This is a genomic window from Pusillimonas sp. (assembly GCF_029263785.1).
Classification (GTDB): domain Bacteria; phylum Pseudomonadota; class Gammaproteobacteria; order Burkholderiales; family Burkholderiaceae_B; genus Pusillimonas.
In genome coordinates, this window is record NZ_JAJUFE010000003.1 from 56,354 (window position 1) to 113,031 (window position 56,678).

Genomic DNA, 56,678 nt, shown 5'->3' on the forward strand with positions numbered 1-56,678 from the left:
CCACCAGCAACAAGGCGGCGCGCCGGCGCCGCCGCAGCTCGGCGCGTTCCGCCCGAAGCTCTGACGAGCTGAGTGTTATTTCAGCAGCCACTCGTTGAACTTCTCGGATAGAGTCTCGCCGTAATCAGCCCAGAATACGGGGTCGACCTGGACGCCTTCATCCATGTGGGCGCTGGGCAGATGCTGCAGTACAGCCGGATCAACCAAGGCCAGCGATGATTTTCGGGGAGGGCCGTACGCAACGTCCTGAAAGCCTGCCAAGGCCTTGGTGCTGGTGGTGAAGCGGATGAAGTCCAGTGCCTGCTCAAGTTTTGGAGTTCCCTTGAGAACTGTCCAGGCGCCCAGGTCGTACATATTGCCATCCCACACAATGGTAAATGGCTTGTTCTCGTTGCGAATCGCGTCGAAGATTCGTCCGTTTGCCACCTGGATCATTACCACACCGCCGTCATTGAGCATCTGTGGCGCCTGGGACCAACTGTCGTACCAGATGACATCGTCCTTGATGGTATCGAGCTTGGCAAACGCGCGTGCCTGGCCCTCGGGTGTTGCCAGTACCTTGTAAATGTCCTCGTCGGGTACTCCGTCAGCCATCAGCGCCCATTCCATTACAAACTGGGGACGCTTGCGAAGCCCGCGCTTACCTGGAAATTTCCGGGTGTCGAAAAAATCCTCGACCGTGGTGGGCCGGTTGGCTCCGATCGTCTTGTCGTTATAGGCGTATATGGTGCTGTAAACGATTTCTGCCACGGCACATTCGCTTTCGAGAGCTTGCGGGATGAAGTCCTGTTCGGCAGGGGTGCCGTCGTCCCCGGGTAGCAAAATATCCCTGGGAATGAGTTCGAGCAGGCCTTCGGAGCAGGCGCGCTCCAGATCGATGGTTTCCATGTCCACCACATCCCACTGAATGTTGCCTGACTGCACCTGCGCCTTCATTTCAGCGATGCCTCCGCTGTAGGTCTCGAATATGACCCGTTTTCCCGTTTCGGCCACATAGGGGTCTATTTGGTGTTTTTTTTGGGTTGCCCCGTAGGCCCCCCCAAACGATACGACGGTGAGTGCTTCCTGGGCCGTGACCGGGCTGGCTAGTGCCACGCCCAATACGGCGGTTCCCAGCAGCGATAGGGCGGTGTGCTTCATGCTTGGTCTCCTTGATTCGGTGCGTCAGATTGAAAAGCATAGCTGTCGCGCGCCATCCACCCCAGATTGGCGAACTGGCCTTCCTGAAGCTTGGGAGCACGAGCGTCGTTGAGAAGCTTCACCACAACTCGGCCGCCGCCAGCCAATTGAAAGTAGTAGCGAATGAAGTCGCCGACGTAATGTCTGGCCATGAAGCTTGCAGCAACCTGGTTATCAAACTGCCGGGATTCGCGAACAATGGCCAGCTTTTCAGGCCGTATCGACACAACGCATCGACGGCTTGTGGCACTACAATCACCGTTCCGTGCAACAAGCGGGGTTCCGTCTGGCAGGGTGGTGGTAACAGTGTCACGACCATCCAGAACAGGCCGGCCGGCAGTGATCAGGTTGTTCTCGCCAATGAAGCTGGCGACAAATGCGTTGGCAGGTTGCTCGTACAACGCGTCGGGGGTGGCGTACTGCTGGACCTTGCCCGAATTGAATACGGCGATACGGCTGGACATTGTCAGCGCTTCGGACTGATCGTGCGTGACGTAAATGACGGTAAAGCCCAAGCGACGATGCAGGCGCGTGATTTCGAACTGCATCTGTTCACGCAGTTTCTTATCGAGTGCTCCGAGGGGTTCATCCATGAGCACCAGTGTTGGTTCGAAAATGAGGGCACGTGCCAACGCCACCCGCTGGCGCTGCCCGCCTGAAAGCTGGCCGGGATGACGGTTGGCAAACGGCTCGAGCTCGATCAGTCGCAGAAACTCGATTACCCGATGACGAATTTCAGGCTTTGGCAGACTCCGGACCTTCAGGGGGTAAGCCAGGTTTTCGGCCACTGTCATATGAGGAAACAAGGCATAGTTTTGGAAGACCATGCCGATGTTTCGCTTATGCGGGGGTATCTGCGTGATCGGGCTGCCATTAATGGTTATCTGGCCACCGGTGACATTTTCAAAGCCTGCCAGCATCATGAGCACGGTGGTCTTTCCCGATCCCGAGGGACCGAGCAAGGTAATGAATTCGCCCTGATTTACAGTGAGGTTGAAGTCGTCGACCACCAGACTTTTTTGATCATAGGTTTTGCGGACATTGGAAAACTTGAGAAACGCGTTTTCGGTGTTTGGCATCGGTTGTCCTGGTCGACGGTCGCTGCGGGTGTTCCTCCGAGAATAAGACCCTGCGCGTAATTGTGTTGCAGAGAATAACAATTAAGTCGGGGCGATGAAAGCGGGGTTTCCCCCGGTTGAGGGTGGGAAATAAACAACAAAACACTGCTCTTACACCGGATGATGACCTGAAGAAGCGCGTACCGCAGCACCATTACCGGAAAATCGCCCTGTAGGTGTTACACTAGTTGCTTCATGAAAAGGGGTCGAAAATCCATGCGCCTGCAGCTCGAACGAACTACGACAACGGCTTGTTAGTCGTCGCCGCGTATCGATCACCAACACCCTTCAGCAGTACTCTTCCATAAAACGCGGCAAAGGCCGCGTTTTTTGTTTTTAGGATCATCTATGCTTCAGATTACCCTGCCCGATGGTTCCCGCCGAGAGTTTCCCGGGCCGGTTACCGTCCACGAAGTTGCCAGTGCGATTGGCGCCGGGTTGGGGCGCGCCGCATTGGCGGGCCGCGTCACGCTCCCCGGCCAGGAACCCAAGCTCGTCGACACCAGCTTCGTTATCGGGCAGGACGCCGAATTGGCGATTATCACGGCCAAAGATCCCGAAGGTCTCGACCTTATCCGGCATTCCACTGCGCACTTGCTGGCCTACGCGGTCAAAGAGCTGTTTCCCGAGGCGCAGGTTACTATCGGCCCGGTCATCGAAAACGGGTTTTACTACGATTTTTCTTACAAGCGGCCGTTCACTCCCGAAGATCTGCAAGCTATCGAAACGAAGATGGCCGAGCTTGCTCGCAAGGACGAAGTCGTAACGCGCGAGGAGTGGGATCGTGACGAGGCGGTTGAGTTCTTCCGCAGCATCGGCGAACACTACAAGGCTGAAATCATTGCCTCAATCCCCAGCAACGAGAAAATCAGCCTGTACCGCGAAGGTGACTTCATCGACTTGTGCCGGGGTCCTCACGTGCCTTCCACCGGCAAGCTCAAGGTCTTCAAGCTGACGAAGGTGGCTGGTGCCTATTGGCGCGGCGACAGCAAAAACGAGATGTTGCAGCGCATCTACGGTACTGCATGGGCAAGCAAGGAAGATCAGAACGCTTACCTGACAATGCTCGAAGAGGCCGAAAAACGAGATCATCGCAAGCTGGGCCGGGAGCTAGGCCTTTTCCATTTTCAGGACGAGGCACCAGGCCTCATTTTCTGGCACCCGAAGGGCTGGACTATCTGGCAACAGGTTGAACAGTACATGCGCGGCGTTTATCTTGAAAACGGCTATCAAGAGGTCAAGGCACCGCAGATTCTTGACCTTTCCTTATGGAAGAAGACCGGGCACTGGGACAACTACGCCGAAAATATCTTTACGACCGATTCCGAAAACCGTAGTTACGGCCTGAAGCCGATGAATTGCCCAGGGCATGTGCAGATATTCAACGCCGGTTTGCACTCATATCGCGAATTGCCCATCCGTTACGGTGAATTCGGCCAGTGCCACCGCAACGAACCTTCGGGTTCGCTGCACGGCATGATGCGCGTGCGCGGTTTCACGCAGGACGACGGTCACATCTTCTGTACCGAAGATCAATTGCAGGATGAATGCGCGGCGTTTACTGCTCAGTTGCAAAAAGTGTATGCCGACTTTGGTTTTGACGAGATTCTGTACAAGGTCGCTACCCGACCCGAAAAACGCATCGGTTCGGACGAGGTCTGGGACAAGGCCGAACAGGCTCTTATCGATAGCCTGAATCGTACCGGATGCCAGTTTGAGATCTCCGAAGGCGAAGGCGCCTTCTATGGGCCAAAGATCGAGTACACGCTCAAGGATGCAATCGGCCGTCATTGGCAGTGTGGCACTATCCAGGTCGATTTCTCGATGCCCCAGCGGCTTGGCGCCGAGTATGTCGATGCCAATGACCAGCGCAAGACGCCGGTCATGCTTCACCGCGCCATACTGGGTTCATTCGAACGGTTTATCGGCATTTTGCTCGAAAACCACGCCGGTGCATTGCCCCCGTGGCTGGCTCCACAACAGGCCGTCGTCTGCTGTATTTCAGAGAATTTCGCCGAATATGCCGCCGAAGTTGCCCGAACCCTGAAAAAACAAGGGTTTAGGGTTAGCGCAGATTTGCGCGGCGAAAAGATCACCCGTAAAATCAGGGAACACAGCATGCAGAAAGTTCCCTACATTTTGGTAGTGGGTGAAAAAGAACGCGACACTGCCACCGTCGCGGTCCGGGTCCGCTCTGGTGGCGATCTGGGCAGCATGCCTCTGGCACAGTTTTCGCAGCGTCTTGCAGAAGACGTTGCAACACGACGTAATGTCGGCGCGGCGTAACGCCGCCTTTCTTCATCAACTCTAGGAGTCGTAGATATCGCAACCGATAAAGCACATCGCATCAATGGTGAAATTCGTATCCCCGAGGTGCGTCTTATAGGCCTGGACGGTGAACAGCTGGGCATCGTAAAAACACCCGAAGCTCTCCGTCTAGCAGAAGAAAACGAAGTTGACCTGGTCGAGATTGCTCCCAATGCCTCGCCGCCTGTGTGCAGGCTCATGGATTACGGCAAGTTCAAGTACCAAGAGCAAAAGCGCCAGGCCGAGGCCCGGGCCAAGCAAAAAACCATTCAGGTCAAAGAGGTCAAGTTTCGTCCCGGCACGGATGAAGGCGACTACCAGGTCAAGTTGCGCAACCTGCGTCGATTCATCGAAGACGGCGATAAAGCCAAGGTCACACTGCGGTTCCGCGGTCGTGAAATGGCTCACCAGGAACTTGGCATGCGTGTGCTTGAGCGCGTACGCGACGATCTTGGCGAACTGATCCAGGTCGAGGCCATGCCCAAACTCGAGGGACGCCAGATGGTGATGGTGCTGGCGCCACGCAAGAAGGCCCCCGGCAAGCAAGGCGATTCCGCTTCCTGATTTTCACCACCAGGCACAGGCCGCCTATGCCCGGCGGCCTGTGCCTACGTAGGGTTTTTCTATGCACGTATTGTTCATTATCGATCCCTTGCCTTCGTTAAAGGCATACAAAGATTCGTCTGTTGCAATGATGCGTGCTCTGGTTGCCAGAGGTCACTCGCTCAGTGTGGCCCTGCAGCAAGACCTGTACATTGACGAAGGTGTCGTCAAGGTGCAGAGCCTCGCAATCGAATTGCTCGAGGGTGCGGATCTGCACCAGGCAGCCTGGTGGCGCGAAGGGGCACGCTCCGACGTACCCCTCAATGCCTTTGATGCGGTACTGATGCGCAAGGACCCCCCGTTCGATATTGAGTACCTGTATTCGACGCATTTGCTTGAGTTCGCCGAGAAGCAGGGCGCGCGGGTCTTCAATTCGGGAGGCGCCATAAGGAATCATCCCGAAAAGCTGACGATCACCGAGTTTGCGCAGTTCACTTCTCCAACCCTGGTGACGCGCGATATGGATCGTTTGCGTGTGTTTCATGCCGAACACCAGGACGTGATTGTCAAGCCTCTGGACGGAATGGGTGGAACCGGCATTTTCCGCTTGCAAAAAGCCGAGCCCAACCTGGGCGCCATCCTTGAAACCCTGACCGAGCATGGTACGCGTACCATCATGGCCCAGCGGTATATTCCCGAAATTGTGGCCGGTGACAAACGCATCCTGCTTATTGACGGAGAGCCAATTCCATACGCTCTGGCGCGCATTCCGCTGGCGGGCGAGACGCGTGGCAATCTCGCGGCCGGCGGCCGCGGGGTGGCTCAACCCCTGACCGAAAGAGATTATGAAATCGCGCGTACCCTGGGGCCCATTTTGGCCCAGCGCGGTTTGCTGCTGGTTGGCCTGGATGTCATCGGCAATTATCTTACCGAGGTCAATGTCACCAGTCCCACCTGTTTTGTAGAAATTACCGAGCAGACGGATTGCGATGTCGCTCAAACTTTCGCCATAGCACTCGAGCAAGCGGTGGGAGCTTGACATGGTCCGTCTGGCCCTTGTGATGCACGCTCCGCTGGGTAACGCGTTTGCCCAGTGCGCTGCCCATATCCTGGGTCATGAACCGGAAATTCTTGTTTTCGATGTACAGGCAGACGACCCTCCCGAAGAGGCATCGCGTCGGCTGGAGCACCTCCTAAGCCCATATCAGAGCCAGGGCGCATTGATTCTTTGCGACATATACGGTGCGACTCCCTTTAACATTGCCAGTCGCACCGTTCGAAACCTTACGGATCGTGGTATGGACGTGGCGCTGGTGACAGGCGCCAATCTGTGCATGGTGCTCAAGGCACTGACTGATAATCAGGACAATCCTGAAGCCCTGAGCGAGAAAGTGCGACAGGGCGCCTTGAAGGGCGTCGTGCGCGCCGACTGTTTTTCATGAGCCGGCCGCTATCGTTTACCGGCCTTCAACGTACTCACCACATAAGAATAGAACATGCCCGCAGTAGATATCGTAATAAGCAATAAACTGGGGCTGCACGCCCGTGCTGCTGCCAAACTCACCCAGCTCGCGTCCAGCTTTACCAACTGCGAAATTCACATTGCACGCAACGGCAAACGTGTCAACGCCAAAAGCATTATGGGTGTAATGATGCTGGCGGCCGGATTGGGAGTGACCGTCACCATTGACGCCGAAGGCCCGGATGCCGACCGCGCCCTTGCTGAAATTCAGAATCTGTTCGCCAATAAATTCGGCGAACACGAGTAAGTCGCAAGCCATTGAACCGCCCATGAATTCGTCTGTCGAGTCAACTTCTACGACACTGAATGCCATGATCTGCATGCGCGGACAAGGCGTGGTCAAAGGGTATGCAATCGGGCGGGCTGCAGTCATGAGTGCAGCGGCCCTTGAAGTGGCTCACTATCGCATCCAGCCCGAAGATGTGGCCGGAGAATGCGAACGCCTGACGACGGCACTGGCGCACGCCAGAGATGATCTGCAGAACATGGTGCGCAACCTGCCGGCCGATGCGCCGCGCGAGATGGCGGCTTTACTTACAGTCCACAGTCTGCTGCTTGATGACCCGATGCTTGCGCAACAGGCATGCGACCTGATTGCCGAACGGCACTATAACGCCGAGTGGGCGCTGACCACTCAGGGCCAGGTCCTGGCCGAGCAGTTTGCGGTGATGGACGACGAATACTTGCGCGAACGCGCAGCCGACATCCGCCAGGTCATAGAGCGTGTCCTGCGAGTGCTGTCGGGTAGTACGGCCTTGTTGCCCCAGCTGGAGGCTGGTCACGATGGAGAGCCCCTGATCGTTGTAGCCCGCGATATTTCCCCCGCGGACATGCTTCGTTTGCGAGGTGCCCGCTTTGCAGCATTTTTGACGGATTTGGGAGGTGCCACCTCCCACACCGCCATTGTGGCGCGAAGCATGAACGTACCCGCGATCGTCGGCATTGGCAATATCCGTGGCCTGGTTCGGGATGGCGACATGCTGATCGTCGACGGTATGACGGGTTCTGTAATGGTGAACCCGCCAGATTTCATTTTGCAAGAGTACATCCGTCGGCAAAGCGCCTACGCAGATGCTCGTGCCGAACTCGGTCTGTTACGAGACGCTGAAGCTGTGACGCTGGACGGTATGGCCGTCAAGCTGGAGGCAAATATAGAGTTGCCCGAAGAAGCCGAGGCTGCCATTCAGGCGGGTGCCGATGGTATCGGCCTGTTCCGAAGTGAATTTCTATTTATGGGACGTCAGAGCCTTCCCACGGAAGAAGAGCAGTATCAGGCCTATGCGTCGGTCGTGAAGACCATGAAAGGACGTCCCGTCACGATTCGTACCCTGGATATCGGGGCTGACAAGACGCTAGACGGCGACTTGGCGGTGGCGACCAATCCGGCACTGGGGTTGAGGGCGATTCGGTATTGTCTTGCCAATCCGGAAATATTTGCAACGCAGTTGCGCGCCCTGTTGCGGGCCGCTGCGCATGGCCCGCTCAGGATTCTGATACCGATGATCTCGAACATGGAGGAGGTCCGGGCGGTCAAGCAGGCTGTAGCCGCCGCGGCACGCGAACTTGACGTACGCAAAGTGCCGCATGCTTCCGATGTGGCATTGGGGGCCATGGTAGAGATTCCCGCTATGGCGATTGCCATTGAGCCTTTTGTCGACGCCCTGGATTTCCTGTCGATCGGTACAAATGATCTCATCCAGTACACGCTTGCCATTGATCGTGGCGACAGCGAGGTGGCTGAATTGTATGATCCGATGCATCCGGCTGTACTTCGCCTGATTGCGCACACCATCAATGCCGCGGATCGTGGCGGGATACCGGTCGCAGTGTGTGGCGAAATGGCCGGGGATGCTTCCATGACCCGCATGCTTTTGGGCTTGGGTCTTAAAGAGTTTTCAATGCATCCGCAGCAGCTGCTTGACGTAAAAAAAGAAGTTCGCCTGGCGCATTCAAATGCCCTGCGTGTCAAAGTGGCATCGGCGCTGAATCGCGCCGAGCGTATCGATTTGGCTTCGCTGCAGGGCTGACCCTCAAGCTTGCACCAATATCTGACACCGCCCGCAGGGACGGTGTCAGCCGGCTTGCTATCGCTGGTAGGCGGTTTCACCATGTTCATAGACATCCAGGCCCTGGCGTTCGGCTTCCACACTGACACGCAGGCCGCAGACCTTGTCAGCGATGAAGTAGGCAATCCATGACACGATGGCGCACCAGACCACGGTGATCAAAATGCCTTCGAACTGGATCCAGAGCTGGTAGGGCACCTGGCTGAGCGACTCGAGGCCCGGGCCACCCAAAGCCTGGGCGTTGAACAGGCCGGTGAGCATGGCACCGACGATTCCACCTACGCCGTGGATGCCAAATACGTCCAGTGCGTCATCGGCGCGCAGCATACGCTTCAGGCCGGTAACTCCCCAGACGCATGCGGCACCGGTTACCGCACCGATGATCAGTGCGCCGACAGGGCCGACCAGGCCGGCGGCAGGTGTGATGCCCACAAGTCCTGCGACTGCGCCAGATGCCGCACCTAACAGTGAGGGTTTGCCTTTCGATACCCACTCAACCGCGAGCCAGGCCAGGACGGCGGCTGCCGTGGCAACCAGTGTGTTGAAGAAGGCGAGGGCGGCTACTTCGTTCGCGCCGAGCGCAGAGCCGGCATTGAACCCAAACCAGCCCACCCATAGCAAGGATGCGCCTATCATGGTCAGGGGCAGGTTGTGCGGGGGCATGGCCTCTTGCCGATAACCCAGACGGCTGCCAATGTAGTAGGCGCCGACCAAGCCCGCAACACCGGCGTTAATGTGCACCACTGTGCCACCCGCGAAATCCAGTGCGCCGCGCTCGAACAACCAGCCGCCAGGTGCCCACACCATATGAGCGATCGGCAGATAGCCAAAGGTCATCCAGAGCGCAGCGAAAAGCAGCACGGCGCCAAACCGGGCGCGTTCCGCGAATCCGCCTACGATCAGGGCGCAAGTAATGCCTGCAAAGGTGGCCTGGAAAGAGGCGAAGCTCAATTCCGGAATGGTTCCGGACAGTTCGAGGTTCATTGAACCCAGTTGGGCAATACCGTCGAACAGGACGCGAGAGAATCCACCGATAATCGAGTTGCCTTCGGTGAAAGCCAGGGAGTATCCGTAGATGAACCACAATATGACCGCCAGACAGAACACCCCCAGTACCTGAGCAAGTACCGAAAGCACATTTTTCGAACGAACGAGGCCGCCGTAAAACAGTGCAAGGCCCGGTACCACCATCAGTAGAACTAGTATCGTCGAGACGCTTACCCAGACGAAATCGGCTTTATCCATTATGGTTTCTCCTCTTATAGTGCAGCGTCGTCAGACTCACCAGTGCGGATACGCACGGCTTGTTCCAATGGGGTGACAAAAATCTTGCCGTCACCGATTTTTCCCGTATGGGCGGCTGAACACAGCGTTTCAATGGCTTGTTCCAGCATCGCCTCCGATACGGCCATATCGATCCGCAACTTGGGAAGGAAATCGACGGTGTATTCGGCACCTCGGTACAGTTCGGTGTGTCCTTTTTGTCTGCCGAAGCCTTTGACCTCAGAGACAGTCATGCCCTGGATGCCGATGGCGCCGAGCGCCTCGCGTACTTCGTCCAGTTTGAATGGCTTGATGATTGCAGTGATGAGTTTCATGCGGGAAGTCCTTTTGTAAGGGGTTCGTTCCAGCTAACGCAACAACTGTGCCAATTTCAACGACGTCTGCCACGCACCGCGTGAGCATGAAAACCATGATTTGTGTGCGCTTGAAGCGATTGGCTTTAAAAACCGGTCGTGCAGAAGGCTCTCGGCCCACGTGTCCAAGCCTCGTCCCGCACAGATCCGGTGCGCGGGCACCAGGCTGGTGCAGGCATGGCAAACTGTTGTGCGGTACGGGCCAGGGGGTAACAAAACGTGGTCAGGGCGGGGGTTTTGTGTCGTGATGTAGTTGCCTCAGGGCAGTCGGAACCCACCGTTTAAGCCTGTGCGGCATAGGCTTGCACTCATTTTGAGGGGTTTTGCCAGGGTGTGCGTTGTAATCGAGAATTACACTAGCTTCACGTGGGTTCTACAGTCGGTGGCTAGACTTGTAACCAAGGCGGTTGTTACAAGCCCGCTGCAAAACCGTCAGTCGCATCGGGCTCGCTTTTTACTGACCGCGACTCTCTACAAAGTGAGGAATCCCATGAAGAAAACACGCACTTATCTGGCCGTCATGGCTATGGCAGCATCAGTCAGCCTGCTTGCTGCATGCTCGAACGAAGACGACACCGCAGCGCCTGCAGACACCGCACCACCTCCGGCTGCGTCGCCTGCGGATCCGATGACCAGCCCCGGAGCCAGCCCTTCGACGAGTCCCACCGACCCAATGACGCCTCCTGACTCTGGTGCCCCCGCTGCGCCGCCTCCCAGCAGCTCCATGAGCGACGCAACCGAGTCGGCATCGTAAGTCGCAGGACTGGCAGATGCTTTCCAGGCTTTGAACTTTCATTCATTGCCGGGTTGACGGATGGACCGCAATCTTGCGGTCCATTTTTCGTAGCACTACTGGCCAGCGCAATTGACGGCAATTCATTACACTAGAGCCAGACGAGTATCAACGATTATCCGGAGCACATCATGGCCAACCGCAGCGATTTTTTTGAAGAGTTTCAGAAGAATATATCCGAGCTGATTGCCAGGAGCCCGGCCGCGGACATCGAGCGCAACGTAAAGGCCATGATGTCGCAAACATTTTCGCGCCTCGATCTCATTACCCGAGAAGAGTTCGAAACACAATCCCAGTTGCTGGAACGAGCCCTGGCACGAATTTCAGTACTCGAGGCCAAGGTGCAGGCCCTCGAAACCTCTGCCAGGCTAAACGCTGCACCCGACGAATAGCCGACCATGCCCGTGGCCTGAGCCATTTTCATGGCCTGACTCATGTCCATTTGTGCTTTCCACACGGACATTTAGTTCTCAACCGGGTTCCGGGCCGCTGCAGGCCAACGCATACTGCAATTGATCTGTCATCAATGGAGTGTGCTCCCATGTCTTTGGCTGTGCTGGCGAGCCAGGCTCTGTGCGGGCTTCAGGGCTTTGCCGTCCGGGTTGAAGTTCATGTTGGACCCGGTCTGCCTTCGTTTGTCATTGTGGGCCTGCCAGATACCGGTGTGCGGGAAAGCCGCGAGCGTGTACGGTCAGCAATTATCAGCAGCGGCTTTGAATTTCCTGCCGGCCGCATCACTGTCAATCTGGCGCCGGCCGACTTGCCCAAGGAATCCGGTCGCTTCGACCTGGCCATAGCTATCGGGGTACTGGCAGCATCGGGTCAGATGGCACAGCCCGACGACACATCGGCGAGCGGTCTCGCTCCCGATTTCAGCAACTATGTCTTTGCCGGCGAGCTGTCGTTGACAGGTGCCATCGTACCAATCGCAGCGCCCCTTGCGATTGCGCTTTCCGTCAAGCAATCCACTCCCGGGGCAAAGTTGATCTTGCCGGTCGCCAGTGCGGGGATGGCGGCCCATGTGCCCGACCTGTCCGTTTATCAGGCGGGTAGTCTGTCTCAGGTGGTGAAGCATTTTTGTGAGGATGCCACGCTTGCATTGGCGTCGGCCGTGCACATGAAAGCGGCAGACGCTTCTTTCATGTGCATGTCGCAGGTTCGTGGGCAAGCTCAAGCGCGCCGGGCACTCGAAGTTGCCGCCAGCGGCGGACACAGCCTGCTTATGTCCGGTCCGCCGGGTGCCGGTAAAAGCATGCTTGCGCACCGGCTGCCGGGGCTCCTTCCGGCCCTGACAACCCAGCAGTCACTTGAGGTTGCGGCTTTAGCCAGCATAGGAGGCAAGGAACCCAGGTTCAGCATGGAACCTCCTTTTCGGGCGCCACACCATTCTGCAACCATGCCGGCCCTGGTAGGCGGAGGTTTACGCCCCAAGCCGGGCGAGATCAGCCTTGCCCACCACGGCGTCCTGTTTCTGGATGAGTTGCCCGAGTTTCAACGTCCGGTGCTTGAGGCGCTCCGCGAGCCTATTGAAACCGGCGTGGTTTCAATCGCTCGTGCCAGTATGACATTGAGCTTTCCCGCTCGCTTTCAACTGGTTGCTGCCATGAACCCCTGTCCTTGTGGTTGGCTGGGTCATTCACGTATGCGCTGTTCCTGCACGCCAGACCGAATTGACAAATACCGTGGCCGAATCTCGGGGCCTTTGCTGGATCGTATCGACTTGCGCCTTAGCCTTTCGGCGCTGGAAAGCAAATGGTTGACGGCACCTGCGACCGAGACTTCTGAGCGAATCAGGCTGCGCGTGCAGGAATCCCGTGACAGACAGTGGACACGACAGGCTTGCCTTAACGGCGACCTCGACGTGGATGGAATTGACCAGCATTGTGTTTTATCGCAAGACGCACAGACCCTGTTGCGTGAGGCCATGGCCCGATGGCATTGGTCGGGGCGTGTTGTTCATCGTGTAATGCGGGTGGCACGCAGTTTGGCGGATATGGCAGAGCACGACACCATTTCCGGCGATCATATCGCCGAAGCCGCCGGATTTCGGCAGCCGTGGGACGACGATACATGTCGTCGCTCCTCCTAGAAAGTGAACCTGCATGCATTCAACTAGCTGCACAAAAAGGCAAATTCTGGGTATAATCAAGAGCTTTTCCTGGAACTGCCCCTTTAACGCAACAGGCATTTATAGCGGCCAGGTACCTGGCCTATATACGGCCGGTTGGGTCCGATAGGCGGGCCATTGGGCACCATTGGTGCGCCGATGTGCCTGGCAAGCAAGGGGTTGGGTCCTTCAGGAAAAGGTAATAAATGACTTTAAGTTGGTGGCGCAATATTGGCACAGTTTTTTTGTCGCTGTTGTTGCTTTACCGGCTTTGTGGGTTGAGCAAGTGTTGCTTTTAAGTTGGGCAACCACCTGCGGTCATAAATCACAACAGAGTTTCAACATGCCTAAAATGAAAACCAAACGGGGCGCTGCCAAGCGTTTCGTGGTTCGGGGTAGTGGTTCCATCAAGCGCGGACAGGCGTTCAAACGTCACATCCTCACCAAAAAAACGACCAAGAACAAACGCCAGCTGCGCGGATCGACCGCCGTGCATAAAGCGGATGTCGCATCGGTCAAGGCAATGCTGCCTTACGCTTGATATTTAACGGAGAACTACTATGCCACGCGTAAAACGCGGCGTTACCGCTCGCGCTCGTCACAAGAAAGTCATCAGTGCTGCCAAGGGATATCGCGGTCGTCGCGGTAATGTCTTCCGGGTAGCCAAACAGGCCGTCATGAAGGCCGGTCAGTACGCCTATCGCGATCGTCGCAATAAAAAGCGTACCTTCCGTGCCCTGTGGATCACCCGTATCAACGCAGGCTGCCGCGAATTGGGTATCACATACAGCGCGTTCATCGCCGGTACCAAGAAAGCCTCTATCGAACTCGATCGTAAAGTGCTCGCCGACATGGCAGTAAACGACAAAGCCGGATTTGCGGCAGTCGTGGCTCAGGCACGTGCAGCATTGGCTGCCTGATAGCCGTTTCGATCACGATATTGTGTTGTTGCGAACGGGGCTCTAGGGCCTGTTGATGCCGGCGGCGTCAACGACCCTGCAGCTCCGTTTGCTTTTGGAAGCCAAAAACATGACTCCTCCGGTGGATGACCTGATCGCACAGGCACAAGAGCTTTTCGCCCAAGCCAACGACACCAACGCGCTCGAAAACGCCAAGGCGCGATTTCTGGGCAAGCAGGGTGAATTGACCGCGCTGTTGAAAGGGTTGGCCAAGCTCGACCCAGAACAAAAGCGTGAGCAGGGTGGGCGCATCAATCAGGCCAAGCAGCAGATCGAAAATCTGCTCAATGAGCGGCGCGCACAGCTCGCTCAAGCTGAGCTGGAGAAGCGCCTGGCCGCCGAAACCATCGATGTGACCTTGCCCGGGCGGGGTCGGGGCATAGGCGGAATCCATCCGGTCATCCAGACCTGGCAGCGCGTGCAGGCCATTTTTGCTTCAATAGGATTTGATTGCGCCGACGGTCCGGAAATCGAAGATGACTGGACCAATTTCACGGCACTTAATAATCCCGAAAATCATCCGGCGCGGTCCATGCAGGACACCTTTTACGTCGACATGCAAGACGAAAAGGGTCTGCCACTGCTATTGCGGACACACACCAGTCCCATGCAGGTCCGTTACGCGCGCATGCACAAGCCCCCGATCAAAGTGATCGCCCCGGGACGCACGTATCGGGTCGACAGCGATGCCACCCATTCGCCCATGTTCCATCAGGTCGAAGGTCTATGGATTGCCGAGGACATTTCATTTGCCGACCTCAAGGGTGTATACACCGATTTTCTGCGTGCGTTCTTTGAAACCGACGATCTGTCCGTCCGTTTCCGTCCTTCTTTCTTTCCTTTCACCGAGCCGTCTGCCGAGGTTGACATGATGTTCACCTCGGGGCCGAACCAGGGACGCTGGCTCGAAATCTCCGGCTCGGGCCAGGTTCATCCGCAGGTGGTGCGCAATTTCGGGCTCGATCCCGAACGCTACATAGGCTTTGCTTTTGGCTCGGGCCTTGAGCGTCTGACAATGTTGCGCTACGGCGTCAACGACCTTCGCCAGTTTTTTGAAGGCGACCTGCGCTTCCTGCGTCAATTCAATCGCTAGGCGCCCATCGCGCCGGCTGACTGTAACGGACTGACTACACATCATGCAATTTCCGGAATCCTGGCTACGCACGTTCGTAAATCCCGATATTTCCACTGACGAGCTGTCTCATCGGCTCACGATGGCGGGGCTTGAGGTTGAAGAAACCCAGCCTGTGGCGCCACCTTTCAGCGAGATCGTGGTTGCACATATCGTCGAGATCGAAAAGCACCCCGATGCCGATAAATTGCGGGTTTGTAAGGTAGACGACGGCTCTGGAGAGCTTTTGCAGATTGTTTGCGGAGCCCCCAATGCGGCGGCAGGCATGAAAGCGCCATTGGCGCGTATCGGTGCCCAGCTGCCGGACGGCATGAAGATTCGCAAGGCAAAGATGCGCGGGGTTGAATCCTTCGGGATGCTGTGCTCGGCACGCGAGTTGGGGCTGTCCCAGGATCACGCCGGCCTGCTGGAGCTCGATTCCGAGGCCCCGGTGGGCCGTTCGTTGCGAGAGGTTCTTGATCTGGACGATACCTTGTTCACCATCAAGATGACTCCCAACCGGGCTGACTGCCTGTCGATACTCGGAGTGGCTCGCGAAGTGTCCGCACTTACCGGTGCACCGCTTTCTGTACCCCAAATTACACCTGCGCCTGTCTCGATCAATGACCGCCTGCCGGTAAACGTGGTGTCTCCGGACCTTTGCGGCCGCTTTGCCGGACGCATCATCCGCGGCGTGAACGCGCGTGCAAAAACGCCGGACTGGATGGTTTCCCGACTCGAGCGGGCAGGGCAGCGCTCTGTTTCCGCGCTGGTTGACGTTTCCAACTACCTGATGATCGAGCTGGGTCGCCCAACGCACGTTTTTGACCTGAAACGCATTCACGGTGGCCTTACCGTACGCTGGGCCAAGGAGGGCGAAAAGCTCACGCTGCTCAATGGCCAGACGGTCGAGCTGGCGCCGGATGTCGGAATCATTGCCGCCGGCGACGTCGTCGAAAGCATGGCGGGCATCATGGGTGGCGAAGCCACTGCAGTGACTCTGGATACCACCGACATTTACGTTGAAGCGGCGTTCTGGTGGCCCGACGCCATCATGGGCAAAGCCCGCCGATACAAGTTCGGCTCGGAAGCAAGCCATCGCTTCGAGCGGGGTGTTGACTTCCAGAATGTCGTTCGCGACCTCGAACGCATCACGCAGCTTATCCTTGAAATCTGTGGCGGCCAGGCCGGACCGGTTGACGACCAGGAAATTAACCTGCCGCAGCGTAAACCTGTGGCGATGCGTCTCGAACGCTGTCATCGGGTCTTGGGCGTCCCGGTTGAGCAGGCCGAGGTCGAGCGCATTTTCAACAGCCTGGGCCTTGACTGGAGCCTCACTGACGGTGTCTTCAGCGTCGTGCCCCCTTCATACCGCTTTGATATCGAGATCGAAGAAGATCTGATCGAAGAGGTTGCCCGCATTTACGGTTTCGAGCGCCTGCCCGATCAGCCCCCTCGTGCACGTGCCAACATGCGCATCGATCCCGAGTCAGTGCGTGGTCCTCACGCCTTGCGTCATGCCATGGCAGCAATGGACTATCAAGAAGTGATCAACTTCTCGTTCGTGCAGGACGAGTGGGAGCGCCAGTATGCCGGAAACAACGATCCCATCCGACTGTTGAACCCCATCGCGAGCCAACTCGCGGTCATGCGTTCGAGCCTGATTGCCGGCCTGGTCGATAATATTCGCCACAACGCAAATCGAAAGCAGTCACGAGTTCGGGTATTTGAACTAGGACGGGTCTTTTATCGTGATCCATCGGTACAAGCCGGAGAATTAAGTGTTGCCGGAGTCGCGCAGCCTCAGCGCCTGGCTGGTGCCGCGTGGGGCCCGGCCGTGGATGAGCAATGGGGTGTTCCCGTGCGTCAGGTGGATTTCTTTGATGTCAAGAAGGACGTTGAAACCCTCCTGGGGAAACGTGCCGCCCAATTGCGCTGTGTCGCTGCAGAGTATCCGGCGCTGCATCCGGGCCGTAGTGCCCGACTGGAGCTGGACGGTCAGGCCATTGGCTGGATCGGCGAATTGCATCCCCGCCTGAGCAGGGAAGCCGATCTGGCTCACCCGCCTGTGGTCTTCGAACTGGATGTCGCCGCTATCGACTCCGTGGCCTTACCTGCGCCGCGCGAACTTTCGCGTCAGCCGGTCGTGGTCCGCGATCTGTCTGTCTGGGTGAATGAGAACGTCTTGTATCAGGATTTACTCGACACCCTTACCCAAACTATTGAATCTGATGCTACTCTTGGCATTGTTCAGCACATTGGGCTTTTCGACGTATGGCGCGATCCCTCGGGAAGCGGCGAGAAAAGCATGGCCCTGCATTTCCGGCTTCAGGACGAACAGGTTACTTTGGACGACGCCCGTGTCGAAGAATGCATGAGCCGGTTGTTGCAGGCCCTCGTCGACACCCACGGTGCGCGCCAGCGTGCTTAAGGAGTAAACCACATGACTTCAGACTCGCGTACTTTGACCAAAGCTGAATTGGCCGAGCTGCTTTTCGAGCGGGTGGGGCTGAATAAACGGGAAGCCAAAGACATCGTCGATACCTTTTTTGAAGAAATCCGCGAATGTCTCGCACGTGGCACGGCCGTCAAGCTGTCCGGCTTCGGAAACTTTCAGGTTCGGGACAAGCCCCCGCGTCCGGGGCGCAATCCAAAAACCGGCGAGGTGATCCCCATCGAGGCGCGGCGCGTGGTTACCTTTCATGCCAGCCAGAAGTTGAAGAGCGCGGTCGAACAAGCCGGAGCAGTTTCGGCAGAGCAGGCCGATTAAACTCAGGTCTTCGGGCATTACGGCTCGGGAAACGTGTGGCCCCGCTGTGGGGCACCTTTATCAAATACTATAACGTTCGTCCATGAGTTCCACTGAAACCCCCGTTACGCTGCCGCCGATACCGGCCAAACGCTATTTCACTATTGGTGAAGTCAGCGAATTGTGTTGCGTCAAACCGCATGTACTACGCTATTGGGAACAGGAGTTCACGCAACTCAAGCCAGTCAAGCGCCGCGGTAACCGTCGCTATTATCAGCATCACGAAGTCCTGCTGATACGTCGCATACGCGATCTGTTGTACGAGCAGGGCTTTACCATCAGTGGCGCGCGCAATCGCCTGGGTGACGCCCAGGCACCATTTGATCAAGAAGCCGCAATACGTTTAAGCGGTCACGAACTTCAAATGCTTCGTGCAGAGCTGGAAGCAGCACGCGACGATCTGGCCAAAGCCCTGGGCACAGGCGCCGGCAGTCAATGATGCGACAGCAGGCCCTGGCGGCCTTGCTGTGTACCTGTGCCGCAGACAAAGTAGCAGCGGTCGCCAAGATCAATCCAACGCAGCTTGATACCTCAAGTTCGCTTGCCGAGCCCGCCGGCATACCAGGCCGGCCTGACCGCCCCGAACTGGTCGGGCCGTTTCAGGTCAGGCAGCGCTCCGTCAATTCCGCAGTGGGGCGCGCCGCCCTTATTCACTCGCTGGTGCATATCGAGTTCAACGCCATCAATCTGGCGCTGGATATTATCTGGCGTTTCGAAGGCATGCCACAGGCCTTTTATCTGGACTGGGTGCAAGTGGCCCGCGAAGAGGCTTACCACTTTTCGCTGCTGGCCGATCACCTCAAAAGCATGGGCTTTGCCTATGGGGATTTTCCGGCACATGACGGCCTTTGGGATATGGCTCGTCGCACTTCCTCGGATCTGCTGGCCCGCTTGGCGCTGGTGCCTCGAACGCTCGAAGCCCGCGGCCTGGATGCATCGCCTGCAATACGCGACAAACTGCGTGCGGCAGGCGATGTGCGCGGCGCAGAGATACTGGAGATCATCTTGCGAGATGAGATTGGTCACGTCGCCATTGGCAACAAATGGTATGGCCAATTGTGCACCGAACGGGGCCTGGATCCCATAGCACAGTATCGAGCGCTGGCACGACAGTACCGCGCGCCGCGCCAACGCGGACCTTTCAATCTGGAGGCTCGGCGCGAGGCGGGTTTCAGCCCGGCCGAGCTTGAGGCCTTGCAAGAAGAAGCCGTCAACCCAGACTGACTGTCCTGCCAATGAACAGTATGGGACCCGAGGGCTCACGGGGGTTGGAGGTTCCCGGTTCCTGTGTCATTTCGAAGATCTGGCCAGGTAGAACTTCACCGGTAACTTCCACTGGAAGCGTCAACGGCCGCTCAGGGTCCACGACACCCAATAACCTGGGTTGCGGCAGGTGTTCAAGATATGTCCACAGGTAAACCCTGTCAGAGTCAGGAACAACAATATCCACCTTGGGTTCCAGCATGACGTTTTGCCGGCTGTCTACGGTCAGGATCCACCCCGGTGTTGAGCTTGTTCCAGGCGCTTGCATCACCGCCACTTGCACGATGGTCGGAGCGGGTGAGGGGGCTGGCTCCAACGATGCGCTCAGGGCCGGCTCGTGTCGGAAAATATCCCTTGGCAAGATCAGGGCTATCACCAGCAAGGCAAGAGCCCCCGCCAGAAACCGCCAGAACCATAGGGTGCCGAACATCAACCGACTCGCGGGGCGACGTGATGCGGCCTCGCGCCGGAAAGCTTCCGTGGGATCCGGCGGAGCGCTGCGGCGTTTGCCTGGCATTTGCGCAGACGCCCTTGTGTTGTCCTGGACACTTGCGTCGGGTGCTGCAACCGGGGGGGACGACTCGGACGTCGCTACTGCGGATGCCAGGTCAGGGCGAATAAGGCGTGGCTCGCGAGGCGGTTCTGATGACAGCTCACGCGGCAAGCCCAAGGTGTCATGAATGCGATTCAGCAGTTCGACAGGCGGGTGCAGCGGTGTAAGCACGTCGGTGATGGCCAGTAGCCGGGCTTCCCATTGCAGCGCGCAGACTACGGCGGCATCGTCTTCACCCAGCAAGGAGTGAGCCTGTGCGATTTCGTCGGACTCGAGCAGGCCAAGGGTGTACTCTGCAATGAAGTCGTCATCTTTGTGCTGGAGCGAAGTCATGCCGGAGTGTGCTCCCGCAAGAGTCGCAGACATGCGCGGACCCGGTTTCGTATTTCGCTTCTACTGCAGCCAACTCGCCTGGCAATTTCGGCATAGTCCATGCCACCGAAAAAGGCCATCAGGATGGGTTTGCGCGTCTGATCGGGCTGCCGGGCAAGTGTAGCTGCCAATCCGGATCCCTCGGCTGCATGTCTTGGCAATGGGTCTGGCGTGGATGTGGTTGCCGTTCGGGTCGGCTGACGTCGTAACAGGTTCAGCGTGCGATAGCGCATAATGCTGTACATCCAGGCGCGGCCGCTTCCAGTGCGCGGATCGTAGCTGGCTGCATTTTTCCAGATCAAGACGAATGCATCATGAACCGCGCTCTGGGCGGCCGTCTGATCTGCCAGCATGATATTGGCCAGAGCCAGCATCTGTGGCGCTTCTTGCGCGTAAAGCCGGCGCAACGCCTGCGCGTCACCCTGGGCGCAGGAGGCCAGCGCGGCCTGATAATCAAAGGTCGGGTCGGCCATGTAGTCTTCCGATGTTTCGAATGCGGTTTATTGTATAAGGTGTTGCCGGCGCCGCCGCGTTGTATCCGTAACTTTTCTTCTTTATTCATGCGCAGACTTCACTACCGGGGCGCAGCTCCCGCCAATCGCAACGACATCAAGACAATCCGTTCTTTGCTTCCTTTCGTCTGGCAATTCAAATGGCGGGTGATATTTGCCATGGCTTGTCTTGTGGCGGCGAAGGTGGCCAGTGTCATCACGCCATTGTTCCTCAAGGATGTGGTTGATGGCCTGAGCCTCCCCCAAACCTTGATGGTACTGCCCGTGGCTGCACTCCTGGGCTATGGATTTGCGCGTCTGGCCACCAGCGTCTTTGGCGAGCTTCGTGACGCGCTGTTTGCCCGCGTCACCCAGGGTTCCATCCGACGTATCGCCACTCGCCTGTTCCGGCATCTGTTCGGCTTGTCGATGAGCTTTCACCTTCAGCGACAGACGGGTGGTCTCAGCCGGGACATCGAGCGGGGCACGAAGGGCATCGGCTTCTTGCTTAATTTCATGGTGTTCAACGTATTGCCGACTTTGCTTGAAATCACCATGGTGGCGGTCATCTTGCTCTGGCGCTATGACTTCCTGTTTGCCGTGGTCACTTTGGGAACCATTGCCGCCTATATCGTGTTCACACTCGTAGTCACAGAAAAACGGATGGTGTATCGCCGCAGCATGAATGACCTGGACAGCCAGGCCAACAGCAAGGCAATAGACGCTCTGCTCAACTATGAAACCGTCAAGTATTTCGGCAACGAAGGTTATGAGCTGGATCGATATGACCGCAATCTTGGACGGTGGGTCGATTCGGCAGTCAAGAATCAGGTGTCCCTGAATCTGCTCAATATGGGGCAGGGCATCATCATTACCGTTGGAGTGACCGCCTTGCTTTGGCTTTCGGCCAGTGGGGTGGTCAAAGAAACCATGACTGTCGGAGATGTTGTTCTGGTCTCGGCATACCTGACCCAGCTGTATGCGCCGTTAAACTTCCTGGGCTTTGTTTATCGTGAAATCAAGCACGCCTTGGCCGACATGGAGCGACTGTTCGGCCTGCTCGAAAAAGAGCAGGAAATTGTGGACAAGCCCTCTGCGCAGGTTTTGGATACACGCCATGCTTCGGTCAAATTCGAACATGTGGATTTTGGCTATGAACTGAACCGTCAGATATTGTTTGATGTCAGTTTTGAAATTCCTGCCGGCCATACTTTGGCCGTCGTGGGAGCGTCCGGTGCCGGCAAGTCGACCTTGTCCAGATTATTGTTCCGTTTTTACGACGTATCAGAAGGTGCCATCAAGATCAATGATATCGATGTGCGGGATCTGGAACAGGCCAGTCTGCGCCGGCACATCGGAATCGTGCCCCAGGACACCGTACTTTTCAACGACACGATTTTGTACAACATTGCCTATGGACGACCTGGAGCCAGTCGCGAGGAAATCGTGGAGGCGGCCCGTGCGGCGCGCATCCACGATTTTATTGAAAGCCTGCCCGACGGGTACGACACACGGGTTGGTGAAAGGGGGCTGAAACTTTCGGGCGGCGAAAAACAGCGTGTGGCGATTGCGCGAACCTTGCTGAAGAACCCGCCGATTCTGGTGTTTGACGAGGCCACCAGCGCACTGGACACCCGCACCGAGCGCGCAATCCAGGACGAGCTTCGCCAGATCTCTCGCGACCGTACGACATTGATCATCGCTCATCGGCTCTCCACGGTCGTGGACGCCGACAAGATTCTCGTGCTTGATCACGGAAGAGTCGTTGAACAGGGGTCGCATCGCGAATTGCTGCTGCAGGGTGGCCGTTATGCCCAGATGTGGCTCCTGCAACAATCCCAGGACTAACCGTACTGTAAGTAGGGCCTTGCTTGACGAATACAGTACCGAACAGGTACTGTATTAGCTACAGAATTGACTGGAGCCCATGCGATGTTGCGCATAAGCAAGATCATGGATTACGGCACTCTGGTGCTGACCTATATGGCGGGTTGTCCCGACCGTCTCTGTAGCGCGCCCGAGCTAGCAAGGGCCTTGGGTCTTAATCCGCCCACCGTAAGCAAGGTATTGAAGCTGCTCGGAAGACAAGGCCTTGTGCGCAGCGTGCGTGGGGTGCAAGGCGGCTATACCCTGGGTCGGCCAGCCACCGAAATTTCAATTGCGCAGGTGTTGGATGCCCTTGAGGAGCAACCCTTTGGCCTGACCGAATGCACGGCACTGCCCGGGAGCTGCGACTTCGAAACTGATTGCACCTTGCGCAGCAATTGGCAGCGTATCAACGCGATCATACGGCGAACCCTCGAAGACGTGTCTGTAGCCGATATGGCCCGCCCGCAAGCCGATACGCTGGCAGCCGTCGGCATCGAGGCCGTACTGCGGCGCCAGCCGCCTGCCTGATGCTTGGCCGCACACTTACCTGCGCTTTATAAAGGAACCCTTGTATGGAAAATGCTTCCGCGAACATCAGCTCGTTTCTTGATCGCGAATACGAAGCGGGCTTTGTGACGGAAATTGAATCCGTCTCTTTGCCCAAAGGACTGTCCGAAGACACGGTCAGGCAATTGTCGGCGCGAAAACGTGAACCTGAGTTCTTGCTGCAGTGGCGCCTCGACGCCTATCGCCGATGGCTGGAAATGACCCCTCCTGAATGGGCGGCGGTCAAGTTCCCACCCATCGATTTTCAGGACATCGTCTACTACTCGGCGCCTAAAAGTAAAGCCGATGGACCAAAAAGTCTGGATGAAGTCGATCCCGAGTTGTTGCGCACTTACGAAAAGCTGGGCGTTCCCTTGCATGAGCGGGCTCGCCTGGCGGGCGTAGCCGTTGATGCCGTGTTTGATTCGGTCTCGGTCGCAACCACTTTTCGCAAGCAACTGGCTGAAGTCGGCGTGATCTTCTGTTCCTTCTCGGAGGCCGTTCAAGAGCATCCCGAGCTTGTTCGCAAATATCTGGGCACCGTTGTGCCCCCTGGCGACAACTTCTATGCAGCACTGAACTCGGCCGTCTTTTCGGATGGTTCGTTCGTATTCATCCCCAAAGGCGTTCGATGTCCGATGGAGCTGTCGACATACTTCCGCATCAACGCCAGAGATACCGGCCAATTTGAAAGGACCCTGATCATTGCTGAAGAGGGGGCCAGTGTCAGCTATCTCGAAGGCTGTACGGCGCCAATGCGCGATGAAAACCAGCTTCATGCAGCCGTTGTGGAATTAATTGCGCTGGACGATGCCAAGATCAAGTATTCCACCGTTCAAAATTGGTATCCCGGCGACAAGGACGGCGTCGGAGGTATTTATAACTTCGTCACAAAGCGCGGCGATTGCCGTGGCGCGCGTTCACGAATTTCGTGGACCCAGGTCGAAACCGGATCGGCCATTACCTGGAAGTACCCCAGCGTAATTCTGCGTGGCGACGAGTCCGTCGGCGAGTTTTATTCCGTCGCGCTCAGCAATCACCGTCAGCAGGCTGACACTGGCACCAAGATGATTCATATGGGTCGCAATACATCCAGCACCATCATCTCGAAGGGCATTTCAGCCGGTCATGGAAGCAACACCTATCGCGGGCTGGTACGCATAACTCCCAAGGCCGAGAACGCCCGAAACTACACGCAATGCGACTCACTTCTTATTGGTAAAGAGTGCGCGGCCCATACATTTCCAACCATCGAAGCCCAGAACCCCAGTGCCCATGTCGAGCACGAGGCCACGACATCGCGGGTAAGTGAAGAACAACTTTTCTATGCCATGCAGCGTGGGCTGTCGGCCGAGGATGCTGTCTCCATGATTGTGAATGGGTTCTGTAAAGAAGTATTCAAGGAGCTGCCCATGGAGTTTGCGGTAGAGGCACAGAATTTATTGGGCGTCAGCCTTGAAGGCAGCGTCGGCTAAGGAGAATCAATCATCATGCTGGAAATCAGGGATCTGCACGTAAACATAGGTCAAAAGCCAATACTGCGCGGCCTCAACCTCTCGGTCAAGGCAGGCGAGGTGCATGCCATCATGGGACCCAACGGCTCAGGAAAAAGCACGCTTGCGCAAGTACTGGCAGGGCGTGAAAGCTACCAGATACAAAGTGGCTCCATCGTGTGGGACGGTCGCGATCTTACCGGGATGTCCATCGAAGAAAGGGCGCGCGAAGGGCTGTTCATGGCGTTTCAGTACCCCATCGAGATACCGGGCGTGTCGAATGCATATTTTCTGCGGGCGGCTGTCAACGCGGTTCGCCGCCATCGCGGCGAGCCCGAAATGGACGCCATGGATTTTCTCAACCACGTCAAGGCCGAGATGAAGGCAGTCGGCATGCGAGAAGAGTTTCTCTATCGCTCTGTCAACGAGGGCTTTTCGGGTGGCGAGAAGAAGCGTAATGAGGTGCTGCAAATGTCGTTGCTCCAGCCGCGTCTGGCGGTTCTGGATGAAACCGACTCAGGGCTGGATATCGACGCCTTGCGCGTTGTTGCCGAAGGCGTAAATCGTCTGCGTTCTCCTGATCGCGCATTGATTGTCATTACCCATTACCAGCGGTTGCTCGAGTACATCGTTCCCGATCATGTCCATGTTCTGTCCGGCGGTCGCATCCAGCATTCCGGAGGGCGTGAACTTGCTCTGGAACTCGAAGAGCGCGGGTACGGCTGGGTCAAGCAGGAGGCGGCCGAGCGCAAGGGAGCCGACGCATGAGTGAATTACTGCAGTTCTGGCATCAGCGTGCGCAAAGCGCGAACCTGCCAGGATCGACGCACCCCTGGCTGATCCACACGCGCCAACGCGCACTGGACCGGTTCATGGCTGAAGGGTGGCCGACCACCCGGCACCCCGACTGGCGACACACCTCGCTGGCTTTCTTGCAGCAACAGGTTTTCGATGGGCAACCGGTGTCCTCCACGCAGTTTGAAATCGATGCTCTCCGGCAAGGGCAGGGCGGTCACTGGATGGTATTCATTGACGGCCGTTTCCACGCCGGCCTTTCGCGCATCGGACCGCTCAACGACAACATACGTATTGTTCCGCTGGCTCAGGCGCTCACGTCAGGCGAGGCCGCCCTTGAATCTGCCTTTGGAAACGCCGACGAAGGAGGCGGTCCCGCTGCGCTTAACCTGGCGCTGGCGGCTGATGGTGCGTATATAGATATTCCTGCGCGAACGATTCTGGACGAGCCCCTGCATCTGGTGTTTATATCGGCCGGTAATGCAACTGCCAGCTTCCCGCGCAATATCGTGTTGTTGGGAGAAGGCGCCGAGGCAGTCCTGGTTGAACACTATATCGGACATGCCGAAGACGCGACGTTTACCAATGCGGTCTTGCGTGGACGCCTCGGTTCGAACTCCCGGCTGACCCACCTCAAGGTTCAGCAGGAACAGCCCGAAGCCTTTCACCTGGCCATGATCGATATAGAGCAGGATTCCGGATCAACCTACGAATCGCATTCGATATCCATGGGTGCCCGCCTGGCCCGTCACGATATCGGTACCCGCTTCGGTGGCACCAAGTGCCACGCTCTGCTCAACGGCTTCTTCTATGCCAATGGTCGCCGACATGTCGACCATCACACGCGTATCGATCACGCTCAGCCGGACAGCACCAGTCATGAATTCTATCGGGGCATTCTTGACGATTCCGCGCAAGGGGTATTTACAGGTCGGATTCAGGTGCGTGAAGGTGCCGACGGAACCGATGCGATACAGCGTTCGGATAACCTCTTGCTGTCACGTACGGCGCGGGTCACCACGCAGCCCGAACTCGAGATCTACGCCGATGACGTCAAGTGCGCTCATGGAGCAACCGTAGGCCAGATTGACGAAGAAAGCCTGTTCTATCTGCGGTCGCGAGGGCTATCAGAGGCGCATGCACACGGCGTCATGACATACGCTTTCGCTGCGCAGGCCCTCAAGCGAATTACGCTTGAACCCATGCGGCGCCGAGTCGCGACGACAGTACGGAACCTGTTGCCCGGCGGAGCATTGCTGGGAGACATTTCATGAGTGCCGGCACTGCTACCACCCTGGTCGCATCGGTTTCCGACCACGCCCGCGATTTTCCGATACTTTCGCGGCCCGTGCGCGGCAAACGTCTGGTTTACCTGGATAACGGAGCCACCACCCAGAAGCCTCGCCAGGTAATCGAGGCCGAGAGCCGCTTTTACGCCGAGTCGAATGCCAATATTCACCGTGGCGTTCACTGGCTTTCGCAGCATGCTACCGATTTGTACGAAGCTGGCCGGAAGTCGGTAAGGCAATTTCTCAATGCAAGCAAAGATGAAGAAATAATCTTCACCCGCGGAACCACCGAATCGATCAACCTTGTCGCCCAAAGCTGGGGCAGGGCGAATCTGAAAAAGGGCGACGAAGTTTTGCTCACCGCGATGGAACATCATTCCAATATCGTGCCCTGGCAACTGCTATGCAACCAGACCGGTGCAGTGTTGAAAGTTGTACCCATGAATGAGCGCGGTGAGTTGCTGATGGACGACTACCAGAAGCTTCTCAATGCGCGTACCCGGATCGTTTGCGTTGCGCATGTTTCGAACGCGTTGGGAACGGTCAATCCCGTCGAGGATATCGTTCGGCTCGCGCATGGGGCCGGTGCGCTGGTCCTGGTGGATGGTGCACAGGCCGTGGCGCACCAGACTGTCGACGTGCAGGCGTTGAACTGCGACTTTTATGCGTTCTCTGCACATAAGCTATACGGCCCCACAGGGATCGGGGTGCTGTATGGGCGTCACGAGCTCCTTCAAGCGATGCCACCGTGGCAAGGCGGTGGCGACATGATTCTTACCGTTGCTTTCAATCGCTCCACCTACGCCGACGTTCCACAGCGCTTCGAGGCAGGAACTCCGAATATTGCCGGTGTCGTGGGCATGGCAGCCGCCATTGATTACGTGCAGTCCGTCGGTCTGGACCGTATCGCCGCCCACGAGCAAGAGCTGCTCGGCCTGGCGACCGACAAAATTTCAGCCTTGCCAGGTGTCAGAATCATTGGAACCGCTGAACGCAAAGCGGGCATTCTGTCGTTCGTCATTGACGGCATTCATCCGCACGACCTGGGAACCATCCTGGATATGGAAGGCGTAGCCATACGGGCTGGACATCACTGTGCGATGCCGATCATGACCCAGTTTGGCATATCGGGTACCGCCCGGGCGTCACTGGCCTTGTACAACACCCCCGAGGACGTCGATGCTCTGGTCAAGGCAGTGGAAAAGGCCCAGTCCATGTTTGGTTTGACGGAGACTCCATGAGCGATATGCAACCTGATTTACGCGAGCTTTATCAAGAAGTGATCTTCGATCACAACCGGCACCCCCGCAATTACCACGGCATGGAGCGCCCGAGTCATGCCGCGCAGGGGCATAACCCATTGTGCGGCGACGAACTTACCGTGTATTTGCGTGTCGAGGATGGGGTAGTGGCCGAAGCAAGTTTCGTGGGCCAGGGATGTGCAATCTCCACGGCTTCGGCATCTCTGATGACCGAAGCCGTACGCGGCAAACCCGTCGACGAAGTCGAGAGTCTGTTCCAGGACTTCCACACGATGCTTACCGAAAGCCGGCCGGTCAATCGCGATTTTGGCAAGCTGCAGGTGCTGGCCGGCGTCAAGGAATTTCCAGTGCGGGTGAAGTGTGCAACGCTTGCCTGGCACACCTTGCACAACGCATTGCAAGGCGTGTCCGAACCGGCGAAGACTGAATAAGGTATTGCCATGTATCACAACAGAAGACCCAACGAAGTCGTTGTCAGCCGCGATCTGCCTGCGGTTTCAGTGCCTTTTGGCGAGCCCGTCACCATACAGGAGGGCTGCATCGCCCAAATCACGCAACAATTGGGAGGCAGTTACACGGTTTATGTCGAGGGCAATCTTTACCGCGTTGAAGGCAAGGACGCTGATGCGCTTGGCCTGGAACCCACCGAAACGCCGGCTGTGCAGATGGCACCGGGTGAAGCCAACCCCGAATCCATCGAGGCTTCGGCGCTGGAACTGCTGGCGACATGCTACGACCCGGAAATACCCGTTGACATCGTCAATCTGGGCTTGGTCTATCGCTGTGAAGTTTTTCCCGGATCGCAAGAAGGCAAGTACCGGATCGAGGTTGACATGACCCTCACGGCGCCGGGATGCGGCATGGGGACCTTCATTGCCGACGAGGCCCGGACAAAATTGCTGTCGATTCCCGGCGTCGAGACCGTTGACGTGAACCTGGTATGGGATCCTCCCTGGAGCCGGGAAATGATCAGCGAACATGCCAAACTCGAGCTAGGTCTGATGTAAGAACGCTCGCGCGCGGGCCGGCCACGACTAAATAACCCGGTCTGTCATCCGTTATTCACACGGTACGCTTATAGTGCGCGCAGGTATTCGAAACATCAGAGTCTGGAGGTAGGGCATATGTCGTTGTACGAAAAGGTAGGCGGCATTGTCCCTTCGCACAACGGGCCCGATCTTGATTTGCGCAGGCATCTCGATGACATCTTGCGCGACCGGCAGCTTACCCCCGTATTTCAGCCAATTGTCGACATACAGTTCGGAGCGATCCTGGGCTACGAAGGGTTGATACGCGGGCCTTCGGGGGGGCCTTTGCACCTGCCGCTGGACATGTTTCGAGTGGCTCGCGAGCATGGCCTGACCACCGAACTCGAAATTCTGTGTTGTCACACGCTAATCGAACGTTTCATTGATCTGGAGCTTCCGGGGCGGCTGTTTCTCAACATCAGTCCGGGAGTCTTGTTGCAATTGGGCGATGACGCCTCGGTGTTGATCAACGACTTCCGCCAACTGGGTCTGTACCCGAATCGGGTGGTTCTTGAGCTGACCGAAGATTTCACGCAGGATTGCCACGAACTGAACAGGCTCGTTTCCGAATATCGCCAAGCGGGATTCGAGCTGGCCCTGGATGATCTGGGCAACGGATACTCCAGCTTGCGACGCTGGTCTGAGTTCAGGCCTGATTATGTCAAAGTCGATATGCACTTTATTCAGGGCATTCACGACGACGGGCTGAAGCAGCAGTTCGTGCGCTCTATTCGCGACATTGCTCAACAGTCGGGCGCACTGGTGGTTGCTGAAGGCATAGAACACCAGGAGGAACTGAAGTTTCTCTTGAACATAGGTGTTCGCAGTGGCCAGGGCTTCTACATTGCCCGCCCCGAACGGACACCCTTGGCCGGACTGTCTGACGAGTTGGTGTCGGATCTGCACAAGCTCAAGACCGCAGCACACGCTTGGAAAGGTCAAACAGGCAAGCCGCTCGCAACTGCAGGCACCTTATTGCGCAATGTTCCGTGCGCATCGCCCACGATGACCAATGACGAGGTGTGCGAGCTGTTTTCGCAGCATCCTGACCTTCAATCTGTACCCGTAGTGGATAACGGCGTACCACAAGGCATGATACAGCGCGACGAGCTGATAGGCCGGTTCGCCAGACCGTATCAGCGTGAGCTTTACGGACGAAGAAACTGCACCTTGTTCATGGATGTCGCCCCGCCCATGATTGATCACTCCACCAGTCTGCAAAAACTTGGGCACATATTGACTGATACGTCTCAGTCCAGGTTGTTCAGTGACTTCATCATCATTGGGTCCGACGGAAAATACCTTGGAATCGGAACAACGCAGGACTTGCTGCGAGAGCTGACAGAAGTGCAAATATTGCACGCAAGGCACGCGAATCCCTTGACGCAATTGCCTGGTAACCTGCCGCTGAATCTGCATATTGAGCACCTGCTTGCCCAAGGCGAATGCTTCAGTGCCTGTTACGCAGATCTGGATAATTTCAAGCCGTTCAACGACATTTTTGGCTACGTTCAGGGAGACGAAGTCATCCAGATGACGGGCGCGTTATTGCGCAGTCACACGAGCGACGACGATTTCGTGGGACACATTGGTGGCGACGACTTCCTCGTCATCTGGAAAAGTCCGGACTGGGAATCCCGGTGCCACTGCCTGCTGGATGCTTTTTCGGTTTCCATGCGGGCATTTCTTGACAGCAACAGTCTCGTCGACAAGCACAACCCCGATGGCTATCTTGCAAATGATCGGCATGGGAGCCTGTGCCGGTTCGAATGGCCCAGTCTTTCCCTTGGTGTGATCTTGGTTGAACCCGCTCAGTTCGATACTTGCCACGACATAGCCACTGCAGCTGCCGAAGCCAAGGCGCAGGCGAAGACGATCAGCGGCAATAGTTTATATGTGGAACGCCGCCGCGCTGTACAGGCAAGATAAAGGCCGCATCAATTGCGGCCCTCGGGTCTGGAGTTGCCATCAGACTGCCCGCCGATACTTGCCCAACCCAGCTTGGCACCTCGGGACACCGCCGCATACACCGCAGCGTTCCGATTATGCACGTCCAGACGCTGGTATAACGTTTCGGTGTGAGCTTTTGCTGTAGCCACCGATATGTTCAGATAGCGTCCCACGGTTTTCATCGGATAGCCTCGCGACAATAATACGAGCACCTCATATTGACGCGGTGTCAGTCCCAGCATCTCGGACTCAGCATGAGCTTGCAAGGAAAGCTTGCTGCCATTTTCGCTGTGATTTGCTCCGTTGGGTACGTTAACGCGAGCTGATGACTTGTGCTTTTCGGTGGGCAAGAGCTGCTTGCGCAACGGAAAGCAGGTGCCGCCAGCCAGGACGAGTCGGATCGACGCCTCGAGCACCTCCGGCTCGGCGTTCTTGGCAACATATCCGGATACTGCCGGGGGCAAGGTGATCGACCCGGGCAGGTGATTATTATCAGAAAGAATCAGAATGGCGCGCGGTGCGTAGGCCTTTAGTACCGAATCTATTAGCTGATTGGCATCTTCGGCAGGCGAGATGGACAATAAGACCAGATCGATTTCTCGACTTTCGTCACGTGAAGCATGAAGGCTGGAGTAATCGGCACCTTCAACCGTGACATCGGGCATCACGTTCGCGATTAATTGCAGGAGTCCTAAACGGATTAATGCATGTGGCTCCACTACTTTGATAATGGTCATGCTTATATTCCTACGTGCGACGTTGCATGTAAGAGGACGAGAGTCGGTGCCTGTCCAGAGTCGCACGAAGATCCTTGCGGTAGGCAATGAATCGGTGTCGCGTGTGTAGAACGCTGGACCGGTGAATCCGGCGGCTCCTATCCCCTCTTTATACTAGCCAATATGCTTGGCCCTTAAGCGACGTCAATAATTTAAATGAAATATGTGGTGCAAGTAAATGATTACTTTGCAAATTAACTGAAACAATATGATTCATTCCCCATAATATGCTTCAATGGGGCGATGCGGTTCTGGCATCCAGACAGTCAAATTCGTACCGTCGCTCTACACCCATTCGCTCAGTCAAGACGAGCTCGATCCGACACTCGCCATTGGGAGACGATACCGCCAGACGGGGGAGCGCTACTGCTGTGTCGGCAGGAACGCTCAGCACGCCTCCCTGACTGATGCGGCTATTTCCCCGCTCGTGCGCCACGGTGGTGCGGAGCAAATACCGCACGCTGGTGTCGTGATTACTCTGCACGTAGGGAATGATGACCTCCGGGCGAGTGGCATTTTGCGTTTCCAACCAAGCTTGTAAATCGATATCGGCATTCATTTCCGTAGTACCTGTTTTCATTTGATTCAATTTGTTCAAAAGAACGGTCAAGGGACGGGCCGCGAAACGCCGGGCGTTAGCCAGGTCGCTCCGCGGCGCAGTCCGCCCGGGTTGCCGGCTTAGTGCTGCTTGATTACACCCATGTTGTACGAACCAACCTGGGTCAACGTGGCAGTGTGTCCCGAGTTTCTTTGCAGGATTACACCTTCGTTGCGATAGCCGTTTTGGTTTATCGTGGCATTCAGGCCACTGCCTTTCTGCTCGATATAACCATCGTTCATATGACCCGTCTGGTTGATCTGGGCAACGACCCATCCACCTTGACCTTGTTGCTTGATTCCAGCCAGGTTGTCGAAGCCACCTTGCGAGATCCCTGCGTCGGTGTTGTTGCCGCGCTGGGTTACCCAGGCCGTGTTGCCCCAACCCCAGGTTTGCTGGATGTTTGCGTACTGGTTGTTTCCGGGAACGGTCCAGAACCATTGCTGCGAACCGCTTTGATCAATGGTGGCGTCACCTGCACTGGCGGTTTGCGTGATCGTGGCATTGGCGTTGTTCACGTCTTGCTGGACAACAACTGCATCGTTGCTGTAGCCGTTTACGGTAATTGTGGCCGTCGCACCGTTGTTGTCATACTGCTCGATCGAGGAATCGTTCCACGATCCGGTCTGAGAAATGGTGGCCGTGTCTGCATGGGCTGCCCCGACGCTGAACATGACTCCGATTCCCAAAGCGATTGCCGATAGTTTGTAAGACATAGTGTATCTCCTCGTTAAGAAGACCGGGGTCGCTGCACGGGTACCCGGCGGTCTTCAGAACCGGGCCCGCTTAAACCGAATGACCCACGCTCATTGCAGCGGATCGACTGGTGCCGTGGATGCCACAGCGGGTGGTCCCAATTGCTCTTCTGTGATGGATTGGGCGTAATTGTTTTCCGCCTGCAGGTAACGCTGGACAATCGGGGTGTTCCAGTCCTCCGGGTTCTTTAATGCCCAATTGTTGTCTTTCAGGCCCTGCACGGTCAGATGAACGACGGCTGCCTCAATCGCTTCTTTCACACATAGCTGTGCCGGTTCGTTCTGGGTCAGGCCGCCCTCAATTTCAAGCAGATCCTTGAAATTGACGAACTTGAACACGCTTGGACGCACCTCGTAAGAGAAAATGGTCTTGGTGGTGGACACCGTCTGCAGGACGCGCCCCGTACGGATGTCTACGCTGCGAAGGCCTACAGTCACCTGATCCATGCGGTATTGAGTCGACAAACCGATGCCCAGGAAACGCGCACCCAGACCGCCCGTGCGAATATTGCTTTCGTACGAGATGATTCCCCCGTCAACCAGAATCGACGCAGGCAACAGGGCGGGAATCTGGACTTGCGGTGCCTCTTTATCCTGAGAACCATCCAGCGCTCGGACAATGCGCCGCTCGGTCAGCAGTTCTTGCAGACTTTCGCGTTCAACTGGCGTGAACCAGCCGGAATCTTTAAGCGCCTTGACAAGCATGGATGCTGCCCCCTGGGTTACCGACGTTGAAAAAGAGCTGTCGGGCGAGGGCTTGTATTGACCCGTCTGGTCACGAAAACCGTAAACGGCCACGACAATCTTCCCTTTTGGTTCAGGCAGGCGCAGCAGGTCGTGCGTTGACGGAGTGGGAGGCGTCAGCTGGGCCGGTGCACCCACGTCTTTGGGTTCGCGATACGTGGCGCAGGCAGTCAGCGCAGCGCAGGCCGCCATAAGCACTATCGCCCTGAATGCCCGGCGCATTCCCGCCCCCGTGTTGTGTGTGGCGGCCGTTTTCATTTGCCCACCTGAAACGTGGTTGAACCGCCGGTTACCTTGTCGGTTGTGGTAATGGAAAGCAATCCACCGCCGACGTCGACGATATTGATCGTGAAATTCTCGGTCTCGAGGGTGCCGGGTATGAGGTTCCCGTCTTCGCCAACGACACGTGATGTCGCCGAAGCCGCCAGACGTCCCAGAATGGCTCGCTCCAGGGTGTCCTGGAAGATCTCAAGAGGGGAGGGCTGATTGGCACCAAACAGGTTATCGTCGGCATCCGGGTCGGTATGCTTGTTGGTGGCCAGGGCCGAGTTCAGCAGGTTCGGTCCGTTAAGCGGAGGCCCACCAAAGGAAGGATTTAGCGGGAAATACACCAGCTCGGTCGAACTTGCCGGCTGAACCCACAGCGCGGTGGCCAGCGCGCCCATGCAGCAAAGTACGGTGCCACGCCATAACTTGTTCTGTTTCATTTAGAGCTCCTCTTTTCCCAGATCCTGGCTTTGCACCAGCATCCTTTGGATTTCGCTGTTGACCACGGCCTCGTACACGACTTTTGCAGCTTGTTGGCTTATGTCCTTTGCGGCCTGCCGTGCAGGAGAAAGAAACATGTGGAAAACCCGCTCCTGGCGGTATTGCACCCAGATTTCGCTGCCAAACTTGGTGGTCGGGCGTTCATGTACGGAGATGGAATAGCGCTGGTCGCCGTCCATCTCCCTCCATGAACGAGCGAAGAACTGATAAAAGTCGTTACCGAGTACAGTGACGGTACGGTTGATCACGATTCCGCTCAGGGGGTCGTCAAGCACGCTTTTTTCCGGGTGCGTCTTCAGCAGGTCCTCCTCCAGTCCGGCAGCCGTCGAATAGGCGGCGATCCAGCCCAGGGTGAAGAGCAAAGCCTGAAGATGCTTGTTGCAGCGGGTCATCTGTCCCCCCTCTACGGTTACATCAGAAAGGTGTTATTACTTGTCGAAACCGTGTGTTCATCTTAAATACGGGAGCCGTTTATCCGCATGAGATATACATCCTAGAAAGCACCCGCCGTTTGGCCTAAGAATAGGGTTGCAGCTACGCTGAAAGTCGGATAGAAGTGTCGTCTGCGCCCTCCCAACGACTGATTTCACCGTCTTCTGCATGATGAATGACCACCATACGGCTCAGACGGATGTCCTGAAGTTGGGGCGTGGAAAGAGCAAAGCGTTCGGCCAACTGAATATCGTCGGCCATACGTAGGCCCGTCGGCGGAATACGTGTGACTCGTTTGCGGTAGGTACCCCATAACATCAGTAACAAGGCGTTAATCGCGCAAACCGTCACATATAGAAGCAGCGCTGTAGGCGTTGCCACTACGCCGCCCATGAATGGGAATTCAAGGCTGTGATCGACCCCGTTCACCACCGCAATGACGCCGGCTGTCATCAGATAACTGAAAGCGAGCCACCCGATACCCGTCAGGGCGTAATCCAGGAGTCTGACTGGAAGCGGGCGTGGTGTTTGTACGAGTAAGCTCATGTCAACTCCTTGATGCCGCGATCCGGACTCGACCAGCGAGCGCGCCGGCGCCGGATTCGCAACATTACGTTAGGGAAACTGATCAGGGTCGTGCACAGATTGATCAGCCAGTACACGAAGGGGTACCAGACGATCCAATACAGAGAGCGAGCAATATCGGGCTCGTAGCGCCTTTCAATCAGGACGCTGATTGCGAACTGCAGCAGACAGGCGACGGCCAGGACCATGCCTGTGAACGCTGGTGGCCACACTCGGGACACCTGGGTTGCGGGCTCAACATCGACCAGAAGACCGACCAGCCAGAGACAGATGGTCAGAGCCATGGCAAAGGCCCAGATTGTGGACAACAGGTAATCGGCCATCAGTGGCCAAAGTCGACGCTGGTTCCAGTCCCAAGCCAGGGAGATGTTCTTGAGAAACACCTCGGCACCGCCCTGAGCCCAGCGTTTGCGCTGCTTCCACAAGCCCCTCACCGTCTCGGGCATCAGGATCCAGCACAAAGCGCGCGGCTCGAAGAACACCAACCACTGGTTACGCTGAAGTTTCCAGGTGATGTCGATGTCTTCCGTGATCATATCGAGACTCCAGTACCCGACATCATCGAGCGCCTGGCGCCGAAAGGCTGCCACTACGCCCGACACACTGAAGAGCTGCCCGTACACCCGTTGCGTGCGCTTGATCAGCCCGATGATGGACGAAAATTCGCCAACCTGAATCCGGCCGACCAGAGTAGAACGGGTCCGGATACGTGGATTCCCGGTCACCGCGCCGACCCGCGGCCTGTCCAGCATGGGCAGTACCAAATAGGCGGCGGCGTCCGGATCAAGCATGGCATCCCCGTCGATACAGACGATGTATTCACCGCGAGCGGCCAAGGCTCCCATGCGCAAGGCCATGGCCTTACCCTGATTCCGTGCCAGATGGATCACGCGCAGGGCCGGGAACCGCTCGGCGAGCTCATCGAACATGGCGCCGGTGGAATCGCTCGAGCCATCATTGACCGCAATCACCTCAATGTTGGGATAGTTTTGATTCAGCGCCGCGAGGATCGCCTCGGCCCCGTGATCGGCTTCGTTGTGGCATGGAATCACAATGGTTATCAGCGGATTGCCATGCAAAATCGGGGTGATCTTTCCGGGTGCCCAGGGCCACCGCTTTTCCCATGCCAGCCAGTAGTAAATCCCGCCCGCCATCCAGATGCCGGACATGAACAGGGGATAAAAAAACACAAACCCCAGCAGTGCACTGCTTGTGGACAAGAAGGCCAGGGCCAAAGGCGTGCCGATTACCAGGCCTAATAGCATGAGGGCAGTAAGACGGACTTTCATCGGAAGGGATACCAGTTGTTGGACAGAACGGGACGAATGATCTCGATACGGGGTTCGTTCGCGACAAAATCGTCAGGGTAGTAACCAAGATTGCGTGCACCGTTCATCTGCAGCCAACGCATCCAGTCCGCCAGAAGGATGGAACTCACGTGGCCCCCATCCGATCCATCCGGCTGCTCCCTCCAGTCTCGCGCTTGCAGCTCGAACACCGTACGATCCAAAGCTCCGGGTCGCGTGCCGACCTCATCGACCATCTTTTTGAGCCACGCCTTGCTATCCTTGTCGGCAATACCTTCCATCCACGGCATGGCCATCGGCGCGGTCCAGTCGTAAGCGACCAGGAAGTCGTCGAGATTTTGTGCAAACCAGGCTTCGCTTTCGGGCTCAACAATGGGGGGAGCAAACATATTGCGCGCAGTTTCCACCTGCGGGCCGCGCAATTCGTGTACGCGTTCTGCCAGATCGCGGGTGAAATCCACCAGATAGCGACTTTTGAAGCGTGTCCAGCGATGCATTTTTTGTGGATCCGCGCGCATTTCCTCGATGGAGTTCCCCAGCCCTGCCTCACGATAGGCCGCCAGGGCAAGGGGGCCGGCATCTTCAAAATCCGAGAGCAGCGCGTCGTCATGAAAGAGAATGCCGGCAAAGATGGCATTGCGCGCAAGATCCTCGTACAGTTCCATGACCTGCTGGCGGACGCGGGGATCGAATGGCGACAGACGTTCGTACTGCGAGGGATCCACCTTGGCTTCACCCGACCTGGGATCCCAGCGCGTGACGCGCGGCAACCCCGGATCCAGTTGAAAACTCAATACCGGCATCCAGGCAAAGACGCGCACCAGGGCCCGGCTTCGCAGTTGCCAGGCCGCGCGATTGAACAGATCAGCTCGAACCGGAAGATGGCGATTGGGGAAATACAACTCGCGCGCCAGACCATCGCCATCGGGATCGGCGAAAGCCTGCAAGAACACGACATTGACGCCCAGGTCCGCGACGCGCTGAACGAGCTGGTCCAGGTTACGTTCCATCTGCTCGGGATCACTGTCGTAGACGTAATCGAGATCCACATGGGCCACTCGTATCTCAACATCATTTTCCATGTTGACGACGGCCTGCGCGAAGGATTGCAAGGGGGGGTCGTTCGACAAAAGCAGTCGAGGAACACTGAACAGGTCATGGATCGATGCAAGGGAGTTCTCGAGGTTAAGGGCCATCTGGTAACCCTGTTCCTGTACGATCTTCAAGGCGGGCCCGCTGGCCTCACCATAAGGCCACACCCACACACGGGGCGACTTGCCTGTGACCTGCCGTATTTTTTTTGTAATGCGTGCCACGTCATCACGAACCCGAGTTTCGTAAGCGGCATCGCTTTCGTACTCGCCCTTTGCCATGTCGTACATTCGGGCGGCGGCAGCCGGCTGCAAGTTGCCTTGTGGATTGGCGACAACGCCGTAATGCATGGCATCGGTATGGGCGCCAATCTCGACCAAGCCTGATCTGGATACTTCGGCAATTTGATCCCAGGTCAGAAACCGCTCGCGCTCCACCATCTTGCCGCCAAAATCCACCAGCTGGTTATCAGGCGTACCTACCCAGGTTCCCACCGGTGCCAGGACAGCCGGCCAGTTGAACGCCTTCAATATTGGAAATACCCGCGTGTAAAAACTTCGGTAGCCATCATCAAATGTCAGGAGAACAGCCTGCTCTGGCAAGTCAGGGCCTCCGTTACGCGCCGCCAGGATCTGATCCACGGTGACAGGTGTATACCCGTTTTCGCGAAGCCAGGAAAATTGCTCCACCAGGTGGTCCGTGCGGACGGAAACATAGGACTGATCCGGGTCTTCATCCTCCACATCGTGATACGCCAGCACCAGGTAGTGATTACGCGGCCACGGCTTTTCAGAATGCTCTATTGGTCGTTGCTCGGGAGGCACAAAGCGTGGGGCGTGGCTGGCGCAACCTGCCAAAGCCAACAGTGCACAAAACAGGAAGACAAGGCAGTGCAGGCGGGTTGGATAGGCAGTCATCTTATGTCTCAGAATCGAAATTGAAGATCAAACATGACCCGGGCTTCACGTTCACGTACGCCGTCATAGGGACGGCTGACCCCTAAAATGCTGACTCCCGCATCAAGCCGCTCATTCAGACGCAATCGAAGGCCGTAGCCCAGCATTGCTATCGCGCCCGATCCATAGCCCCGTTGCGAATACAAGCCGCCGCCGAGCGTGAAGCGTTGCTCGATAACGGTTTCATAACGTCGGTACACGGTGTGAGTAAGCGACAGCGAGGGCAGTACCGTGAGGTCGGCGCGGGGGTTGAAATAGGGCGTCTCGCCAAGCGTATTGTGCGAAGCCGCTATATCGAGGTGCGCGTCCAGCTTCAGGTGTGGCGCGGTGTAAACTCGTTCATTACCCGCTATTCCCAGCTCAAGGCGCCGGTTTCCGTCGCTGAATTTCGAGGGAGAGATGCGGAAGCTCCATTCGCGTCGCTCGCTCGCTCGCCACCTGACATACGCATCCAGGCGATTGGACGTAATGTCGTTGGCCAATGCCTTCAAAGGCGTTTCCCGGGAACGAAACGCAACCTGCCCACCAATGCGCCACTGGTCGTTCAGATCGTAATCTGCCTGGATCCGCGCTCCGACCTTGGCACCCTGACCGTAATGGTTGGATGAGACTTCGGCTTCGGCGGTCAGATTACGGCTACGCCACTCGGCGCCGCCGCGATACCAGTGATAGTCTGCGTCGTAATCATCGAAGTCGGCCTGCGCAAATCCTCCGCCTGCAAAGCCCCTCCAGTTGTAGGCGACTGGAGGTGAATAGATGACGGTATCTATATTCAGATCGTGATTACCGGCCACCGGGCTGTCACCAGCCAAGCCCCGCGTTGCTGAAAGGCGTAGTTCGGCCCTATTATGTCGCTCCCAGTCCCTGAGCAAGCGCTGCACATGCAGGTTTTCCGGATAGCGGCCGACAGCGTTCTGGATGAGTATGTCCGCCTGCTCCCACTCCTGCAGATTCATTGCGGTGCGCGCCTGCTCTGTAATGACCTGGATCGATTGGGGCGTATGCGTCTCGGCGAGCTTGAGTTCTTCTTCTGCCCGGCGAGGCCAGCCGCGCGCAAGGTACACCTGTGCCAGCGAGCTGCGCAAGCCCGAGTGGCCCGGCGCCCGTGCGACCAGCGCTTCCATGTCCACCTGCGCTTGCTCCAGGTCGTCCGCGTAATGGTGACCCATCGCGACATACTGGCTTGCGGCGAGGTTCAGGTCATTGGGTTGCGGCAAGGGAGTACCTTTTTGCCAGCGCCAGGCGGGCTGCTCAATCAATGCCTCGGACATTACAGTTTGGGCAGCGTCAAACTGCTCTGACTCAATGTAGGAATAGAACAGACCTGATTGCCGACTGAGGCGGACCGCCGGGTCAATATGAGCACGTTCATCATTGAGAATTTGCAGATAAAGCTGCGCAGCCTTTTCGGGTTGACGTTGCTCGAGATAGGCGTCGGCGACATGTCCCAGGGCATAGCTGGGAACCTCGATGCCTTCGGCAAGCAAGTTCTCATACTCCGCCACCACGTCCTGCATGCGAACCCTGGAGTGCAGGGCAAGCAGCCGATCGACCCGGGCACGCTTGACGACGGCTTCCGGCAACGCGCGCGATTCCGTTGGTGCTACGGGATCAGCAGGCGGGGAGAACGGGCTTGGCTCCACTGTCAATGAGTCGTAGGCCTGAAGAGCCCTGGTCGCGACTTTGAAGCGCTCGGATTCTTGACGAGCTTCTTGCGACGACAGGCGGGTCAGTTCAGCCGCGCGATCCAGCTGCAAGGAGCGTAGCCGTGATTCCGGGACCAGCTCTGCATGACCCTGTGCGGTTCGCAAGGCGGCCTCAGATAATCCGGCGGCCGACAGAGCACTGATGTATTCTTCTACGACCGAACGATTTTTTGGCGCGATCGTGTAAGCCTTGGTCGCCGCTTCCAGTGCCGCGTAAGGCTGGTTGTTCAATCGAAGCGCATAACTCAGTGCGACAAGTCGCGATGGATCGCGCGGTGACCGGTTCACCAATTGCGTCGCGCTTTGCAGGGCCACATCAGCTTCACCCGAGTCCGCCAGAACCAGGGTCTCACCCAGATCGAAATCCTTATTACCCGGAAAGCGCTGCTTACCCTCGCGGTACAACTCCAGCGCCGACGTCCATTGATGCTCGTCGCGATACGCTCTTGCTACCGCCGATAGCGCTGCACGCGGCAAGGGCAGGGCGTTCGGCGGGAGATTCTGATATAGCTGCAGGACCTCTGCCGAACGACCCGTCCAGCCGGTGATAATCAGCTGGTCATATTTGATGCGCAAATTGTCGGGTTCAAGCGCGGCCTGTTCGGCCAGACGTTCCAGTGCCCAGTCATGGCGGCCTGCGCGAGCTGCTTCGATAACCTGCTGGTAATGATCGCGTTTGCTTGCGGTTTGCGCCAGGGCTGGCAGTACCGCGGTGACCAACAGGCAGGTCGTTACGCATTTGAGCGTTGCATTACGCCAAGCCCGTGGCCGTGCCGTCGACAACATGTCTGATTTTTTCTGGACGGCACGGCTCATTGGACCTCCCCCTCATGTTTACCCCTGGTGCAAATGTTAGACAAAGTGCTACACCGGTACATGAGCCGTACGACGTAATCTGGGTCCGGAAGACAGCCGTGATCAAGGTAGGCGGATTGCACGGTAGCCAAACGCGCGCTTTACCCGCTTTAAAAATATGTGCTAGAATCTTTTTCTTTATCGGGGCGTAGCGCAGCCTGGTAGCGCACTTGCATGGGGTGCAAGGGGTCGAGTGTTCGAATCACTCCGTCCCGACCAAGAATTTCCCCAAAGCTTGATACCACCAACAAGCTTGACGCTTGGTTTCGATTATCGAAAACCAAGGCAGACACCAGCAAAAAACGGGCCTTGCAAACTATTTGCAGGCCCGTTTTTTTATTGCCGGGAGCCAGACTTTGGCGTGAGTCCGAGGAATAAAGCCGTTGGGCGGACCGTATAAAAACACCATAAGACACACCAGCCATTTGGTTGCCCAGGTTTGAGCAACCCAGAGCCTGGCATGCTGTTCATGAAGACGGGACGTGCTCAAAAGCTGAAAGTTGCAGGTTAAAGCTTCACACACTAGTTTCAGGTTTGCAGCAGTTTATTGCAAAAGCTGTACAGCTTGTTATCACCCGTAATATGCGCGCCTTCGAATCAAGTGGTTTCTGGGGCGTTCGTTTGTGGGGCCCGGTCCGGCCGATTCGTCCTTGGCTCGTGTCTATTGTGTTTCAAGTCGAGGTAAGCCTTGAGCGGGCAGCCGAGGGTTCTTCGTCACTTGAGTCGATGTTACCCTTGAAGGGTAACTGCGATGGCGCGGCCGTTGCAGCCGTTCGGACATAAAAAAAGGGGGCTCAGTTTGAATTGTCGCAACGGTATCGATGTTGTCTCTGACATCCTTCAGCCATGGTTCAGTGTCTTTTTGATTGTGTTTATGCTGTGCGTACCTGCCATGACCCTGGCTCAGGACACAAGCAGCGCCCAACCCAGCTCCCCCGACACCGCGGTGTCTCCCTCCGGGCCCTCGCCGGCTGAGCTGGGCTCGCCGTCTTATGGCGTTATCGCCGACTTGCTCGAAAATGAGCAATCCCGGAACGCCCTGATTGACCAACTGCGCCATCTTGCCCGGCAGAACGATACCGCTCAGCCAGGGCCGTCGATACTCTCTGAGTCCGGCTCCGAGGCACATACGGCCGTACCGCCTGACGACGCGGACGACCCCTTGGGCGGCGTAGCAGGAGCGCTGCAAGAATTCGCAGCAGGGTTGGCAGAAGATTTTTCCGATACAGCCGTAATGCTTCGAGGTCTGTTCGCGGGCGACGGAATTCACGGCATGACTGCAGAGCAGTGGCGTTCGCGCTTGCTGAACTTCGCATTGGTCATTGCGGCCACCTTGCTCGCCTTCGGCGTGTTCAGGATGATAGCGGGATTGTTCTTTCGCCGTCTGGATGCCTGGGTGCAGCGAAGCCAGCCGATCCAGCCGGACACCGAATATGGTGCACATGCGACGGGTCGACACAAGCACATTCGCCTGACGCCGCGCGTGGGCGCCATTTTGGGTGCCCTGGCGATTGACGCCGGCGCGATCCTGCTAGCGGCATTGCTGGGGTACGTACTGGCCTTGTTCATTCAGGAACAGTGGCGCACGTCCATCATGCTGGCCCTCATCTTTGTAAGCGCCTTTGTAGCGATTGAACTGGCACGTTCGCTATGTCGCGCTGTGTTTTCCGAACGTCATCCCCATCTGCGTCTGTGGCACATGGATAATGAAAGTGCGCAGTACTGGAGCCAGTGGCTGCAACGGATCATCAGCATTACAGGCTACGGGATGCTGGTAGCGGTTCCCGTGCTTTACCAGATGCTTACGCCATCCGTCGCCCAGTTGGCCGGGTTGTTCATCATGCTTGGGGTTTACATATATGCCGTAAAAGTCATCTGGCACAGACGCAAAGACGTTCGCAGCAGGCTCGAACAGCGCGCCCAGACGGCATCGAATGCCTTCTTCTCGACCTTGTATCGCGTTGCAGGCCGCTTGTGGCATTGGGTGGGTCTGGCTTACTTCACCGCGTTGCTGATAGCCACACAAATGGACCAACAAGAGGCACTGCCCTTCATTGCCCAGGCTACGTTGCGAACCCTGATCATCGTCGGCATTGCGACGCTGCTTGCGGCGGGGTTGTCGTCGTTGATGGCACGGCCCATCGCCGTGTCGCCAGATCTTAGAAGCCGGCTACCGCTGTTGGAGCGTCGACTCAATTCCTATGTGCCAAGCGCCATCCGTTTACTTCGCGGGGTCATCCTGGTCGTGGCCCTGCTTCTGGTGCTGGATGCATGGCGAGCATTCAATCTGAGCAGTTGGCTGTATTCGCCGGAAGGGCGCCAGGCAGTAGCCACCCTGGTCCGCGTAGCCGTGATCCTTCTTTTTGCCCTGGGTGTATGGACGATCGTAGCCAGCATTATCGAAAGCCGGCTCAACGACGATTCCACTGGAAAGACCACGGAGCGCCAGAAGACCCTGCTTTCCCTGTTTCGAAGCGCCGCCTTGTTTGTCATTGTGACCATGACGGTGCTGGTCGTGCTGTCCCAAATAGGCGTCGATGTCGGACCGCTTATTGCAGGAGCGGGAGTCGTGGGACTGGCAATAGGATTTGGCGCGCAGAAGCTGGTTCAGGATGTCATCACGGGCGTGTTCATCCAGCTCGAGAACGGGATGAACCATAACGATGTGGTCGAGGTGGCCGGTATATTCGGTACTGTCGAAAAAATCACCATTCGTTCGGTCAGCATCCGAACGCTGGACGGTGGCTTCCACCTCATTCCTTTTTCGGCCATCGACAAGGTTTCCAACCACATGCGCGACTTTGGCTATCACTATGGTGAATACGCCATTGCGTATGGCGCCGATGTGGACGAAGCGATCCGTCACCTGCACGACGCATTTGCGGAGTTCATGGAAGACCCGGAACTGGCAGGAATGGTATTGGGCGACATCGAGATCCCGGGAGTGACGTCCTTGCATGAAAGGGGCTACAACATCCGCGTGCTTATCAAGACGGTACCGGGGATGCAATGGGCCGTGCAACGTGGGTTCAATCGTCTTGTTCGCAAACGATTTGCGGCTGCAGGTATCGATCTGCCATATCCACAGACGGTGCTTCATTTTGCCAAGCCGCAACCAGGTGATGCGGAAGGGCTTTCCATTTTCGAGCGCAAGACTGAGTCCAGCAAGGAAGGCGGCGATACGCTTGAGCCTAAGCAAGCGCCGTCTGCCTAGGCTGCAAGCGTTTCATCCCACATGGAAATGAGCCTCGGGATGCCGGACTCGACTGTAACCCTGCGTGCTCAGGCTATAGATCAGGGTCAGTGGGCCAACCCGGCCCACGAACATCAGCACGATCAAAAGGACATGGCTGGGGGCCGACAAGCCGGGAGTCAGGTTTCTGGTAGCCCCGGTCGTGCTCAGTGCCGAAATCACTTCGAACAGCACATCAATGAAATGGGCTTTTTCGATGAAGCACATGATCAGGGTAGCCATGAAGGCAAGGGCGCCGGTTACCAGGAGCAGGGCGAGGGACTTTTGCACGACATCGGGTGACACAGTGCGCCGAAGCAGCACTACCTCGCGGCGACCCCGGATATAGGACCATGCGGCGACAAGGAGTACGACAAACGTTCCCACCTTGATGCCACTGGCCGTACTCAAGGACCCGCCGCCAATGAACATCAGCAGCATCAGCACAAGTGTGGTTTCGTCGCGCAGGTAAACCAGGTCGAGGCTGTGAAAACCGGCAGTGCGAGACGCAACGCTTTGAAGCCACGCTGTCAATGCCTGGGCATGTCCCGAAAGACCTCCCAGTGTGTCGGGATTGCCGGCTTCAAAAGCCCAGATCAACATGAAGCCAGAGATATTCAAGAGCAGCGTAGCCAGCAGAATGACGCGGGTATAGGGAGCCAGCAAGGCCCACTGACGCTTGCGCCGCACATCGTTGATCACGGAAAAACCGAGTCCGCCAAGGATAATCAGGGCGGTTGTAGCCAGAACAGTGATCGGATCGCCAAGGTGATGAGCCATGTTCGTTGCAGGCAAAGACATTCCGCCGTTATTGAATGCCATCACCGTGTGAAAGACCGCTTCGGGCAAGGCGTTCAGGAACCCGGACACCGGCGTCCACCAGGCAGTCAATATCAGGATGCCCATGATTTCGATTGCAGCACTGAGCTTGAACACCAGAAAGGCCGTCGAGCGGATCTTTGACACGCTGGTCTGATCAAACGCCTCTAGAGCGACAGTTTGATACTGCAACGATACTTTCTTACCGAGGGTCAGGGCGGCAACTACAGTAAGCGTCACAAATCCCAGGCCGCCGACCTGCACAAGTGCGGCTACAACCGTATGCCCAAAGGGCAACAGGTACTCATTCGGGCCAAGAATGCTCAGCCCGGTTACGGTCACCGCGGATGTGGCGGTAAACAGGGCTGTGAAAAATCCCAATGGTTTATTTGCCGCGAAAGGGAGGCAGAGCAGCACGGTCCCGATCAGGATGAGGACAGCAAATCCCCCGGCCAGCACCATGGGCGGACTCGCACTGAAAACTCCGCGATTCCGTAGCCGCCGGTAGGAATCGTAGCCGGGCCAGAGTTGTAGAAGACGCATTGCTATCCGGACCTGTCAGGCAAGTTTGGGCGCGATGGCCTTGAGGGCGTGCAGTTGCCCAAGTAGCACCAGAACGTCATTGCCGCGTACCTCGAACTCGGCAGGCGGGTGGACCGTGATTTCTGCCCGGCGCTTGACAAGCAATACGTGGATGGAAGAGGGCGTGTTCTGAAGCAGCTTGCTGATGCTCATGCCGTCCAGTTGGTCACTGACATGAATTTCGACGACAAATTCGCCATTGCCCAGCGAAATATAGTCTTCGACCATGGGATAGCTGAGCGCCTGGGCAATGCGTATGCCCATCTCTTCTTCGGGATGAATGATGCGGTCGACACCCAGCTTGTTGAGGATCAGATGATGAGCATGAGACGACGCCTTGACCCAGATGGACTTGACTCCGAGGCTTTTGAGCTGCACCACGCATAGCAGACTCGTCTGGATATCGTTGCCAACCGCCACCAGCACCACATCGTACGTGTCGACACCAAGTTCGTCCAATGCCTGTTTGTCGGTGACATCGGCAATCACGGCCCGGGTCAGGTCGTCTGCGTACTTGGCCACGAGTTTGCTGTCGGCATCGACCCCCAATACTGAGTGTCCCAGCTTTATCAGTTCTTGAGAGGCGGCGGACCCAAATCGGCCTAGCCCCAGCACAGCGAATTGCGCCATATTTTTATCATTGAAATTGAATTCAACGAGTATATCCGGGCGAACTATGTTAATTTTATGTGTACTAGGGTTTTCCTTAATAATACTTGCATATGACCAGTCTGTTCGAGCCCGTTCGCCTCGGCGCCGTCGATTTGAAGAATCGCATCGTGATGGCGCCGCTTACTCGCACGCGCGCCGCTCCCGGACGTGTACCTAACGAATTGATGCGGCAATACTATTGCCAGCGCGCCAGCGCAGGACTCATTGTTTCGGAAGCCACCTCCGTCTCGCCGCAAGGAGTTGGATACCCCAATACACCTGGCATCTGGTGTCACGCCCAAGTCGAAGGCTGGAAAAAAATCACTCAGGCCGTTCATGACAAGGGTGGCAAGATGTTTCTGCAGCTTTGGCATGTGGGCAGGGTGTCGGATCCCGAACATCTCAATGGCGAGATTCCGGTGGCACCCAGCGCCATCCCGTGTGAAGGGCATGTCAGCCTCCTGCGGCCCAAGCGTGAATATGTCGTGCCCCGTGCACTGCAAATCGACGAAATCCGCGGTGTCGTGGCCGATTTTGCGCAAGCGGCCCGCAATGCCAAAGAAGCGGGATTTGACGGCGTTGAAGTACACGCCGCCAATGGCTACCTGATCGATCAGTTCCTTCATGACGGCTCAAATCAGCGTACCGACGACTATGGCGGTTCGATTGCCAACCGTGCGCGTCTGCTGCTCGAGATCGTCGACGCATGTGTGGGCATATGGTGTGCCGATCGGGTAGGCGTGCATTTGTCGCCGGGCGGCCCATCGCACTCTATGTACGACACGAATCCCAAGGCGCTTTATAGCTATGTGGCCGAGAAACTGGGTCAGCGCAAACTGGCGTTTCTTTTTGTGCGTGAAGCGGCAGGGCCTGATCGTCTGCTGGGTACCATCAAGAGCTTGTTTGGTGGCCCCGTCATTGCCAACGACGGTCACGATCTCGAAAGTGCCCAAGAGCTGCTCGACTCAGGCCTGGCCGACGCCGTAGCGTTTGGCAGGGCCTTTATTGCCAATCCCGATCTGGTTCGTCGTCTGCGCGAAGATCTGCCGCTCAATGCGTGGGATCCATCAACGTTCTACGGCGATGGGCCAAAAGGCTATACCGATTATCCCTGTATGTCGGCTTGCGTTGCTCCCGAAGTTTCTGCCTAGAGGTATCATTCCAATAATAAAGATAGACCCCAAGGTGGAGAAATTTCATGAAAGCATGGACTGTGGTGCTGGCGACAAGCCTGCTTGCCGGCTGCGCACTGGGTATTCGCAACGACGGTAGCTCACCCAGCGTATCGTTTACCGTGCCGCACAGTTATCAGGTGGTATATATGCGAGCCGAGAACCAGGCTCGAGAGTGCCAGCGCGGCGAAAGTACCACCGAAGTCCGCAGCCAGATCGATCCCGATATGCGATCGGGCGTCGTTTCGATCGTCGATCCGATTATCGGTGTCGAATATGCGCGCACTGTGCTCAAGGCAGTCGACGCGAAACACACCGAAGTCGTGCAGACGGTGTCGGGCAAGGGCTCATGGAACCAGGACGCGCTTAACGCGATGGAACAATCGATCCGTATGGATGCGTCAGTCTGTCACGTGTATATGTAGTGTTTGCACAGCGCGCGCCCCTGCGCACGAATCTTCAGACAATTCTTCGCATGACTTCGGCTCAACCGCAGGCCCGGGTGTCAGTCTGAACCGGGTTTTCGTCTTACGATTTTAAACGTGGCACTGGCCGTGGCCAGGAGTGTGCCGGTCTCGTCGCGAGCCTGACCTTCACAAAATGCCAGTGACCTGCCGATTCTGAGGCAGCGCGCTTCAAAAATGACTGTGCCGCGGGCGGGCGCCAAAAAATGGGTTGTCATGTCGATGGTTGCCATGCCCGTATTGGCTTCATGCGCGCGTGCGGCAGCACTCAGGGTGAAGTCCAGGGCGCTCATCAGGGCGCCGCCGTGTACGTCGCCCCGGCTGTTTACCAGGTCGGGACGATGTGGCAGGCGGGTACGGGCCAGGTCGGTTGACAGATGTTCGGGAACCAGGCCCAGAGAAGCCATGAACGGGATCTCTAGCCCGAAGTAATCCGGGCTCTCGGACCCTGGATGTTGAGACGAGGTACTGCTCATGGGTTAAGACGTGCCTTGACCTTGGCGGAGACCTGGGACATATCAGCTTGCCCCGCTAAAGACGTTTTGAGCAGGCCCATGACCTTGCCCATTGCTGCGGGACCTGTCGTACCTTGTGCCGTGACCGTATTGACGGCCTGGTCAATCGCGGCGTCAATCTGTTCGGGGCTGGCCTGCTCGGGCAGGAACTCCTGCAATATCTGAAGTTCGGTTTTTTCTTGCTCGGCAGTTTCAGTGCGGCCCGCCTGCTCGAATGCGGCTATGGATTCGCGGCGTTGCTTGACCTGTTTTTCGATGATGGCGGTTATCTCGGCATCGTCCAGCTCGCGTCTGTCATCGACTTCTTTTTGCTTGATGGCAGCCTGAAGAAAGCGCAAGGTGGCAAGGCGAGCGCTTTGCTTGGCACGCATGGCGGCCTTGACTTCGTCGCTTAACCTGGTCTTGAGCGTATTGCTCATGGTGATTTCCTGGAATTTGGGTTAGGGCGGATACGCCATGCACACTTTAAGCGACTGGACCATACTTGGAATGAAGTCGCCGTGTCTGATTCATTTTAACAATCTGGTGTCCATGCGTCGAAGCATTATGCCTAATGAAAATTCCGGCTATGAATGGGCAGGGTACCCAATAAATGGCTCAGATCCACGAGCCGTCCGGCCATGAGGTGACAGACACCTTCGTGACGCTGCCAGACGCCATGCACAGCCATGAGGCGAGATTGCAGCAAAGGCAGGCGTTGACGTTCTGCCACTTGCGGCCGAACGATTACGTTGACGATGCCGGTTTCATCTTCGAGACTCACAAAAATGACGCCGTTAGCCGTTTGTGGACGCTGCCGCATGGTGACCAGCCCGCAGACTCTTGCCAAACGCCCATCCGGATGCCGCGCAAGCTGGGCAGCGCTCGAAAAAGGTTTTAGTTCAGGCAGCTTGCGCAGCAGGGCAAGGGGATGGCGTCTTAATGTGAGCCGTAAGCTGCTGTAGTCGGCCAGTACCTCTGCGCCTTCACTTGCTGGTTCCAGAAAAGGCGCTTCAGTTTCGCGGATGGGTGCGTCCTTCAGCAAACCTTTCAGGGGTGGGTTTGAAGCCTGCCACCGGGCCTGTCTTCTGTGACCGGCAAGCGAACGCAAGGCGTCAGCCCCGGCCAGGCGCTCGAGTTCGGCACGGTCAAGCGAAGCCCGTACAGCCAGATCATGCAGATCACGATAGGCGCCGTGCTGGCGTGCGGCTTCAATGCGTAAACCGGCCTCTTTTGAAAAACCCTTTATCTGATTGAAGCCAAGCCGCACGGCGGGACGCAAGGAAGATCTGAAAGAAGTTTGGGAACGAACGGAGCGCCTGGCATGGGGTGTACAAGCCTGATCGTCCGGCAGGACCAGACTGGTTTCCCAAGAACTGGCCGTAACGTCTACCGGCAAGACCTCAACGTGATGGCGGCGCGCATCTTGCACGAGCTGGCTCGATGAATAGAAACCCATGGGCTGGGAATTGAGCAGGGCAGCCAGAAAGGCTTCGGGCTCATGGCATTTGAACCAGGCACTGAAATAAGCCAGCTTGGCAAAACTGGCTGAATGGCTTTCGGGAAACCCATACTCGCCGAAGCCTTCAAGCTGCCTGAAAATGGCTTGTGCATAGTCTTCGGGGTACTGGTTTTTTTTCATGCCGTTGATGAGTTTTGCATGAAAAGGGCCGATACCGCCCTTACGGCGCCAGGCCGCCATCGAGCGGCGCAGCTCGTCGGCCTCGCCGGGCGTAAAGCCGCCGGCAGTGATGGCAATTTGCATGGCCTGTTCCTGAAAAATAGGAACCCCCAGTGTGCGTCTGAGTATCTTTTCGATATCGGGGTGGGGGTAGGTGAACGGTTCACCGTTTCGGCGGCGCAGATAAGGGTGCACCATACCCCCCTGGATGGGACCCGGCCTTACGATGGCCACCTGCACGACCAGATCATAAAACTCTTTGGGCTTCAGACGCGGCAACATGCTCATCTGGGCGCGAGACTCGATCTGAAAGACACCAATGGTGTCAGCGCGACGGATCATCTCGAAGGTAGGCCCGTCGTCGTCCCGAAGCTCATCCAGGGTAAAGGGCCGGCCACGTCGTTTGGACACCAGCGCCAGCATGCGGTTCAACGCCGACAACATGCCCAGGCCCAGCACATCAACCTTCATGATTCGAAGCGCGTCCAGATCGTCTTTGTCCCACTGGACAACGCTGCGTTCGGGCATGGCGGCGTTTTCGATGGGTACCAGCCGAGCCAGATTGTCATCAGCCAGCACAAAGCCGCCCGGATGCTGTGAAAGATGGCGGGGAAAGCTGCGCAAGGCTTGCGCCAAGGCCGCCCACTGCCGGGCCAGCCGTGACTCGACATCCAGGCCTTGCTCGCTCATTTGGCGCATGAGGTCGCCCTTGCCATCCCAATGGCGACATGATTTGGTGACCTTGTCGATGAGATCAGGTTCGACACCCAATGCTTTTCCGGTATCGCGCAGGGCACTGCGTGTACGATAAGTAATGACGACCGCTGCCAGGGCGGCCCGTTTTCGTCCGTATCGACGATAAATGTATTGGATGACCTCTTCACGGCGCTGATGCTCGAAATCCACGTCGATATCGGGCGGCTCGTTGCGCTCGACACTGATGAAACGCGCAAACAGATTATTGCCGTTGTCGGGGTTGACCTCGGTAATGCCCAGGCAATAACAGACCGCCGAATTGGCAGCGGAACCTCGGCCTTGGCAAAGTATGTTCTGGCTGCGTGCAAACCTTACGATGTCATAGACAGTCAGGAAGTAAGCCTCGTAGCGCAACGTAGCGATGATGCTCAATTCGGTTTCAAGCTGGGCCTGGACTTTTGCCGGTATGCCGGAAGGATACCGCTTGCGGGCACCGATAAAGGTTTCCTGACGCAAATACTGCTCGGGAGTCATGTCCGCAGGAACAGTTTCACGTGGATATTGATATTTGATCTCGTCCAGACTGAAGCGACACATCCGGCTGATGGCCAGGGTTTCTTGCAAGGTGCTTGCCGGATAAAGCTGCGACAGGCGCAGGCGACTGCGCAGATGAGCTTCGGCGTTGGAAGCCAGCGCATGACCGCATTGCGAAATGGGGATTCCCAGACGAATGGCCGTCAGCGTGTCGTGCAAAGGCTGTCGCGAACGGGCGTGCATGTGGACATCGCCTGTAGCCACGATGCGCAGATCATGTTTCCGCGCCGCATGCCACAGGGTTTCGATATGTCGGGCATCGTCATCACGGTGATGCAAGGACAGCCCTAGCCAGAAGCCTTGTGGAAACGTCTGGCGAAGATGCAGCAGCTGCTGGTGCAAAAGGTGGGGCTCGGGACAATAGGCAGGTTTGAAAATAATGAGGCAGCCGGGCAGGCCGCACAGGTGTTCCAGACCCTGCGGTGGACGCCGGATGTCTTGCAGGCTTATTGCATAGTGGCCTTTTGTCGTGTCGCCGGTACGCGCCAGCGTGATGAACTCGGAAAGATTGGCGTAGCCTTGGGCATCACGCGCCAGGACAATGATTTGCAGTTCGTTGGACGAGCCTGCATCCAGGGTGAAACGGCTGCCGATAATCAGGTGAATCTGATGCTCGAGCGTTTCGATATGCGCGCGCACCACACCCGCCAACGAGCATTCGTCGGCCAGCGCAATGGCCTTGTAGCCCAGTTTGGCGGCCTGTTGTACCAGCTCGTGTGGGTGAGAAGCACCTTTCAGGAAGCTGAAGTTTGAAATGCAATCGAGCTCGGCATAATCGGGCAGATGATCTGGCATGTGCTATCCGAACAAACCATGCAAAAACCAACGGGCGCTTATGGATGCGCGCTGACGATATATCCAGTAGCGGGCATATTGGGCATCCTGGGCGATGAAATAATCACGTTGCTGATGTCCTTCGTCGCTCCACCAGCCGCTTTCGAGACGCTCCGGCCCTTGAATCAGGCGTAACCTGCGGCCTTGATAAAAAGGACTGTTCTGTTGCACATCAAGGGCCACAGGGGGATCAAGAAGCCAGAAGGGTCTGTTCTGCAGGGGCGTCCGGTGTGTTGCAGAGGCGGCCTGCCCGGAGGAATGCTTGCTTGCCTGCACGATTGCACCTGCTGGTGTCCAGCGATTGGCAACCTCGGGCAAATGGCTGGCAACCGGTCTGGGTTGCAAGACACGATCTTCACCCAATCGCGCCCGCAGCAGATCGAGCAAATGGTTTTCTTGCCGTGCCCATTGGGCAGGCTCAGGGAACAGGCCCGGATTGTGCGGCGTTCGCTCGCAGGTTTGTTCAACAATCAGTTCAACGGCGATAACGTGATCGACCAGTACCATTCGATTGAACTGTTCGGCCAATGCAGGCAGAAAATCATCAGGGCGCCAGCCCGCCTGAGACAGAGAAAGCATCAAGCGGCTGGGAGGCCGGGCATGACGGCCTTTCTCGTGATGCAGCAAGAAAACCAGCTGATCTGCAGCACTGTGCCCGGCTTGCAACCAGCCACAAAGCTGTTCGACAAGCACATGGGCAATACCCAGAACAGCGTGCACATGCTCCAGGCGCTGCAGGGTTTCGTAACGCTGCTGAAAGGTTTCGGGCAGCGATGCCCAGGTGTAAAGGGGGGTGCTGGACCCATAGGCAGCATCCAGGGTTTGGATGACTTCGGGGCGGGTGCGGTGCTGAAGCCCCTTGCGAGGCAAACGACGCAATTGACCCAGGGTGAAACAGCCCAGTTCGTGGATCCACTCAAGCCAGGGGAGCAAGGCCGGCAGGCTGTCGACAGGCAGGGAATCAAGCCGTTTGGTGAGGGTGCGTGGTCTGAGCACACGACGTTGCCGGGATTGTGTTTGCAGCGCCAGGGCCCAGGCGCCCTGAGCCGTAGGAGCCATGGCCAATCGTGTGGTAAGCCCCAACCCCTTCAAGGAGCGGCACACGTTACGCCACAAGGCCCGCGGACCGCCAAACAGTGTCAGGCTGGCGGCAATATCCATGACCAACGAATGCGGATCAAGAATCGCGATGTCCGGCGTGTATTGCAACAAGCAAAGCAGAGCCTGCCGCAAACCGTCGGCCTCGGCCTGAAGATCCCGTCGACGCAACAGGACATCAGGGGCCAGAGCCACAGCCGTGCCGCGTCGCATGCCGGGCACGATGCCCGCTTCTTGGGCTTCTGGTGTCAGGGCGCATACTTGGTCCTGATCAAGAACGGCTGCCGCAAGCCCTTTAGTGCTCCACAGCGGAAAGACGGCGTCCAGACTGTGAAAGGGCAGATGAAGGCTGATCCAGAGAGACATGCTTGGAACCTGCGCCGGAATAGGCGCGTTGAGGATACAGGGCGATGGGAATGGCCTGCTCGCACACTGGTCCGCGACGTTTGAGAACCTGTACCTGCAAACCGTGGGAAGCTGACCGTAATCCAAGCCGCAACGGTGCAGCACAAGGCTGACGACTTTCGACCGACGAACGCAGCATGATAAAAAGGGTATCGCTTTGCCTGGCGGCCACATGCAGGCGTCTTAATTCTTGAGGATGGGCGCCCGAGGCCCAGCAAAGCAGGGCAGAGCAGGCGTTATGCCGAAGGGTCTGTTCGCAGGCCCAAAGGGTGTCACGCAGGGAGGCTGTGTGGATCCACAGGGGTTGAGGCGGAAGTTTCCAGGCCGACCAGCAATGCAGGTGGGGCACATGAGGCGGTTGAATGAACATGATGCGACGCTTGCTGTCCAATCGGGCCAGGGCCGGTTGCAGCAAAGCGATTTCGCCAATGCCCGCACGTTCGAGGGTAAGCTCGATCAAGGACCCGATAGGCCAGCCACCGCCCGGTAATTCGCGATCGAGCTGGGCATAGCCGGTAGAAAGCGTGAGGCGCTGTGCCTGCGCGAGCTGGGAGCCTTTCCACAGAGCCGGATGGATACGTTCGGGATGGCGCAGCAATAAAGGAGAAGTGTGCTTCATGAGTGCGACCAATACTGTTTATATATACAGTATATTCTAATGGAATCGCACTTTCCGTCCAGTTTCTGGATTTGTCACAAAGATTTAACTGCTAATCTAAGGTTATGCACCATAAGGGTAATTATTGTTCATGACTACATCCTACGGCCCTACCGATCCAATGCCCCTGATCTACGTGCCCGCCCAGGGCGCGCCCAGGCAACTATTCGTCCTGCTTCACGACGACGCCGCTTCACCGGCACAACTGGCTCAATTGACTCAATCCATCAAGCAGGCCTTTCCTCAAAGCATGGTTGTATTGCCATACGCGCCCCTGCACACTCGCGATGAAATCCGTCACTGGTTTGACCAGAACGATCTGAACGAAAAAAACTACGTCGAACGGGTCAAAGCCGCGTTGCCTGCGCTCGTGAGCTTCATCCAGCGCATTCAACGACAATACCGGCTCGAAGGAGAACACACCGCACTGGTGGGTTTTGGTCAAGGCGCCACCATTGCACTCGAAGCCGTACACACACAGTTTGATCTGGCAGGACGTGTCGTGGCCTTTTCAGGCAGTTACGCAAAACTGCCCGATATGGCTCCGCCCGCTACAACACTGCATTTTTTGCACGGCGAAAACGACCCGATCATGCCATTGATGTTCCTGCAAGAAACCCATCAGCATCTGGCCGAACTGCAAGGCGACACTACACTGGATATCGCTTCTCAGGTCGGACACGAGCTGCACGATGCGCTTATCAGGCAAGCTATTTACCGGCTTCAAACCTGCATACCTTTACGCAGCTGGAAAGCAGCTCTGGGAGAACTGAAAAACGACCCGGATAACGACGAAATCGATCCGGACAACCTCATGCCCCCGAGTCCGACACTACATTAAACGGCCAGTCATGGCGCTCGCCAGCCACACCTTGCCGGTCGTAGGTAATTTCGCTGAAAAAGCCGCGACCATCACGATTTACGGCAATCACTGTCGAGCAGCGGGTACCGTATTCGGGGCTGATGATGAAGGGGCTGCTTAGCAGGCGCTCACGCTCCAAAGAAAGCCCCGTGCTGGGCAAGAGTTCGTCATCGGCAATTGTCTGGTCCTTGAGAATCTCAAAAACCGGGTTCAGCGATCTTGCAAGTCGCTCAAGAGGAAAATCGTCCAGCCTTTCCTTCAAGCGTTGCGTTTTGGGCCACGCCGTATTGAGCAGATGATTCGACAATACATATCGCCCCGCATCGAGCAAGACAGCCTCGTGAACCTCGCGTCTATTAGCAACGTAATAGGCCGAATCGAGATTTCCGACGATAAGATTGAAGCCGTTATAACGGGTTCCATCTGACGCTACCCGACTGGCGTAGTCGCCCGCCGGCGTCCGGCCGGTCAGATAATCGGCCACCAACGCTCCCCGGGACGCCGCCTGGGGATCGTAAGACATATCACGAAAGTTGGTGAGCAGGCCGAATCTTCCCTGACGCGTTATTCCAAGCCAGGTACCCCCCGCCACGTTGTCCATACCAGCCAAGACGTCCCGACAGGTCGGCCAAGGGGCGGCCGAAGTGGTGGGGCGAGCATGGAACTCGTCGCGATTGGCAGCAATGAACAAGGGCCAATCAGGATGGGCGCCGATGGCCAGATAAGCGATGCACATAAGGCAGATGGACAAAAAAAAGACTGGGCTAGCTTACCGCAACCCTGCAAAGCCGGCCTTTGAC

General features: G+C 56.9%; 54 protein-coding genes and 1 tRNA gene (1 of these 55 cut by a window edge). 29 read left to right on the forward strand and 26 right to left on the reverse strand.

The features are described from left to right. The 3 genes in view from Q1J88_RS01530 to Q1J88_RS01540 are tightly spaced (each overlapping or abutting the next) and all read right to left on the reverse strand, a layout consistent with a single transcriptional unit that may run on beyond the window. A protein-coding gene (locus Q1J88_RS01530) for an ABC transporter permease (protein WP_301115636.1) crosses the window boundary here: on the reverse strand, positions 1-91 show its 5' end (the start). Its footprint begins 1,151 nt before the window's first position; the window shows 91 of its 1,242 coding nt (coding positions 1-91); it begins with the start codon at positions 89-91; its stop codon lies beyond the left edge, outside the window. Continuing rightward, complete coding sequence (locus Q1J88_RS01535; protein ID WP_301115637.1) at positions 76-1,140, reverse strand: ABC transporter substrate-binding protein; 1,065 nt, start codon at positions 1,138-1,140, stop codon at positions 76-78. Before Q1J88_RS01535 ends, Q1J88_RS01530 begins: the two co-directional genes overlap by 16 nt. Beyond that, positions 1,137-2,258: an ABC transporter ATP-binding protein gene (locus tag Q1J88_RS01540; RefSeq protein ID WP_301115638.1), complete on the reverse strand. Its 1,122-nt coding sequence runs from the start codon at positions 2,256-2,258 to the stop codon at positions 1,137-1,139. The genes Q1J88_RS01535 and Q1J88_RS01540 overlap by 4 nt, the downstream gene beginning before the upstream one ends. 387 nt (positions 2,259-2,645) lie before the next feature. On the opposite strand from Q1J88_RS01540, the gene thrS reads away from it, so the two are divergent. From thrS to ptsP, 6 genes are all read left to right on the forward strand, one after another. After that, positions 2,646-4,583 (forward strand): threonine--tRNA ligase, encoded by a 1,938-nt coding sequence (thrS, locus tag Q1J88_RS01545; RefSeq protein ID WP_301115639.1) that lies wholly within the window; start codon positions 2,646-2,648, stop codon positions 4,581-4,583. Positions 4,584-4,619: 36 nt separating this feature from the next. Continuing rightward, positions 4,620-5,168 (forward strand): translation initiation factor IF-3, encoded by a 549-nt coding sequence (infC, locus tag Q1J88_RS01550; RefSeq protein WP_301115695.1) that lies wholly within the window; start codon positions 4,620-4,622, stop codon positions 5,166-5,168. A 61-nt stretch (positions 5,169-5,229) separates the two neighbouring features. Then, positions 5,230-6,186, forward strand: a complete 957-nt coding sequence (gene gshB, locus Q1J88_RS01555; protein WP_301115640.1) for a glutathione synthase — start codon at positions 5,230-5,232, stop codon at positions 6,184-6,186. A gap of 1 nt (position 6,187) precedes the next feature. Then, positions 6,188-6,589, forward strand: coding sequence for a PTS sugar transporter subunit IIA (locus Q1J88_RS01560; protein WP_301115641.1), 402 nt, complete (start codon positions 6,188-6,190; stop codon positions 6,587-6,589). A gap of 54 nt (positions 6,590-6,643) precedes the next feature. Beyond that, complete coding sequence (locus tag Q1J88_RS01565; protein WP_301115642.1) at positions 6,644-6,916, forward strand: HPr family phosphocarrier protein; 273 nt, start codon at positions 6,644-6,646, stop codon at positions 6,914-6,916. A 22-nt stretch (positions 6,917-6,938) separates the two neighbouring features. Next, on the forward strand, positions 6,939-8,696 hold the full coding sequence (gene ptsP, locus Q1J88_RS01570; protein WP_301115643.1) for a phosphoenolpyruvate--protein phosphotransferase: 1,758 nt from the start codon (positions 6,939-6,941) through the stop codon (positions 8,694-8,696). Positions 8,697-8,753: 57 nt separating this feature from the next. On the opposite strand, the gene Q1J88_RS01575 is transcribed toward ptsP, so the two are convergent. The 3 genes from Q1J88_RS01575 to Q1J88_RS01585 form a co-directional block, all read right to left on the reverse strand. Beyond that, entirely contained in the window at positions 8,754-9,980 is a 1,227-nt protein-coding gene (locus tag Q1J88_RS01575; protein WP_301115644.1) for an ammonium transporter, read from the reverse strand. 14 nt (positions 9,981-9,994) lie between these two features. Beyond that, complete coding sequence (gene glnK / locus Q1J88_RS01580) at positions 9,995-10,333, reverse strand: P-II family nitrogen regulator (RefSeq protein WP_301115645.1); 339 nt, start codon at positions 10,331-10,333, stop codon at positions 9,995-9,997. Between the two features lie 546 nt (positions 10,334-10,879). After that, positions 10,880-11,098 carry a hypothetical protein gene (locus Q1J88_RS01585; protein WP_301115646.1) on the reverse strand — a complete coding sequence of 73 codons (219 nt, stop codon included), beginning with the start codon at positions 11,096-11,098 and terminating at the stop codon, positions 10,880-10,882. Positions 11,099-11,296: 198 nt separating this feature from the next. Between Q1J88_RS01585 and Q1J88_RS01590 the strand changes: the two genes are divergently transcribed. The 9 genes from Q1J88_RS01590 (at position 11,297) to Q1J88_RS01630 (ending at position 19,375) form a co-directional block, all read left to right on the forward strand. Then, entirely contained in the window at positions 11,297-11,557 is a 261-nt protein-coding gene (locus tag Q1J88_RS01590; RefSeq protein ID WP_301115647.1) for an accessory factor UbiK family protein, read from the forward strand. A gap of 149 nt (positions 11,558-11,706) precedes the next feature. Beyond that, positions 11,707-13,254 (forward strand): YifB family Mg chelatase-like AAA ATPase, encoded by a 1,548-nt coding sequence (locus Q1J88_RS01595; protein ID WP_301115648.1) that lies wholly within the window; start codon positions 11,707-11,709, stop codon positions 13,252-13,254. Positions 13,255-13,615: 361 nt separating this feature from the next. Beyond that, on the forward strand, positions 13,616-13,813 hold the full coding sequence (gene rpmI, locus Q1J88_RS01600) for a 50S ribosomal protein L35 (RefSeq protein ID WP_301115696.1): 198 nt from the start codon (positions 13,616-13,618) through the stop codon (positions 13,811-13,813). 19 nt (positions 13,814-13,832) lie between these two features. Next, positions 13,833-14,192 (forward strand): 50S ribosomal protein L20, encoded by a 360-nt coding sequence (gene rplT / locus Q1J88_RS01605; protein WP_301115649.1) that lies wholly within the window; start codon positions 13,833-13,835, stop codon positions 14,190-14,192. A gap of 109 nt (positions 14,193-14,301) precedes the next feature. Beyond that, positions 14,302-15,324 (forward strand): phenylalanine--tRNA ligase subunit alpha, encoded by a 1,023-nt coding sequence (pheS, locus tag Q1J88_RS01610; protein ID WP_301115650.1) that lies wholly within the window; start codon positions 14,302-14,304, stop codon positions 15,322-15,324. Positions 15,325-15,367: 43 nt separating this feature from the next. Continuing rightward, entirely contained in the window at positions 15,368-17,773 is a 2,406-nt protein-coding gene (pheT, locus tag Q1J88_RS01615) for a phenylalanine--tRNA ligase subunit beta (protein ID WP_301115651.1), read from the forward strand. A gap of 12 nt (positions 17,774-17,785) precedes the next feature. Then, positions 17,786-18,112, forward strand: coding sequence for an integration host factor subunit alpha (locus Q1J88_RS01620; protein ID WP_301115652.1), 327 nt, complete (start codon positions 17,786-17,788; stop codon positions 18,110-18,112). An 82-nt stretch (positions 18,113-18,194) separates the two neighbouring features. Further along, positions 18,195-18,590, forward strand: coding sequence for a MerR family transcriptional regulator (locus Q1J88_RS01625; protein ID WP_301115653.1), 396 nt, complete (start codon positions 18,195-18,197; stop codon positions 18,588-18,590). After that, positions 18,590-19,375: a ferritin-like domain-containing protein gene (locus Q1J88_RS01630; RefSeq protein WP_301115697.1), complete on the forward strand. Its 786-nt coding sequence runs from the start codon at positions 18,590-18,592 to the stop codon at positions 19,373-19,375. The genes Q1J88_RS01625 and Q1J88_RS01630 overlap by 1 nt, the downstream gene beginning before the upstream one ends. Here Q1J88_RS01630 and Q1J88_RS01635 read toward each other — a convergent pair. Together Q1J88_RS01635 and Q1J88_RS01640 are read right to left on the reverse strand one after the other, a co-directional pair. After that, the gene (locus Q1J88_RS01635; RefSeq protein ID WP_301115654.1) at positions 19,362-20,333 is read right to left on the reverse strand and encodes an anti-sigma factor; all 972 of its coding nucleotides are present in this window, start codon (positions 20,331-20,333) and stop codon (positions 19,362-19,364) included. The two genes, Q1J88_RS01630 and Q1J88_RS01635, sit on opposite strands and share 14 nt — an antisense overlap. Beyond that, positions 20,297-20,812, reverse strand: a complete 516-nt coding sequence (locus Q1J88_RS01640; RefSeq protein ID WP_301115655.1) for a sigma-70 family RNA polymerase sigma factor — start codon at positions 20,810-20,812, stop codon at positions 20,297-20,299. The genes Q1J88_RS01635 and Q1J88_RS01640 overlap by 37 nt, the downstream gene beginning before the upstream one ends. A gap of 87 nt (positions 20,813-20,899) precedes the next feature. Between Q1J88_RS01640 and Q1J88_RS01645 the strand changes: the two genes are divergently transcribed. From Q1J88_RS01645 to Q1J88_RS01685, 9 genes are all read left to right on the forward strand, one after another. Continuing rightward, a complete protein-coding gene (locus Q1J88_RS01645) occupies positions 20,900-22,678 on the forward strand; it encodes an ABC transporter ATP-binding protein/permease (protein ID WP_301115656.1) in 1,779 nt (592 codons plus the stop codon). A gap of 84 nt (positions 22,679-22,762) precedes the next feature. Further along, a complete protein-coding gene (locus Q1J88_RS01650) occupies positions 22,763-23,227 on the forward strand; it encodes an SUF system Fe-S cluster assembly regulator (RefSeq protein WP_301115657.1) in 465 nt (154 codons plus the stop codon). Positions 23,228-23,271: 44 nt separating this feature from the next. Next, positions 23,272-24,720: a Fe-S cluster assembly protein SufB gene (gene sufB / locus Q1J88_RS01655; RefSeq protein WP_301115658.1), complete on the forward strand. Its 1,449-nt coding sequence runs from the start codon at positions 23,272-23,274 to the stop codon at positions 24,718-24,720. Positions 24,721-24,735: 15 nt separating this feature from the next. Continuing rightward, the gene (gene sufC / locus Q1J88_RS01660) at positions 24,736-25,506 is read left to right on the forward strand and encodes a Fe-S cluster assembly ATPase SufC (RefSeq protein WP_301115659.1); all 771 of its coding nucleotides are present in this window, start codon (positions 24,736-24,738) and stop codon (positions 25,504-25,506) included. Next, entirely contained in the window at positions 25,503-26,807 is a 1,305-nt protein-coding gene (gene sufD, locus Q1J88_RS01665) for a Fe-S cluster assembly protein SufD (protein ID WP_301115660.1), read from the forward strand. Before sufC ends, sufD begins: the two co-directional genes overlap by 4 nt. Further along, positions 26,804-28,063 (forward strand): cysteine desulfurase, encoded by a 1,260-nt coding sequence (locus tag Q1J88_RS01670; protein ID WP_301115661.1) that lies wholly within the window; start codon positions 26,804-26,806, stop codon positions 28,061-28,063. The genes sufD and Q1J88_RS01670 overlap by 4 nt, the downstream gene beginning before the upstream one ends. Beyond that, positions 28,060-28,515 carry a Fe-S cluster assembly sulfur transfer protein SufU gene (gene sufU / locus Q1J88_RS01675; RefSeq protein ID WP_301115662.1) on the forward strand — a complete coding sequence of 152 codons (456 nt, stop codon included), beginning with the start codon at positions 28,060-28,062 and terminating at the stop codon, positions 28,513-28,515. Before Q1J88_RS01670 ends, sufU begins: the two co-directional genes overlap by 4 nt. 9 nt (positions 28,516-28,524) lie before the next feature. Then, on the forward strand, positions 28,525-29,091 hold the full coding sequence (gene sufT / locus Q1J88_RS01680; protein ID WP_301115663.1) for a putative Fe-S cluster assembly protein SufT: 567 nt from the start codon (positions 28,525-28,527) through the stop codon (positions 29,089-29,091). Positions 29,092-29,208: 117 nt separating this feature from the next. After that, positions 29,209-31,041, forward strand: coding sequence for a GGDEF domain-containing protein (locus Q1J88_RS01685; RefSeq protein WP_301115664.1), 1,833 nt, complete (start codon positions 29,209-29,211; stop codon positions 31,039-31,041). A gap of 8 nt (positions 31,042-31,049) precedes the next feature. Here the strand turns inward: Q1J88_RS01685 and Q1J88_RS01690 are convergent, their stop codons facing one another. The 10 genes from Q1J88_RS01690 to pgaA form a co-directional block, all read right to left on the reverse strand. Beyond that, positions 31,050-31,799: a response regulator transcription factor gene (locus Q1J88_RS01690; protein WP_301115665.1), complete on the reverse strand. Its 750-nt coding sequence runs from the start codon at positions 31,797-31,799 to the stop codon at positions 31,050-31,052. Positions 31,800-32,070: 271 nt separating this feature from the next. Further along, the gene (gene csgH / locus Q1J88_RS01695; protein WP_301115666.1) at positions 32,071-32,418 is read right to left on the reverse strand and encodes a curli-like amyloid fiber formation chaperone CsgH; all 348 of its coding nucleotides are present in this window, start codon (positions 32,416-32,418) and stop codon (positions 32,071-32,073) included. 98 nt (positions 32,419-32,516) lie between these two features. Beyond that, the gene (locus Q1J88_RS01700; RefSeq protein ID WP_301115667.1) at positions 32,517-33,152 is read right to left on the reverse strand and encodes a hypothetical protein; all 636 of its coding nucleotides are present in this window, start codon (positions 33,150-33,152) and stop codon (positions 32,517-32,519) included. Positions 33,153-33,242: 90 nt separating this feature from the next. Beyond that, complete coding sequence (locus Q1J88_RS01705; RefSeq protein WP_301115668.1) at positions 33,243-34,193, reverse strand: CsgG/HfaB family protein; 951 nt, start codon at positions 34,191-34,193, stop codon at positions 33,243-33,245. Beyond that, positions 34,190-34,642: a curli assembly protein CsgF gene (locus Q1J88_RS01710; protein WP_301115669.1), complete on the reverse strand. Its 453-nt coding sequence runs from the start codon at positions 34,640-34,642 to the stop codon at positions 34,190-34,192. The genes Q1J88_RS01705 and Q1J88_RS01710 overlap by 4 nt, the downstream gene beginning before the upstream one ends. Continuing rightward, positions 34,643-35,095, reverse strand: a complete 453-nt coding sequence (locus Q1J88_RS01715; protein WP_301115670.1) for a curli production assembly/transport protein CsgE — start codon at positions 35,093-35,095, stop codon at positions 34,643-34,645. Between the two features lie 142 nt (positions 35,096-35,237). Beyond that, entirely contained in the window at positions 35,238-35,681 is a 444-nt protein-coding gene (gene pgaD, locus Q1J88_RS01720) for a poly-beta-1,6-N-acetyl-D-glucosamine biosynthesis protein PgaD (RefSeq protein ID WP_301115671.1), read from the reverse strand. Continuing rightward, on the reverse strand, positions 35,678-37,009 hold the full coding sequence (gene pgaC / locus Q1J88_RS01725) for a poly-beta-1,6-N-acetyl-D-glucosamine synthase (protein WP_301115672.1): 1,332 nt from the start codon (positions 37,007-37,009) through the stop codon (positions 35,678-35,680). The genes pgaD and pgaC overlap by 4 nt, the downstream gene beginning before the upstream one ends. Further along, positions 37,006-39,036 (reverse strand): poly-beta-1,6-N-acetyl-D-glucosamine N-deacetylase PgaB, encoded by a 2,031-nt coding sequence (gene pgaB, locus Q1J88_RS01730; protein ID WP_301115673.1) that lies wholly within the window; start codon positions 39,034-39,036, stop codon positions 37,006-37,008. The genes pgaC and pgaB overlap by 4 nt, the downstream gene beginning before the upstream one ends. Before the next feature lie 8 nt (positions 39,037-39,044). Next, entirely contained in the window at positions 39,045-41,597 is a 2,553-nt protein-coding gene (gene pgaA / locus Q1J88_RS01735) for a poly-beta-1,6 N-acetyl-D-glucosamine export porin PgaA (RefSeq protein WP_301115674.1), read from the reverse strand. A 181-nt stretch (positions 41,598-41,778) separates the two neighbouring features. On the opposite strand from pgaA, the gene Q1J88_RS01740 reads away from it, so the two are divergent. Both Q1J88_RS01740 and Q1J88_RS01745 read left to right on the forward strand, forming a co-directional pair. Beyond that, a tRNA-Pro gene (locus Q1J88_RS01740) sits at positions 41,779-41,855 on the forward strand. Between the two features lie 580 nt (positions 41,856-42,435). After that, entirely contained in the window at positions 42,436-44,850 is a 2,415-nt protein-coding gene (locus Q1J88_RS01745; RefSeq protein WP_301115675.1) for a mechanosensitive ion channel domain-containing protein, read from the forward strand. A gap of 12 nt (positions 44,851-44,862) precedes the next feature. Here Q1J88_RS01745 and Q1J88_RS01750 read toward each other — a convergent pair whose 3' ends face one another. Continuing rightward, the gene (locus Q1J88_RS01750) at positions 44,863-46,230 is read right to left on the reverse strand and encodes a potassium transporter TrkG (RefSeq protein ID WP_301115676.1); all 1,368 of its coding nucleotides are present in this window, start codon (positions 46,228-46,230) and stop codon (positions 44,863-44,865) included. A 15-nt stretch (positions 46,231-46,245) separates the two neighbouring features. Next, positions 46,246-46,899 (reverse strand): TrkA family potassium uptake protein, encoded by a 654-nt coding sequence (locus Q1J88_RS01755; protein ID WP_301115677.1) that lies wholly within the window; start codon positions 46,897-46,899, stop codon positions 46,246-46,248. 92 nt (positions 46,900-46,991) lie between these two features. On the opposite strand from Q1J88_RS01755, the gene Q1J88_RS01760 reads away from it, so the two are divergent. Both Q1J88_RS01760 and Q1J88_RS01765 read left to right on the forward strand, forming a co-directional pair. After that, on the forward strand, positions 46,992-48,071 hold the full coding sequence (locus Q1J88_RS01760) for an alkene reductase (protein WP_301115678.1): 1,080 nt from the start codon (positions 46,992-46,994) through the stop codon (positions 48,069-48,071). Positions 48,072-48,118: 47 nt separating this feature from the next. Further along, entirely contained in the window at positions 48,119-48,517 is a 399-nt protein-coding gene (locus tag Q1J88_RS01765) for a BPTD_2524 family lipoprotein (protein WP_301115679.1), read from the forward strand. 80 nt (positions 48,518-48,597) lie between these two features. Here Q1J88_RS01765 and Q1J88_RS01770 read toward each other — a convergent pair whose 3' ends face one another. The 5 genes from Q1J88_RS01770 to imuA form a co-directional block, all read right to left on the reverse strand. Beyond that, positions 48,598-49,032 carry a PaaI family thioesterase gene (locus tag Q1J88_RS01770; protein WP_301115680.1) on the reverse strand — a complete coding sequence of 145 codons (435 nt, stop codon included), beginning with the start codon at positions 49,030-49,032 and terminating at the stop codon, positions 48,598-48,600. Next, positions 49,029-49,490 (reverse strand): GatB/YqeY domain-containing protein, encoded by a 462-nt coding sequence (locus Q1J88_RS01775; RefSeq protein ID WP_301115681.1) that lies wholly within the window; start codon positions 49,488-49,490, stop codon positions 49,029-49,031. The genes Q1J88_RS01770 and Q1J88_RS01775 overlap by 4 nt, the downstream gene beginning before the upstream one ends. A 131-nt stretch (positions 49,491-49,621) precedes the next feature. Beyond that, positions 49,622-52,816 (reverse strand): error-prone DNA polymerase, encoded by a 3,195-nt coding sequence (locus Q1J88_RS01780; RefSeq protein WP_301115682.1) that lies wholly within the window; start codon positions 52,814-52,816, stop codon positions 49,622-49,624. A gap of 3 nt (positions 52,817-52,819) precedes the next feature. Then, positions 52,820-54,319, reverse strand: coding sequence for a DNA polymerase Y family protein (locus Q1J88_RS01785; protein WP_301115683.1), 1,500 nt, complete (start codon positions 54,317-54,319; stop codon positions 52,820-52,822). Beyond that, complete coding sequence (gene imuA / locus Q1J88_RS01790) at positions 54,249-54,977, reverse strand: translesion DNA synthesis-associated protein ImuA (RefSeq protein ID WP_301115684.1); 729 nt, start codon at positions 54,975-54,977, stop codon at positions 54,249-54,251. The genes Q1J88_RS01785 and imuA overlap by 71 nt, the downstream gene beginning before the upstream one ends. A gap of 130 nt (positions 54,978-55,107) precedes the next feature. Between imuA and ypfH the strand changes: the two genes are divergently transcribed. After that, positions 55,108-55,857, forward strand: a complete 750-nt coding sequence (ypfH, locus tag Q1J88_RS01795) for an esterase (protein ID WP_301115685.1) — start codon at positions 55,108-55,110, stop codon at positions 55,855-55,857. On the opposite strand, the gene Q1J88_RS01800 is transcribed toward ypfH, so the two are convergent. Beyond that, on the reverse strand, positions 55,829-56,629 hold the full coding sequence (locus Q1J88_RS01800; RefSeq protein WP_301115686.1) for an NRDE family protein: 801 nt from the start codon (positions 56,627-56,629) through the stop codon (positions 55,829-55,831). The genes ypfH and Q1J88_RS01800 overlap by 29 nt on opposite strands. Positions 56,630-56,678 lie beyond the last annotated feature (49 nt).

Excerpts from the sequence above, each read along its gene's own strand:
- Q1J88_RS01535 (WP_301115637.1), bottom strand. The coding sequence starts at position 1,140 with ATGAAGCACACCGCCCTATCGCTGCTGGGAACCGCCGTATTGGGCGTG.
- Q1J88_RS01540 (WP_301115638.1), bottom strand. The coding sequence starts at position 2,258 with ATGCCAAACACCGAAAACGCGTTTCTCAAGTTTTCCAATGTCCGCAAA.
- thrS (WP_301115639.1), top strand. The coding sequence starts at position 2,646 with ATGCTTCAGATTACCCTGCCCGATGGTTCCCGCCGAGAGTTTCCCGGG.
- gshB (WP_301115640.1), top strand. The coding sequence starts at position 5,230 with ATGCACGTATTGTTCATTATCGATCCCTTGCCTTCGTTAAAGGCATAC.
- Q1J88_RS01560 (WP_301115641.1), top strand. The coding sequence starts at position 6,188 with ATGGTCCGTCTGGCCCTTGTGATGCACGCTCCGCTGGGTAACGCGTTT.
- Q1J88_RS01565 (WP_301115642.1), top strand. The coding sequence starts at position 6,644 with ATGCCCGCAGTAGATATCGTAATAAGCAATAAACTGGGGCTGCACGCC.
- ptsP (WP_301115643.1), top strand. The coding sequence starts at position 6,939 with ATGAATTCGTCTGTCGAGTCAACTTCTACGACACTGAATGCCATGATC.
- Q1J88_RS01575 (WP_301115644.1), bottom strand. The coding sequence starts at position 9,980 with ATGGATAAAGCCGATTTCGTCTGGGTAAGCGTCTCGACGATACTAGTT.
- glnK (WP_301115645.1), bottom strand. The coding sequence starts at position 10,333 with ATGAAACTCATCACTGCAATCATCAAGCCATTCAAACTGGACGAAGTA.
- Q1J88_RS01585 (WP_301115646.1), bottom strand. The coding sequence starts at position 11,098 with ATGGAGCTGCTGGGAGGCGGCGCAGCGGGGGCACCAGAGTCAGGAGGC.
- Q1J88_RS01590 (WP_301115647.1), top strand. The coding sequence starts at position 11,297 with ATGGCCAACCGCAGCGATTTTTTTGAAGAGTTTCAGAAGAATATATCC.
- Q1J88_RS01595 (WP_301115648.1), top strand. The coding sequence starts at position 11,707 with ATGTCTTTGGCTGTGCTGGCGAGCCAGGCTCTGTGCGGGCTTCAGGGC.
- rpmI (WP_301115696.1), top strand. The coding sequence starts at position 13,616 with ATGCCTAAAATGAAAACCAAACGGGGCGCTGCCAAGCGTTTCGTGGTT.
- rplT (WP_301115649.1), top strand. The coding sequence starts at position 13,833 with ATGCCACGCGTAAAACGCGGCGTTACCGCTCGCGCTCGTCACAAGAAA.
- pheS (WP_301115650.1), top strand. The coding sequence starts at position 14,302 with ATGACTCCTCCGGTGGATGACCTGATCGCACAGGCACAAGAGCTTTTC.
- pheT (WP_301115651.1), top strand. The coding sequence starts at position 15,368 with ATGCAATTTCCGGAATCCTGGCTACGCACGTTCGTAAATCCCGATATT.
- Q1J88_RS01620 (WP_301115652.1), top strand. The coding sequence starts at position 17,786 with ATGACTTCAGACTCGCGTACTTTGACCAAAGCTGAATTGGCCGAGCTG.
- Q1J88_RS01625 (WP_301115653.1), top strand. The coding sequence starts at position 18,195 with ATGAGTTCCACTGAAACCCCCGTTACGCTGCCGCCGATACCGGCCAAA.
- Q1J88_RS01630 (WP_301115697.1), top strand. The coding sequence starts at position 18,590 with ATGCGACAGCAGGCCCTGGCGGCCTTGCTGTGTACCTGTGCCGCAGAC.
- Q1J88_RS01635 (WP_301115654.1), bottom strand. The coding sequence starts at position 20,333 with ATGTCTGCGACTCTTGCGGGAGCACACTCCGGCATGACTTCGCTCCAG.
- Q1J88_RS01640 (WP_301115655.1), bottom strand. The coding sequence starts at position 20,812 with ATGGCCGACCCGACCTTTGATTATCAGGCCGCGCTGGCCTCCTGCGCC.
- Q1J88_RS01645 (WP_301115656.1), top strand. The coding sequence starts at position 20,900 with ATGCGCAGACTTCACTACCGGGGCGCAGCTCCCGCCAATCGCAACGAC.
- Q1J88_RS01650 (WP_301115657.1), top strand. The coding sequence starts at position 22,763 with ATGTTGCGCATAAGCAAGATCATGGATTACGGCACTCTGGTGCTGACC.
- sufB (WP_301115658.1), top strand. The coding sequence starts at position 23,272 with ATGGAAAATGCTTCCGCGAACATCAGCTCGTTTCTTGATCGCGAATAC.
- sufC (WP_301115659.1), top strand. The coding sequence starts at position 24,736 with ATGCTGGAAATCAGGGATCTGCACGTAAACATAGGTCAAAAGCCAATA.
- sufD (WP_301115660.1), top strand. The coding sequence starts at position 25,503 with ATGAGTGAATTACTGCAGTTCTGGCATCAGCGTGCGCAAAGCGCGAAC.
- Q1J88_RS01670 (WP_301115661.1), top strand. The coding sequence starts at position 26,804 with ATGAGTGCCGGCACTGCTACCACCCTGGTCGCATCGGTTTCCGACCAC.
- sufU (WP_301115662.1), top strand. The coding sequence starts at position 28,060 with ATGAGCGATATGCAACCTGATTTACGCGAGCTTTATCAAGAAGTGATC.
- sufT (WP_301115663.1), top strand. The coding sequence starts at position 28,525 with ATGTATCACAACAGAAGACCCAACGAAGTCGTTGTCAGCCGCGATCTG.
- Q1J88_RS01685 (WP_301115664.1), top strand. The coding sequence starts at position 29,209 with ATGTCGTTGTACGAAAAGGTAGGCGGCATTGTCCCTTCGCACAACGGG.
- Q1J88_RS01690 (WP_301115665.1), bottom strand. The coding sequence starts at position 31,799 with ATGACCATTATCAAAGTAGTGGAGCCACATGCATTAATCCGTTTAGGA.
- csgH (WP_301115666.1), bottom strand. The coding sequence starts at position 32,418 with ATGAAAACAGGTACTACGGAAATGAATGCCGATATCGATTTACAAGCT.
- Q1J88_RS01700 (WP_301115667.1), bottom strand. The coding sequence starts at position 33,152 with ATGTCTTACAAACTATCGGCAATCGCTTTGGGAATCGGAGTCATGTTC.
- Q1J88_RS01705 (WP_301115668.1), bottom strand. The coding sequence starts at position 34,193 with ATGAAAACGGCCGCCACACACAACACGGGGGCGGGAATGCGCCGGGCA.
- Q1J88_RS01710 (WP_301115669.1), bottom strand. The coding sequence starts at position 34,642 with ATGAAACAGAACAAGTTATGGCGTGGCACCGTACTTTGCTGCATGGGC.
- Q1J88_RS01715 (WP_301115670.1), bottom strand. The coding sequence starts at position 35,095 with ATGACCCGCTGCAACAAGCATCTTCAGGCTTTGCTCTTCACCCTGGGC.
- pgaD (WP_301115671.1), bottom strand. The coding sequence starts at position 35,681 with ATGAGCTTACTCGTACAAACACCACGCCCGCTTCCAGTCAGACTCCTG.
- pgaC (WP_301115672.1), bottom strand. The coding sequence starts at position 37,009 with ATGAAAGTCCGTCTTACTGCCCTCATGCTATTAGGCCTGGTAATCGGC.
- pgaB (WP_301115673.1), bottom strand. The coding sequence starts at position 39,036 with ATGACTGCCTATCCAACCCGCCTGCACTGCCTTGTCTTCCTGTTTTGT.
- pgaA (WP_301115674.1), bottom strand. The coding sequence starts at position 41,597 with ATGAGCCGTGCCGTCCAGAAAAAATCAGACATGTTGTCGACGGCACGG.
- Q1J88_RS01750 (WP_301115676.1), bottom strand. The coding sequence starts at position 46,230 with ATGCGTCTTCTACAACTCTGGCCCGGCTACGATTCCTACCGGCGGCTA.
- Q1J88_RS01755 (WP_301115677.1), bottom strand. The coding sequence starts at position 46,899 with ATGGCGCAATTCGCTGTGCTGGGGCTAGGCCGATTTGGGTCCGCCGCC.
- Q1J88_RS01760 (WP_301115678.1), top strand. The coding sequence starts at position 46,992 with ATGACCAGTCTGTTCGAGCCCGTTCGCCTCGGCGCCGTCGATTTGAAG.
- Q1J88_RS01765 (WP_301115679.1), top strand. The coding sequence starts at position 48,119 with ATGAAAGCATGGACTGTGGTGCTGGCGACAAGCCTGCTTGCCGGCTGC.
- Q1J88_RS01770 (WP_301115680.1), bottom strand. The coding sequence starts at position 49,032 with ATGAGCAGTACCTCGTCTCAACATCCAGGGTCCGAGAGCCCGGATTAC.
- Q1J88_RS01775 (WP_301115681.1), bottom strand. The coding sequence starts at position 49,490 with ATGAGCAATACGCTCAAGACCAGGTTAAGCGACGAAGTCAAGGCCGCC.
- Q1J88_RS01780 (WP_301115682.1), bottom strand. The coding sequence starts at position 52,816 with ATGCCAGATCATCTGCCCGATTATGCCGAGCTCGATTGCATTTCAAAC.
- Q1J88_RS01785 (WP_301115683.1), bottom strand. The coding sequence starts at position 54,319 with ATGTCTCTCTGGATCAGCCTTCATCTGCCCTTTCACAGTCTGGACGCC.
- imuA (WP_301115684.1), bottom strand. The coding sequence starts at position 54,977 with ATGAAGCACACTTCTCCTTTATTGCTGCGCCATCCCGAACGTATCCAT.
- ypfH (WP_301115685.1), top strand. The coding sequence starts at position 55,108 with ATGACTACATCCTACGGCCCTACCGATCCAATGCCCCTGATCTACGTG.